This is a genomic window from Solibacillus ferritrahens (assembly GCF_037027585.1).
In the GTDB taxonomy this organism is placed as follows: Bacteria; Bacillota; Bacilli; order Bacillales_A; family Planococcaceae; genus Solibacillus; species Solibacillus ferritrahens.
Genome location: NZ_JAXCLE010000010.1, coordinates 57,672 through 115,342, shown reverse-complemented (window position 1 = coordinate 115,342; position 57,671 = coordinate 57,672). Strand labels below are relative to the sequence as shown.

Below are 57,671 nucleotides of genomic sequence, written 5' to 3'. Positions count from 1 at the left end.
GTTGCTATAGTTTTTAATTATTTATTTAGAACGTTTATCCTGCTCTTCATTGTAATAATCCGTTGTTGTTTGAGCGCCTTCTTCAACCATTTGGTTACCTTCTAAAGTATGATCGGCAACATCTCCGGCTGTCATTGCAACTTCTTCCAACGTTTCTTCCTCATAGTCATCTTTTCCGACAGAGGCAGACTTAGCAATATTCGTATTCAGATCTTTCGTAATTGGAGAATGGGCCGCATCGTTACCGGTTACTTTTTCTTGGGCTTTCTGCATTAAACCTTGCATGCCACCCTTTTCATCTACTTTACCTTTTGCTTTATTTAAATAATCCATTGCTTTATCACGGTTTTCTTTCTTACTTAAGAAAGACGCTGCTCCAGCTATTAAACCCGCCATTACAACACCTTTACCTTTTAATTTAGCCATAATATTACCTCCAATATCATTTGATTTTGTTTTCCATTCATATTACTAATATACCCTGTGAATTTCTTTTAAAACCTTAACTATTTAGGATTAAAAAATCCAAAAAACGGATATTAATAAGTAATAAAGCAAAATAAAGGGGTGTTGACTATGATCCAAAAAAAGGAAATTACATACAAAGGCACTGAAATGCTCACTCTTCTTGGCGTCTCTGGAGTCATTACTTTTATAATTTCACTTTTTGTCGGCTTTTAATCAAAAATTAATTTTATTTAATATGTATAAAGAAAAACACGATTCCCCACCACAGTGGGAATTCGTGTTTTTGCATTTTTTATACTTTTACATCATCATATGCATCACTATTATCAAATGAAGATACGACATATGAGCAAAGGGCTTTCATCTTATAATTATTTTCTCGGGCATAGTTTGCCGCTTCATCCAAAAGTTTTTTAGCTACCCCTTGACCGCGCAACTCATTTGATACATACGTATGATCCATAACCATGACCCCATCGCGTAACACCCAAGTAATCTCCGCTAGACGTTCCCCGTTCACTTCATATTCAAAAGCTCCATTGTTATTTCCGTGGTCTTTGTACGTAAATTCCATCATTTCCCCTCCTTTACTATTCACAATAATATATCATAGTTTGAATTTTCTTGAAAAATAAAAGCACCCAATCATGAGCGCTTTTAAATAGTACTATTCTTTCTTAAACCAAGATGAAATCGTATCGATTAAATTAGTGAAAAAGTTTTTGACACCTTGCCAGAATCCTTCATCTTCTAAAATACCGCCGAAAGTTTCATCAAATTTTGCAGTTAAATCTGAAAGCTGCGAAGATAGTTTACTAAAATCAATATTTAGATTACTGATACGGTCCATTAAATCCACTAATAATTGACGGTCTTTCTCACTTAAATTAATTTGCAGCTTATCCAATTGTTCTTCAACAATTTGTTGAACTTCCTCTTTGGTAGCCGGCTTGTTTTCAGCAATCTCTTTTTTAATTTGTGTTAATAGCTCTGCTACCTGTTCATCTGTAACACCTGCTGACTCGGCAAGTGAAGTGGCAACTGACAATTCATCATTAGCAACATCTGTACGTTCAATATCCAATGTTTCGCCTGTTTTTACTTCATAAGCTTTATAAATTCCCACTAACGCAGAGTGACCTGTTACTGGTTTTGGTGCTGCAATTTCTACAATCGCGTCTTCAATACCTGCAGTTAACATTGCGCTTGCATACATTTCTGATGTTACTTGTGTAATATCATTTGGAGTAACTATGCTAATTGTCAATCCTTTCCCTGCATCTTGACGCGTAATTTTAGCAGATGAGAACATGCGGGAACTAGGGTTGCTGTCTTTTATATATTTAGCTAAATCTTGTCCTGATATGGTAATTTCATCAACTTCTGTTTCTTGAGAGACACGCAAAGCAGTTTTTACAATCTCTTTTTCACTCTCGGATAAATTCGATCCATAAACTACGATTGGCACCCCTAATTTTTCATTGATTGGATTTTTTTGATCAGTTGTTGCTGCAGACGCATTCAATGGTAATACTACCGAGATTAATAGTGCAAACGTCGCAACTAATGCAATCCATTTTTGTTTCATTATTAAATCCCCCTTTTTAAATGTATATTCCCATTTTCACCTAATCTTGTCCTAATTTCATATACATTCTCTATTAATACGAATAAAAAAAGTAAAAGGTTGCAAAATTTATCTCACCTTTTACTTTTCAAAGAACGTATTTAATCTCTGACGATTTCCGTCCAGCCATCTTTTTGTGTAATTTTACGTGCTTTCATTAATGTACCAAGTGCACGTTTAAACGAGCCTTTACTCATTTTGAACATTTCCGTAATTTCTTCCGGTGTTGACTTATCTCCGAACGGCATTTTACCACCGATGCTTTCTAAATAAGCGAAGATTTTTTCTGCATCTTCTCCTAAGCGTTCATGCTTTCGAGGTAAAAATGATCCGTTTAGTGATCCATCTTCCTTCACATCAATAATTCGTACCTGTACATCTTGTCCTAAGCGAGGTTCAGCTTTCATTTCTGACTCATGTACGAATATACGATAAGGTTTTTCAACACCCAGTAAAAATGACCCTACTGGTAATAGACGATATGGGCGAGCTGTAATGTTTTTATTGAACAGCTCTGCTTCAGCACCCTCATACATGTCATTTACCTTTTCTTCTGTAACTAAACGACCAAACAAATCACCGTTGCGATCTGTACGCAATGTCATGTACAAATGGTCGCCTGACTCCGGCCATACTTCGGAAATAGCTGGTAAATCTTCTGCACGGACTAAAACTTCACGAGATGTGCCAATATCGCAAAATGCACCTTCTTTTGTAACTTTTAAAACGCGTGCCCAACCATAATCTGCTTCTGTAATATGGGGAATTGCTGTTGTCGCTTGAAGATCTCCACGTCTGTCCGCATATAAGAAAACCTTTACTATATCCCCAATCGCTACCGTCTCTATTACATCAGAAGCGTTTAATGGGATTTCTAAATCACCGTTAGTTAATACATATCGTGATCCTTGTTCCTCTAATACAGTTAATTCCACTACTTGTCCTGATTTAATTAATTGATTCATGATATTCTCCTTTTTCTCGTCAATCATTACATATTATGATTTGATTTCATTTCTTCTAGCTTCCTTGTCATGTCCGGCTCTTCTTCTAAAAGCTGTACTAAATCGGCAATACGATCAATCGAATTCCAACTTAAATGATGTTCGATACCTTCGACATCTTCATAAATATGTTCTTCATTTACCCCAATTAAACGCAAGAATTGTTCCAGCAAGTCATGTCGTTGAACAAGTCGCTTTCCTAATTTTTGCCCTTTTGGCGTCAATGTTAAGCCTCTATATTTCTCATACAGTAAATATCCATCTTTATCTAATTTCTGCACCATTTTCGTAACGGAGGAAGGTAGAACAGATAAAGCTTCTGCGATATCGGACACACGAGCATACCCTTTATTTTCTATCAATAAATAAATTTGTTCAATGTGGTCCTCCATGCTAGGTGTTGGCATAACTGTTCCCTCTCTTTCAATTGCTCCTTTAAGTTTACTACAATTTCATACAAAAAGTTAACTGAAAACAGTGAACGTTAAAAAAGGGTTATTCGAATTAGTTTGTCCCTAATTGAATACCCTCTTATTTTAAATCTATGTTAAAGGTTGCCATACAGCTACATAATTTATACATATCATTGATTTTCCCCCAAGGAATTATGGATGACTTGGGTATCGATTGACGAGATGAAGTGCACGGATAATTTGTTTGTTGATTTCTTCAATACTTTCAGGTGTGTTCATTTGGTTGAATGCAGCATCTCTGGATTCTTCTGAAGCGACATATCGAGCAGGTAAAGAATTCAATGCTATGGCAGCTACATCCATTTCACATTGTTTGCAGTGACAAAATGTCTGGTATTCCACGCCATGCAACAAAAAACTTACAATTCCTCTTACAATCTCTTCTGTAACATTTACTAATTTTATATTTGACATTTTGATATTTAGACCTTCCGCCTCTTTTCAGTAATATAACTTTAATAATATAACTTTAATAAAAATAACTCAAGAGCTAGTTCCTTTGACTCTTATCTTTACTCTATATACCTTTTTAGTCTAATTAATTTTCAGTAAGCGTAATGCATTTAAAATAACTAGCAATGTCGCACCCATATCAGCAAAGATTGCAATCCATAAGGTCAACCACCCAGGTATAATAAGTAAAAGCGCAAGAAGTTTCAATCCGAGTGCGAACGTAATATTTTGTTTAATTATTTTCATTGCTTTTTTACTCAACTTCATCGTATACGGTAGTTTTGTAAGGTCATCTGCCATAAAAACAATTTGGGCTGTCTCAAGTGCTGCGTCAGTTCCTGCTCCTCCCATTGCTATCCCGATATTAGCTGATGCTAAGGCAGGCGCGTCATTTACCCCATCTCCAACCATTGCGACGAAATGATATTGTTGTTGCAAGTCCTTCATTGCCTGTAACTTGGACTGCGGCAAAAGGTTTGCTCTTACGTCATCGATCTGAAGTTGCCCTGCAATTTTTTCTGCTGTTAATGATTCATCACCTGTCAGCATTACAGTATGCTGAATATCATTTTCGTGCAGTGCTGCAATGACTTCTTTACTTTCCGGTCTAAGTTGATCGGCAATCGATAAAACACCTAAAATGCGTTTCTCATTTGCAGCTACGATTACCGAATGACCGCTTGATGCATGCTGTTCAACTTTTTGTAATAAGTACTTGGAAATAGGCACAATTGATTGAATCCATTTCACACTTCCTACATAAATTACTTCACCATTTACCGATGCATAGGCACCTTTTCCTGTCACTGACTGAAAATCAACAGCATCGGGAATAAGAATCTTTTTATCAAAAGCTTTCGCTAAAATTGCTCGGGCTAAAGGATGCTGTGATTTTTTTTCGACAGCGGCTACTTTTGCGAGTAATATATCCGTATTTTTATCATCTTCCATTTCAATTGCCATTACCTCTGGTTGACCTTTTGTTAAAGTTCCAGTTTTATCAAAAGCAACTGCTTTAATGCGGGCCAATTCCTCTAAATAAACCTCACCCTTAATTAATACACCGTTGCGAGCGGCATTACCAATTGCAGTGACGATAGCAACAGGTGTTGAAATTACAAGCGCACACGGACACCCTACAACCAAGACTGCCAAACCTTGATAAACCCAATGTAGCCAATCGCCCGTTATGATGCTCGGTACAATCGTTACTAATAATGCAACAACTATAATTGCTGGCGTATAATATTTTGCAAACCGGTCAACAAACTTTTGTGATGGTGCTTTTTCAGCCTGTGCTTCTTCAACTAAATGAATAATCTTAGCAATCGTTGTATCTTCTACCCGTTTGGTCACTTTTACCTCTAAGGCACCTGCTTCATTTATTGTCCCCGCAAATACTGCATCCCCAATCTGTTTGGCAATAGGGATTGGTTCACCTGTAATCGCTGCTTGATTGACGGTGGAAGTACCAGTAACTACGACACCATCCATAGCAATTTTCTGTCCTGGTTTAACAATTAAAATATCCCCAACTTGAATCATATCAGTTGGGACTTCTCTTTCATCAGAGTGCCCATCATGCGCTTGCCTAATAGTCGCTGTATCTGGCGCCAAATCGATTAATTGGGAAATGGATTGGCGGGCTTTATTCATCGAATATGCTTCCAAAGCTTCACTTACCGCAAAGAGAAATACGACAATTGCAGCCTCTTGCCATTCGCCTATAATGGCCGCTCCGATTATCGCAATTGTTATTAATGTCTTCATATCGAATTCCAAATGGAATAAGTTCTTTATCCCCGTTAGGAAAGTAGCATAGCCTCCTACAACGATGGCGACCGCATAAAGACTATTTACGATAATGTGTCCCTCCTGAAATATGTAACTGCAAAGGATTCCAACTAATACAAATAATAATGAAAATGCAGCAAGTTTATTTTCTCGACGCTTATAAAACGGTATCGTTTCTACCATTAATCGCTCATTTGCGCGGACAACTTTAATTCCATCAAAAGCTCCTGCAGCTTCTAGTTGATCAATTGTTACTTCACCTGTTACCGTTAGCTTGGCTGCACCGAAATTCAAAAGTACATCTTCAACCGAATCAATTCCCCTTAAGTTTCGCTCAAATTTTGCAGCACAGTTTGCACAGGACAAATTTTCCAAGCGATACTGTTCTGTTTTTGTCACCATGCGATTCACTCCTTTGAATGTTCATAAGCAATCATGACAATTTGATGCACATGGTCATCTGCTAACGAATAATATACTAATTTCCCTACACGTGTAGACTTTGCCAAACCATGCTCTTTTAAATAACGTAAGTGGTGGGAAGCTGTTGCTGTACTCATACCGATGATTGCTGCTACATCACATACACAAAGTCGCTTTTCTATTGTCAATGCAAATGTAATTTTCAGACGGGTTTCATCTGCAAGTGCCTTTAAAAATTTTGCTAACCTGGAAAGATCGGGCATTTGCTCTTTTACAGCTTCCAATGCTTCCTCATTTACCTTTGTTACATCACAAGTATCCTTCAATTTCCGCACCTCATTCAAATATTGGTTTGAATGTATTATAGCTTATGCACTTTTTACATTCAAATGATTGTTTGAATGTAAAAAAAAACCTCCCTTTAATAAAAGGAAGGTTTTTCACTCTTGTTATTCGGCTTTCAAAATCAACTCGTATCTCGTATTAATAGTGCCATCGATATTAGTTTTGTGATAACGACCATATACCCAATTTGATACTTGATTGTCATACCATTTCGACTTCATATGCCCGCTTTGACCAGGACCAACAATATGATGCGCTGTAGATAAATTATTTAAATCAGCTACAAAGCGCCAAGATGCACCATGCTTCACATTTCCGTTTCCGTCTTCTGAAGCAGCCTGAACTGTTACACTCGAACCGCCTACTGCCAGCCTTTCTGGATTTACGTAATCTGCTAAGAAGTCAGATGCACTTGCTAATGGATGGCTGAAAGTTAATTTATTGTAACTTCCCCATTTCCATTTTGAAACTGCTGTACCAAATTTACCTTCAATTTTCGTTACAGCATCTTCAAATGCAGTATAAACGAATTGATCTAAGCCGCCTTCTTCTGTAATCCATACCCCTGGATTGCCGGCATATGCATCACGAAGCATTTGATCGGTAATCTGAGATTTTCCTGGCATTAATTTGAAGACATCTTCTGGCATCGCATCTTTAAATAAGGCATTTTCCATATTTTCAATTAGGAAGTGATATACGAGCGGTGCACCCTGCTCTTTATCATCATAATACTCCCACTCTTCCAATAGTGTAATAACCTTTTTATATTTGCCCTCTGTATCCTGCGCTTTAATCGTTTCCAGTAGGCTTGGTAAAAACTCTGCGGCATGCAAGTTTTTCTTATCCATTTGCATCCCTTTCATTTCCGCAGCTGTTAGCTTTAATAATTCTCCCGTCTCGTCGTTATAAACAGGTGTTTCAATCATTTCCACAATACGTTCATAACGATATGGCTGTGCCCAAAGGTTGGAAATATGATATGGATATTCTTCGCCTACTATTTGATTGTTTGCTGTCGCAATATAACCTTCTTCTGGATTAATGACAGTCGGTAACTCATCAAATGGAATATAGCTTTCCCAACCGTATTCAGAAGAATTCCCTGGTACCGGTAATGCCCCTGTACCTTGTTTACGAATCGGCACTAAACCATTGGCTTTATAGGCAATCGTACCGTCTGTTGAAGCAAATACAAAGTTTTGTGCGGGTGCTTTGAAGTCTTCTAATGCAACTTCAAACTCCTCCCAATTTGTTGCTTTATTGAAGCCTAATACTGCTTTTAATTCCTGTGTGGATTGAAGCGCTGTCCACTGCATTGAAAACTGCTCTTTAACTTCTGTTTCCTTTAGCATTATGTTTGAAATGATTGGACCATGACGTGTTTCCACTACTTCGAAGTCAATCGTTTTACCGTCTTTTACTTTTATAGGTTCTTCTCGAACAGTTGCATCTTCCCATTTACCATCATATTCAAATTGATATGGATTTTCCGGGTTTGGAGTTTCGATATATAGATCCTGTACATCAGGATTTACATTCGTAACTCCCCATGCAATTTGTTCGTTATGTCCTAAAATAATGCCTGGAATTCCCGCAAAAATAACACCGCTCACATTTTGTTCAGGGGATTTTAAGTGCATTTGATACCAAACAGATGGCGTACCTAAGCCTAGATGTGGGTCATCCGCAAGTAGCGGTTTCCCTGATTTCGTAAACTTCCCGCCAATTACCCAGTTGTTACTTCCGTTAAATTCCTGAGGTAAATAATCTGTTGTAAAGGCAGTCGTAATATCCGTTTCTATATTTAAATTTGCCTCAATAATTGACTTTGCATTTTCCGGGTATTCTACAAATAATTCTTTAGCCTGCTCTTCTGTATAATTTTGTAACGCCCATGAACGGAATGCTTGTTGATTCCAGTTCCCACCAAGGTCGTATGCCATATATTTTCCTATTACCAATGAATCAATTGGTGTCCAGGCTTCTGGTGTATAACCAAGCAGCTTAAATTCATAGGTAAGCTTGCTAGTCCCTTTTACTTCATCAATAAAAGCATTTACACCTTCTGTATACCATTCTAAAATTTGCTTAGATCCCGCATCATAATCTTCCCATGAATTTTCTGCTGCATGACGCAAGCTGAATGTACGGAAAAATTTATCGGTATTAACTGCAGATGCACCAACAACTTCCGCTAAAGTACCGCTTGCCTGACGACGAGCTAAATCCATTTGGAATAAACGATCCTGCGCTTGGACATAGCCCTGAGCGCGATAAAGATCTGCATCTGACTTCGCCTCAATATGAGGAACCCCTACACCATCCCTCGTAACTTCTACATCTTCATCTAAAATCGTAACAATCTTCTCACCTTCAATTAAAGGCTTCGAGTTAGATACGTATAAATGTAACCCAGCAACTGCTGAACCGCCCAGAACAATTAAAATCCCAATTGTCCAAATGACAATGTTAACAATTTTGCGCCCTTTTGCCTTTGTCGCCTGTTGTGCCATTAAATCCACCTCTTTATCTTGTATTTTGCAAAGTGTGATTTCTGCTTTACAAAAAATAGTTTTCTATAATTCTCTTTATCTTACACTGTTTTTAATTTTAATACGATAGGGCAATGATCGCTACCTAAAACTTGAAAATGTATGGACGCTTCTTCAATTTGTTCAACGAGGCGGTTCGAAATAATAAAGTAATCAATTCGCCATCCAATATTTCGCTCACGCACTTTTGCCATATAGCTCCACCACGTATAATGATCCGTTTCATTCGGGTGGAAATGGCGGAATGTATCTGTAAATCCACTGTCAAGTAAGTCGGTCATTTTACCTCGCTCTTCATATGTAAATCCGGAATTGCCAATATTGGATTTGACGTTTTTTATATCAAGCTCGCCGTGTGCAACATTTAAATCCCCACAATAAATGACGGGCTTTTTTGCATCAAGTTCCCTTAAATAATTCGCCATACGGTCTTCCCAAAGGAGACGTTCTATTAAGCGTGTTAAATCACGTTTTGCGTTCGGTGTGTAAGTATTTACTAAATAAAAATTCTCGTATTCTAATGTAATAATACGCCCCTCATCAGGTGCAATTTCATTTTCAATACCATAAAATACCGCCAATGGTTTATGTTTCGTAAATACTGCTGTACCTGCATACCCCTTTTTTACTGCTGAATGCCAATACTGATAATATCCTTTCAATTGAAGGTCAATTTGTCCTTCCTGACATTTAGTTTCTTGAATACAGAAAAAGTCAGCTTGCATTTCATGAAAATAATCTAAAAAGCCTTTATTAACACATGCGCGTATACCATTTACATTCCACGAAATGAATTTCATCTTTTGTGCTCCCCCTATGTTATATGCTGATTTATAATTGATACCATTTCTGCCAATATGATTAGTAAGGAAATGTTTTAGTAAAAACACATCTTATCGCTTTCTTATCCACAAAAAGATAACCCGTGCCGAATTAGCACGAGTTGAAGTCTTTTTATCTACCAAGATTAATCCTCACCGACGATTTTTACTTCCATCTCTAAATCGATATCGAACTTATCCTTCACGACACGCTGTACCATTTGAATTGTTTCAATATAGTCTTTAGCTGTTGCATTGTTTTTATTTACGATAAATCCGGCATGCTTTGTAGAAACCTCTGCTCCGCCAATGCCTTTCCCCTGCAATTCACTATCCTGAATTAATTTACCTGCGAAGTAACCGGGTGGACGTTTAAATACACTGCCTGCTGACGGGTATTCAAGTGGCTGTTTTGATTCACGCTGAAATGTTAGGTCTGCAATTTTATCATCGATTTCTTGTTGATCGCCTTGCGCTAATTCAAATGTAGCAGACAATACATAATAACCTTTTTTAGCAATAATGCTTTTGCGGTAGGAAAGCTCCAGCTGCTCATTGTTCAATACAATCCGCTCACCTTCAGGCGTTAAAATCGTACAGGCTATAACAACGTCTTTAATTTCTCCACCATATGCTCCGGCGTTCATAGCCATTGCACCACCAATTGATCCTGGTATTCCACATGCAAATTCGAAACCTGTTAAGCTTTTCGCTGCTACTTGCTTTGATACTTCCTTAATTAAAGCTCCACTTTGAGCATAGACAATATTGCCCTCAATACGAATTTCATCCAATAAGGCAAAGTGAAGGACGATTCCGCGGACACCGCCATCACGTACAACCATGTTAGAGCCATTCCCCAGCATCAACAGGGGCACATTATTTTCAGATGCATACTTTACAACAGCTGCTGCTTGTTCTTCAGTTTCTGGTAGCACGAGAATATCTGCCTTACCTCCAAGTTTTGTCATCGTATATTTTTTTAACGTTTCATTTGTTTTTATATTATTTGAAGGTATCCACTGTAATAAATCATTTTCCCATTGTTGAATTGTCATAAAAGCCATTTTCCTTTCCTCAAAAGCTGACATACCTTTTTAGTATCTGTTTTTGACGCGCTTTTTACAAGTAAAACAATATGATTTATAACCAACTTTTCGCCCAATTTTCAATTTCTCTAACCGTTTGTTCAAGTGATTGGCCTTTTTTTGTTAAATTATATTCCACACGAATCGGGACTTCGGAAAATACTTTTCGTTCAACAATGCCCTCTTTTTCAAGTTCCTTTAAACGTTCCGACAATAATCTTCCACTTATCGGCAATGCTGATTCAATCGCATTAAAACGTTGCGGACCTTCCAATAGTTGATAAATAATTAAAGCTGTCCACCGTTTTCCTACAAGTTCCATAGCCTTGGACAAACGTGGACATAATGCTGATTCCTTCATTTTTTTCACCTCAAATTTATTGCTTAAAATAAACTTTATTTAACTCCTTAATATTATATTACCACCTTTTATAGATTACGAAAAGTAAGTAGCTTACTTAGAACTTAATTCATGTTGTAAAAAAATATCTTCTATTTTATGATGGAATTAACATATTGTAATAAATTTGAGGTGAAACTATGACGACTTATTCGGTAGATTTTTTTCATTCATCAATTAATTTTTCCATTAAACACATGATGATTACAAATGTACATGGTACATTTGATTCTTTTGCTGCTCATATAGAGGCGAGTAAAATAGAAGAGTTTAATGATTCTTATATACGCTTTGATATAGATGTAGCGAGTATTAATACACGGGACATTTCAAGGGATCAACATTTAATTTCCGCAGATTTCTTTAATGCTGATCGTTATCCTAAGATTACATTTATAAGTAAAGAAGTTATAAGCGACAATAATCAAATTAAACTACATGGAGATTTAACCATTAAAGATGTTACACGGCCAGTTACTTTCGAGGTAATATATAATGGTTGTATCAAAAATCCATGGGATATCGATACATACGGCTATACTTGCCAAACCGAGATCAATAGAAGCGATTTCAATTTAACATACAATGACTCACTTGAATCGGGGGGACTTTTAATCTCTGAGCAAGTAAAAATTTCCGTCGAATTACAATTAAATAAAAACTAAAAAAGGGGCGCTCACCATATGATGAGCCCCCTTTTTCCAATAAAACTATAAAATTATGCTGTTACTTTCGCTAAGTTTTTAGCTGCAGCTTTTACTTTCTCTAAACCATCAGAAATAATTTGTTCTGCACCTGCCGGATTAGAAGCGTGACCTTCAATAATTACTTCATCAATTTTTTCCATACCATATACGCCGCCAATAACTGCGTTAATATAGTTTACTGACATTTCAGATGGAGCTGCTTCAGGCGAAGAGTAAATACCGCCACGTGCATTTAATACGATATATTTTTTGTCCGTCATTAAGCTTACTAATTGACCTTGTTCGTTATATTTGAATGTATATCCAGCACCGTATGTGTAATCAATGAATGATTGTAATGCAGCTGGGATTGTTAAGTTCCATAATGGGAATGCAAATACAACTACATCTGCAGCTGTTAATGCTTCACGTGATTTATTGAAAGCAGCTAAAGAACCTGCCTCAATTGCCGATAATTCTTCACCCACTTGTGCTTTACCGAATGCGTTGAATAATTCCTGACCAAAATACGGCATGTTTTCTTCAAATACATCAAAAGTTGTTACGTTTACACCTTGTACAGTACCTACTTCAGCCATGAAAGTTTCATACATTTTAGTTGATACACCATCTGGGCGGTTATTTGCTTTTACTACTAATACGTTTGTCATTTTTTTATTGCTCCCTACTAAATTAGTTTATTTATTTTTTGAATTTTTATCTTATTTTTAAACATCTCAAATTCGAGGTACTTTAATATAATAAAATAATATTCAAAGAAAATCAACATGAATACCCTCATACTTTTGACTGAATATAAGATGGCACTTTACGTTTGGGAGCGCTATAAAGTGGGGGTAATTAAATATTGCATGAATCATCGGTACAAGCTGCACCTTTATCCCCCTGCATTTTTAAAGGTTTTCGCAAGCCCAGTTCTTGTGCTGCCTTTTCAATTGTTTGTTCGAACACATCTTGTGGCTGCGCTCCTGAAATACCATACTTATTATCGATAACAAAGAATGGTACACCGCGTACACCTAGATTTTGGGCAATTGCGATGTCGTGCTCCACTTCTTTAATATAGTCATCATTTTCAATAACTTGTCTAGCCTTTTCTATCGATAAATTCACTTCACTTACTAATGATAGGAGGACATCGGTTTGACCAATTGCCTTTCCTTCCAAAAAGTACGCCTTCAAAACTCGTTCAGTAAAATCTTTCCCTTTACCTTCTGATTCAGCCCATTTTGCCAAACGGTGGGCTTTTACTGTGTTTGCACTTTTCATTTCATCAAAATTGTAGACTAATCCAACTTCTTTTGCCCGAGCAGTAACATTAGCAGTCATTTTCTTTACTTCATCCAACGACATTTGATATTTACGTTGTAGCTCTTCATAAACCAAGCTATCCGTATCCACTGGTGTAGTAGGATCCAAAAGGTAGCTTTTATACTCAACTTCAATACTCTCCCCATACCCCAATTCTTCCAAGGCGATTTCGAGCTGTTTTTTGCCGATATAGCAAAATGGGCAAACATAATCAGACCAAACTTCTATTTTCATGCTAATCACTCTCCTTGTCTTGTATTGTAACGAGCTGTGTTGCAAAAGTACAACTTTTCAAATCCAATGCATTCGTAATAGAATTTCCGATTTTTACTCTAGTTGAATAAAAAAACAAAAAATATCCTAAGCTAAAAATAAAAAGGTGATATTTTGAAACAATCGCTTTGGCTCCCAACAGATTCAGGTTTTTCCTCTCCATCCATTCAGGAACCCATTCAATGTGACATCTGCATTATTGGGGGTGGGATTAGTGGGGTATATACTGCTTATTCACTTGCTAAGGAAGGATTTAAAGTTGTACTAATTGAAGCACTTCCACAATTTGCACATGGAACAACTGCCTATTCTACAGGAAAATTAACTGTGCAGCATAATCTTATTTATTCGAAATTAACACCGGAAGATGGGAAAATCTATTATGAAGCAAACAAAAATGCAATCGAAAAGGCCATTTCCGAAAATAGCGGCGGATTTACTAGAGCTACTTCCTATTTATACACTTCCACTTCCCAAGGAAAAGAAAAGCTATTAAATGAAGCTGAGCAATATAAAAAAATCGGTATTCCATTTGTAGCAACAAATGAAACTGAGCTTAATCTTCCTGTAAAATTGGCACTCGGCATAAAAAATGAGGGACAGATTAATCCTGTACAATTCACAAATACTTACGTTCATTTAGCAAGAAAATACGGTGCACAGCTCTATTTAAATACTCGCATTACAAGTATCGAACTACGGAATAACCAGGTTCGTACAAGCAATGGCTACACCGTTCAGTATAATAAACTAATTTTATGCACCCATTATCCAATCGAATCTATTCGCCAACTTTATTCGATAAAACTGCAAGTAAGTCGTTCGTATTTAACTGCTACAAAATATTCTCAGCTGTTAGAGGGTCAATATTTAAGTATTGATGATCAAAGTCGTACCATCCGAAGTGCACTTATCGATAATCAGCCTTACTTCATATACGGAGGCCAGTCCCACTTAGCAGGAGCCACAGGCGAGACCAATCGGTTTTACGAAACATTACAGCATGAGTTGACAGCAGATTTTGAACTGCCTCCATTCGAGTATGCATGGAGCGCACAAGATATTATGACTGCCGACCAGGTCCCTTATATCGGTCAGCTTTCTCCAGACGATGAAAGCCTGTATATTGCAACGGGCTTTAATAAGTGGGGGTTATCGACTTCACTTGTTGCAGGTGATCTTCTTACAGACCTTATAAAAAACGTACCAAATAAAGCATCAAACCTATTCTCTCCACATCGATCGAGCTTTGGTAAGACACTCTATTTCATGCTTCAGACAGGTGGGGTTATTGGCAAGGAGTTCATTGAAGGATATATAAAACGCCCTAAAGCTCCGCGCTGTACCCATTTAGGCTGTAAAACAAGATGGAATGAAGCCGATCAAACGTATGACTGCCCATGTCACGGTTCACGCTATAATGCTGAAGGACAAGTAATAGAAGGTCCTGCTGTTTATCCTTTAGATATCAAAAAATCCGGTAACTCCAATTAAATGGAGTACCGGATTTTTTTAGATTATTTTAAGCCTTCAGTCAATACTGGCACTATTTGCTTTTTACGTGATACAACTCCTGGTAAACTAATGCGTCCATTAACGATTGCTGCTCCAAATGCCTTTGCTGCGTTTTCCGCAACTTGTCCAGCAGCCACTGCTGTTGAATCGTTATTTAAAATATCTGTTACGACGAAGAAGAATAAATCTAACCCGTTCTCCGCTATATTTTTGTTTAATAAGTTTTCAAGCTCTTTTTGACGCCCGAGTACATCTTCAATATCTACAGCGTTTACTTGTGCAACAGTTGCTTTATATTCACCGAATTCAAAAGCTTTTGCATCAAGCGACAATAAATCTTCCAATGATTTATCCGAAAGGTCGGCGCCCGCTTTAAGCATAGCTAAACCATATTGTGCCGAATCAACATTCGCAATCGCAGCTAATTCATTACCTGCTTTAACATCCTGCTCTGTGCATGTAGGCGATTTAAATAATAGCGTATCCGAAATAATAGCTGAAAGCATTAAGCCTGCAATATTAGCTGGGATTTCAACATTATTTTCTTTAAATAATTTATTTAAGATTGTTGCCGTACATCCTACAGGTTCAGCACGGAAGTATAGTGGATCCGCTGTTTGGAAATTAGCAATACGGTGGTGGTCTATTACTTCTGAAATTTGTACTTCCTCTATGCCGTCAGCCGATTGTTGAAATTCGTTATGATCGACCAAAATTACTTGGGTTGCTTCGTCTTTAACATTTCCGATGAGGCGAGGTGCTTCAAAGCCGAACTTTTCCAATGCAAATTTTGTTTCGTTATTTAATTCTCCAAGACGTACCGCCTCTGCATCTAATCCTAACTGTTGCTTTAAGTATGCATAAACAATTGCCGAAGTAATTGTATCTGTATCAGGGTTTTTATGTCCAAAAACTAATGTTTTACTCATAATTGAGCCTCCTATATAAAATACTGTTCGCTCTCCATTTTAACATAATGATATGAAAGTGAAAAACAAGATTTATCATTGGTGGAGAACGTACAAAAAACGTAAAGGCCTAATAATAGCCTTTACGTTTTCTCAGCTCATTGCTGTTAAATTAATTTGCTTTTTTTTAGTGTTGCCTTTATCATCATATCCCTTATATTTCTCTGGATTTAGCATTACCATTGTTTCCACTAAAATATGTAATAAAGAAAATATTGCAATTGTGCACGTCGCTCCGCCTTCTTTTGCCGAAGGAACAATGAGTACTGGATTTGCAGGATCCTTTATAGAAGACAGCTCTTTATCTCGAATCGCAACAATTTTTACATTTTTTCTTTTCGCAATCTCTACTGTTGTTGCCAAATCTTCATAATCATCATTCAATGAAATAACAAATAGTAAAGAGTCTTCATCCATAAATGCTAATTGTTGTGCAATTTTGTCCGCTTCATGTGGAATAAAATATACTTGATCGCGCAGCATTTTTAAATTGCTAAACATCCAAAAAGCAGCTGGTTCCGAGTGTCTAAATCCTAAAAAGTGTATTCTTTTTGATTGATGCAACAATTGTACAACTTCTTCAACATCATGCTCTTTTAATGCATTAAAAGTTTTGGAAATCCCGGCAATATCCTGCTTTACAATTTCAACGCCAATTTGCTTTCTAATTTTATTCTTTGCAACTGCCTTTTTTGCTTCAATCGTTCCCCCTTTTTCAATTAAGTAACCTTTCACTTTGTCCTGAAGGTCACTAAAACCTGAAAGGTCCATTGCATAACAAAATCGAATAACCGTTGATTCACTAACATCTGCAAGCCTACCTACTTCAGAAGCAATTTGTGTAGCAACCACATTCGGATTATCTATAACAAACTGTGCTACTTTACGTTGTCCTTTTGACAATCGAATATATCTTTTTTTAATATCATCACATATACTCAAACTCCACATCTCCCTTTCTTAAAATCATCTTAAATACCCACTAATGAGTTAACATGGTTATGATAACTAAAATAGAAAATGATAACTATTATGATGTAAATTCCGTGCAGTAATTTCTAATAATAAAAAATACATTATCATGAATATTAATAGAATACAATGAGTTTTCTGAAAAAACTTCATTATGCTAAAGAACTGGATATTTTATGTATAAAATAGACAATTATTTGAAAATATATTGTATAAAAGTAAAAATATACCCCTAAAACTAACTGTTCAAATTAAATTAGTTGTATATCATAAACTGTATAAATTATGTTTAAAAGGACCTGTGCATGTTTAATCTGCACAGGTCCTTCCTTTTACTTTTATTGTAATTCAGTTTGTTTTGTTTCTTTTCCTAAGAAAATTACAGCTAACACACCTATAACAATAGCACCACAGAAAATGGTAAATATATAGCTAATATCATACCCTTTTGTTAAAAGTGAGCCGACTAATAACGGTCCAAAAATACCACCAACACGCCCTACTGCCGCAGCCATTCCCGCACCTGTACCGCGTACAATCGCTGGATACTGCTCTGGTGTGTAGGCATATAAAGCTCCCCATGCCCCTAAGTTAAAGAATGAAAGCAACATTCCAGAAATCAGTAAAGTTGTGATTGTTTCGGCACCTCCAAAAACAAATGCACTTGCTGCAGTACCTAACAAATATGTAACCAATACAAATTTACGCCCAAATTTCTCGATAAACCAGGCGGCAGTGAAATAACCTGGCAATTGAGCTAATGTCATTATAAGTACATATTTAAAGCTCGATATTAAGTCGAACCCTTTTCCAACCATTACACTTGGCAACCATAAGAACATACCGTAATAGGAAAACACAACTGTAAACCACAGTATCCAGAGCATAACGGTAGAGCGTGCATACTTTTTTGCCCAAACTTCAGCAATGTTCTGAAATACAGATCGCTTTTTAGACTCTTCTTTTACCCTAAACTGCGGTGAATCAGGTAATTTCATTCGTATATAGATAGCATAAAATGCTGGTATTGCAGTAATTAGTAACGCAACGCGCCATCCTTCAATTGGCCAAAAATCTGCAGGAATTACAAAATAAGATATGATTGCTGCCAATAACCATCCCGCTGCCCAAAAGCTCTCTAATAGAACAACGACTCTTCCTCTTTCTTCTGCTTTCACGCTTTCAGATACTAATGTGGAAGCAACCGGCAATTCTCCACCAAGACCCATTCCTACGAAGAAACGTAAAATTAGAAAAAGGGTTAATGTAGTTGTAAATGCAGACAATCCACTTGCTACAGAAAACAAAATAAGTGTCCACATAAAAATTTGCTTACGGCCTACTTTATCTGCTAGTAGCCCAAACACTAATGCACCTACCATCATACCGATGGAGTTTACACTACCTATCCACCCCATTTGGCTACTGTTTAATCCCCAATCCACTGCAAGTGCAGCAATGATAAAGGAGAGAATACCGACATCCATAGCGTCAAACATCCAACCGACACCAGCAATGCCCAATAATTTATTACGTGATAAAGGCTTTTGTTCATTTACTTCCACCGACATTTACTACTCCACCCTCCATGTGTCTTTACACTTGACTTAACAATATTCTTATCATACATTTCTTTCTTAAAAGTGACAACATCTTTTTTACTTAACAAATTGTTCCGACAATTTATCGATTCCTATTGAAATAAGAGGCACATAGGTTTAAAATGTCTTGTATACAAAAACAAATGTTCATCTACCGAGAACAGAAGGAGTTAAATTGTCTATGTGGAAAGGTCTTATTGAAGAATATAAACAGTATTTACCTATTACTGAAAATACACCTGCTCTCTCTTTAAATGAAGGAAATACTCCCTTAATTCCTTTAGTGAATTTATCGAAGGAACTAGGGATTGAATTATATGGAAAAATAGAAGGCGCCAACCCAACCGGCTCTTTTAAAGATCGGGGTATGGTATTTGCCGTTGCGAAAGCTATTGAAGAAGGTTCAAAAGTAGTTATTTGTGCCTCTACAGGTAATACTTCAGCTGCAGCTGCAGCATATGCAGCACGTGCAGGCATTCAATCAATCGTAGTGATTCCAAAAGGTAAAGTAGCACTTGGAAAATTAGCACAAGCTACAATGTATGGCGCTAAAATTATCGAGATTGATGGTAACTTTGATGATGCATTAAATATTGTGCGCAAAATAGGAGAAACTACTCCAATCGCATTAGTTAATTCAGTTAACCCTTACCGTATTGAAGGGCAAAAAACAGCAGCATTTGAAATAGTTGATCAATTAGGCCAAGCACCGGATTACCTATGCATCCCAGTGGGTAATGCTGGTAATATTACAGCATACTGGAAAGGATTTAAAGAATATAATGAAGCAAAACAAAGCGGTCTGCCAAAAATGTATGGCTTTGAAGCAGAAGGTGCAGCTGCCATCGTAAATGGAGCTCCAATTGCAAATCCAGAAACAGTTGCGACAGCAATTCGCATTGGGAATCCTGCGAGCTGGAAATATGCAGAAGCAGCACGTGATGAATCAGGTGGTTTAATCGAGGCCGTTACAGATGAGGAAATTTTGGAAGCCTATAAGTTAATTGCCCAAAAAGAAGGAATTTTCATTGAACCAGGCTCTGCTGCATCATTAGCAGGTGTCATCAAATCCGTTAAAGCTGGTAAGATTATTCCGGGCAGCAAAGTAGTATCAGTATTTACAGGCAATGGTTTAAAAGATCCTGATACAGCAATGAATGTTTCAACTGTTGACTTAGTTGCACTTAAAAATGATGAACAGGAAATTCGCAGCTATATCGAGAGCGTATTCAGTTTATGAGCAACAGTTGGCAAATCAAAGTCCCAGGCAGTACAGCAAATTTAGGACCTGGATTTGACTCGATTGGTCTTGGACTATCACTTTATTTAACTTTGGAAGTAACTTTACAAAATGAGTGGGAATTTGTTCATATTGGAGACAATGTACCTTCAGATACAACAGTTGAAAAACATTTAATTTATAAAATTGCCCAACAAGTGGGCAAACAGTACAATGCTTCATTACGACCATGCAAAGTTGAAATGAAGAGCGAGCTTCCTCTAGCAAGAGGACTCGGCAGTAGTGCAGCAGCTATAGTTGCGGCCATCGAGTTAGCGAATATTTTAGGAGAGTTAAACTTATCGACACAGGACAAGTTGAATATTTCCTCTCAAATTGAAGGACATCCTGATAATGCTACTGCCTCTGTATTAGGGGGGCTAACTATTTCTTCTATGGATGAACAAGGAAATGTCGATACTCTTCATATTCAGGAAATGGATGCAGCATTTGTAGTGTTTATTCCAAATGTTGAGTTAAAAACATCTGATTCACGTGGTGTTTTACCAAGCCAATTAGAGCGGGGCTATGCTGTCCGAGCAAGTGCAAATGCAAATATGCTGGCGGCTTCTCTAATTGCCAAAGATTATGTACGTATCGGGCGTTATATGGAGGCGGATTTATTCCATGAGCCGTTCCGTGCAGAGCTTATACCAAACTACAACGAAATTCATGAAGCAGCAAAATTGGCCGGAGCCTACGGGACTGCATTAAGTGGTGCGGGGCCAACATTAATTTCCATCATTCCACTATCGATACAAGGACAATTTATTGAAGCTATGAAAAAGCAATTTCCTACACATCAAATTGTTTTAACGACAGGAGCTTCTGCAGGAATACAAGTCACTACTTATTCAAATAGTAATTAAAATACACCAGGGTCGCAAAATTTAGTTATTAAATTTGCGACCCTTTTTTAGTTAGATGAAGCCCACTAACTTTGCCCTCTACAAACAATGTTCACTTATCTTTCATCCCAAAATATGCATAATTCCTTTCAATATTGGGTATATTAATAAATCTACTGTTAGAAAGGGGTAATGTTTATGAAAATTGCAGTTATTGGTGCTGCTGGTAAAGCAGGGACTCATATTTTACGTGAGGCTTTAATGAGAAATTACGATGTAACAGCTATTGTAAAAAATAAGGCAACATTACAGGAAGATAATATAGCAATTATAGAAAGCGACTTGTTTAATTTGACGAAAGAGCAAATTGAACCTTTTGATATTTTAATTAATGCCTTTGCCCCACTACCGGGGGAAGAACATTTGCATGTAACGGCGGGAGAATTCTTAATTTCCTTATTAGAAGGAACGAATAAAAAGCTATTTGTTGTAGGTAGCTCAGGCTGTCTATTTGTGAACCGCGAAAAGACCGTTCGCCTTATGGACCTGGAAGATTATCCAGAAGACCTTGTTGACACAGCAAGGGCACAATTACAAAATTTACAGGATTTAGAAAGTTCCTCAATCCAATGGTCCTTTGCGATTCCTTCAGCTATGTTCGATTCTGACGGACCGCGTACAGGTCATTATATTAAAGGGGCCGAGAAAATTTTAGTAAACTCACAATTTAACAGTTATATTAGTTATGCAGACTTTGCCGTAGCATTGCTCGATGAAATAGAAAAAAATGAATACCCGAATACAACTTTTACTGTTGCATCTGAAAATGTAACAGCTGCTTCCTAGAAACAAACACACTTAAGCCAGCATCCGGTTGATGATGCTGGCTTTTACACTGTCCTGATTAAGTTAACATTACTAGGCTTATTGCCATAACGGCCATACCTGCCACTAAACCATAAATAGACGAATGGGCTTCATCGTATTTTTTGGCAGCCGGGAGTAATTCATCAATAGAAATGAAGACCATAATACCAGCAACACCGGCAAAAATAATACCAAACATTGTATCAGTCATAAACTGCATAAGTAAAAAATAAGCGATTAATGCACCTAAAGGCTCTGATAAACCCGAAGCAAACGACCATTTAAACGCCTTCATCCGCTTCCCTGTTGCATAAAAAATAGGAATGGCTACAGCTATACCTTCTGGGATATTATGAATAGCTACAGCAATGGCAATGGCAATTCCTACATTGGGATCTTGTAAAACCGCCATAAAAGTAGCAATACCTTCTGGGAAGTTATGAATGGCAATCGCCATTGCTGTGAAGAGCCCCATCTTCATTAGACGGTCAGCTTCTACTTCTTCATTACCAATTAATTGTGCTTTTTGAACATCTTCTACAGATTTTACTTCATGGGGATTGTTGCCCTTTGGAATAAAGCGATCAATTAATGCAATTAAAAGCATCCCCCCGAAGAATCCAAACAAAGTATACCAATATCCAGTCGTTTCCCCATGAACGTTCACTAATGAATCTTTTGCTTTCACAAAAATTTCAATAAGCGATACATATATCATGACCCCAGCTGAAAATCCTAAGGCAATTGATAAAAACTTTTTATTCGTACGCGTTGTAAAAAAGGCTATTAAGCTACCGATTCCTGTAGCAAGCCCTGCAAACAACGTTAACCCTAAAGCTAATAATACGTTATCATCCATACAATTCTCCTTTGTAATTTATTCATTTCTAAAATTATATGCCAGATGTTTCCTTAATGCAACTTTTTTTATCCAGGTAACATCTTATGTAACAAACCAACTTTCAGTTTAAAAAAAGAATCCCTACTATTTAGGAATTCCCTTGTTTAAGACGATGTTTACTAGACTCATACCATAATACGCAAATAATAAACCAACTATAACCTATACTCCATCCAGCTAAGACGTCTGTTGGATAGTGTCGACCTTCAGCAATACGTGCTAAACCAATAAAGAAAGCTAATACAATCGCTATACTCCATATAGTCATTGCCTTTAAATTACTATTAGTCATATTAGAAAATAAGTATGCTATGGTGAACAAATACAGCACACTCATTTGAGAATGCCCAGATGGAAAGCTATATGTACTAAGCTGATCTAAAATCTCCGGTCGAGGTCTTTCAAAAAAATGCTTTAAAAGTTGATTAATACTGTTCCCCACTCCGATTGTTAACAAAGTAAATAACATACCACGGTAATTTCTTTTGCAAATTCCTAGAAAGAGTAAAAGGAGGACAGTAATCATTATAATAAATTCCGTTTCACCTAAATAGTGGAATAGAATAATACTCTCATTACCACGTAGTATAGATTGAATTTTTGCATCCATTGTTTCAAAGTTTGCTGTTCTATAATTCAAAGAAATTATGATAAATACAGCCAGAGTGACTAGTGCGAATAAATAAGCCCCTTTTTTCAATAACATCCACCTCTTTCTATATACATCTATTCTTTTACCCGAAATTATATACACTATATAAAAAAACAAAAAACTACTTTGCCAAAATTTTCAGCAAAGTAGTTTTACAAGTTTAATTATTCTACAACAGTGTAATTTCCGTGCTCCATCGAAATGACGAATTCCGGCTTTGGAGGTTTACCACCATGTTCTTTTATTTTCGCTTTATGGCCAGCGATATGTTCAGGGCTCTTTTCCCAAGCCTTCCATGCTTCTTCGGATTCCCAACGGATGATCATGACCACTTCTTCTTCACCACGGCGAACATTTTTCACCAATAATTCGCGACCAATAAAACCTTCGCGTTGTTCCAATTTCGATGGACCTTGATCCGGCTTTCTACTAAAACGTTCAATAATTTTTTCTGAGTTTCCCTCAGTTACAACCCATTTACGTATTTGTACAAACATAATCTATCGCTCCTTTTCTTTAAAAAAAGCATGCCTCAAAATGAGACATGCCCTATTTATAATATTATTTTAATTCGTTTAAGATTTCATCTAATTTTTCTGCTTCAGTTGTTACACCGTTAGAAGAGAAGTACCAGTTTACACCATCAAGATAAACGATTTTACCTTCTTTGTAAGCACGAGTCTTTTTGATGATATCATTTTCGATGTCAGCTTTAATAGTATCTACATCAGAAGCTGTACGGTCGATGATTAATAATACTTCTGGATCTACAGAAAGGATTGACTCATAAGAGAAGTCTGAACCGTGTGATGATGCTTTAATATCTGTAGTTGAAGGTTTGAAACCAAAGTCATTGTATACATATGCGAAACGAGAATCTTCACCGTTATCGAAACCTGAGATTTTTTTGTCGTTGTACATTGCTACTAATGCATTTTCATAGCCAGCCGCTTTTTCTTTCACTTCATCGACTTTAGTTTGTAAGCTTGCTTTTAACTCTTCAGCTTTTTCTTCTTTACCGAAGATTTTTGCTGCTAAGTCTACAGTTTCAAATACACCGTCAACATAATTTGAGTTATCAGAACCGATGAATACTACGTTTGGAGTGATTTCTTTTAACTCTTCATAGAATGGAGCCTGACGACCAGAAATGAAAATTGCATCTGGGTTAGCAGCTGCTACTTTCTCAAAGTCGATTTGCTTTAAAGTACCAACGTCTGCTACTGAATCTGTTACGTATTTCTCTTTAAGATGCGCCGGGATATTCCCTTTACCACCGTTTGCAGCAATACCAACAATTCCTTCAACGCCTAATGCATCAAGTGTATCTAAGAAACCGTAGTCAAGTACTACGATGTTTTTTGGCATTTCTTCAAATGTTACATCTTCAAAGGAAACTGATTTTCCATCCTCTGTTTCACTGCCTGCTGATAATGGAGAAACTGACATTGGGAATGCTGCTGTTTCTGTTGATGCAGATGTTTCACTGTTTTCAGTTGCAGTTGGTTCATTTGTTTCAGTCGCCTTTTCTTCATCTGAACCACACGCTGCTAGCATTAAAGTTAATGCTGCTGCCGTTAAAAATTTCCACTTTTTCATGTTAAAATTTCCTCCTACTTTTCTCTCAATCGAGAGTGATAATCGTTTTCAATTAACTAACGTAAGTCTAAATCAACTGTTTAATGTTGTCAATTGTTTTTATGAAATTAATATTCATTCTCATTTAATGTCAGAAAATAAATGCATAAGCGAGAATAACCTATACATTTACTTGTTTTTAGCTATGAGAATTAAAGTATACACAAATTCTACAGCCATCTTGTTCTTGAACCGGAATATGCATATCATACACTTCCCGCAGTGCTTCTGAATTAATAATGTCATTAGTTGGACCATCTTTTACAAGACGTCCATCTTTTAAAGCGACAATACGATCCGAATACACAGAAGCAAAGTTAATGTCATGCAATACAATCACAACAGTTTTCCCTAATTCATCTACAAGCTTGCGTAAAATCTTCATAATTTGAACGGAGTGCTTCATATCCAGATTGTTTAATGGCTCATCCAACAAAATATACTCAGTATCTTGTGCAATTACCATCGAGATAAAAGCACGTTGCTTTTGACCACCAGATAATTCATCTAAAAATTTATGTTCCATATCGCCCAATGTCATATATTCAATTGCACGATCAATATGTTCTTCGTCCTCTGGTGTTAAACGCCCTTTTGAATAAGGATAACGGCCAAATGCCACGAGCTCACGTACAGTTAATCGTACATTTAAATGATTTGACTGACGTAAAATAGCCACACGTTTAGCAAAATCATTAGATTTCATTTTTTTCACATCACTTTGATCCAAAAATACCTCTCCTGTATCTGAATCAAGCAATCGGCTTACCATGGATAATAATGTTGACTTACCGGCACCGTTTGGTCCAATAAATGAAGTGATTGCTTTTGGCTGGATAGTTAATGATACGTTTTCAACAACTGGTTTCTTTCCAAAGCTTTTAGAAAGCCCTTTAATTTCAATCATCCTGCTTTCCTACTTTCCTTCAGTATTAGATAAATAAAGTACAATCCACCGATAAAGTTTATAATTACGCTTATCGTTGTACTTAATTGGAACACATGCAGTACTAAAAACTGCCCACCGACAAGTGCAATAATACTAATGAGACTTGCACCCACAATTAAAACGGAATGCTTGTACGTAGCAAAAAATTGATACGCTAAGTTTGAAACGATTAATCCTAAAAACGTAATTGGACCGACAAGCGCAGTAGATGTTGCAATTAGCACAGAAGATAAAATTAGCACTTTCAATACAATTTTATCGTAATTTACACCTAAGTTTATTGCATTTTCACGTCCTAATGACATTACATCTAAATCCCTTAATAAACGATAACCGTATATAAACGAAGCCACTAATATAACGATAGCAATAAGTAAAAGCTCAGTTTTCACATTCATAAAGCTCGCAAATAAACGAGATTGTAAGCTTTCATATTCTACCGGGTCAATAATTACTTGTAAAAATGTTACTAAGCTACCGAGCAGTGTCCCTATGATCATCCCTGCTAGCAGCAGTAGGAAGATTGGATGCTTATCTGCCCTGAATAGAAATCTGTATAAAATAAGTGCGAATAAAACCATCGCAGCAATTGATAATCCAAAATTTAAATAACGACTTACTACAAATATAGAAGCAGACCCTGCAAAGAAGAATATGACTGTCTGTACGACTTCATACATCGAGTCAACACCCATCATTGAAGGTGTTAATAACCGATTATGCGTAACCGTCTGGAATGTTACTGTTGCATACGCAATGGCAGTACCGGTAATAATCATTGCCAATACGCGTTCTACACGTTTTGGAAAGGCGTAACTAAATCCACCTTGAATATTATATAGACAAAATAACAGTATACTAATAATCGCGATTATAGCTAAAACAATAAGCTTCGTCCTATTTTTTCGCATATGCTTTCCCCCTAAACAACATTACTAAGAAGATTGCACTGCCGATTACCGCAACCGTTGTGTTTACAGGAATCTCAAACGGATACACAATAAGACGACTCAAGATATCACACATCAATAGGAATGCTGCCCCTAAGAAAATTGTATGTGGAATCGTTTTACGTAAATTGTCTCCCATATATAATGAAACTATGTTTGGCACAATTAACCCTAAGAAAGGAATAATCCCCACTGTTAATACTACAGTTGTTGAAATAATCGCGACAAGCACTAAACCGAGATTTAACACAGTACGGTAGCTCAACCCTAGATTTTTCGCAAAATCTTCTCCCATTCCTGCCACTGTAAACTTATTTGCATATAAGTAAGCAAGAATAATCGCCGGGACAGCTACATAAAGCAACTCATAACGTCCTGAAACAACAAGTGTAAAACTCCCTAAAAAGAATGTATCTACACTTTGTAAAACATCTGCTTCATAAGCAATAAATGTGGATATCGCACCAATAATATTCCCATACATAATCCCGATTAGAGGCACAAAAATTACATCTTTAAATTTAATGCTTTCCAGAAGGCGCATGAAAATCATCATACCAATAAGCGCGAATGTAAAACTAAAGAGAATTTTCTCCATATAACCTACACTTGTGAAAAATACCATCGATACTACAATACCTAGTTTAGCCGCATCCAGTGTACCGGATGTTGTCGGTGATACGAATTTATTACGGCTTAAACTTTGCATAATTAAGCCTGAAATACCCATCCCTGCCCCAGCAAGTATGATCGCCATTAATCGCGGCACTCGACTCATCAGGAAAATTTGTGTCTTATCTGAATCCCAATCCAATAAATCAGATGGTTTTATGTCGATTGCCCCAATAAATAATGATATAAAGGACAGAACGATGGTTGCTGCAACGAGCATCCAAAGTCTCATTTCATTTTCCCACTATTCTTTATATATTTTTATTTTTATTTTAATTCAACTAGACAAACGCTGCTGAATTTTGAGTGAACTAATAAATCTGATTGCCATACGCCAAGATATATTCACTGATTCTCAATGAAAATGAGAATCATTTCTTTCCCTACATCATTATATAATTGCTAATAATGAAAATCAAACGCACGATTTAAAAATAAGGCACTTTTGAATAACCAATATAATGAAAATTGTATTTTAAGAGCAATTAGTCGCTTTATTTACAAGTTACAGTATATATAGGAAATTAGATGAAACAAGAAAAAACCACAAATTTTAATTCGTGGTTTGCATCTATATCCGATATGTCGTTTTATTGACACTATACTTTTCCAATAATGCACGATTTACTTCATAGCCGATTCCATGTTTTTTGGGAACTTTAATATAGCCATTTTCTACTGTTACTTCTGGGCTAATAATATCTTCGTACCAATAACGACTTGAGGCAGCAGTATCCCCTGGCATTATAAAATTAGCTAGACTAGTAATGGCAACATTATGCGCTCGGCCTATTCCTGCTTCAAGCATCCCCCCACACCATACGGGAATATGGTGCTCCATGCAATAATCATGAATGCGCTTCGCTTCACTGATACCGCCTACTCGTGCAATTTTAATGTTTATTACACCACAGCTCCCCAGCTGAATAGCCTTACGTGTATCCTCTAGAGAAGTAATGCTTTCATCCAAACAAATCGGTGTCTTGATTTGCTTTTGTAATAATGCATGGTCGACTAAATCATCATGGGCAAGTGGCTGTTCGATCATCATTAAATTAAATTCATCCAGCTTTTTTAAACTTTCCATATCATCTAATGTATACGCTGAGTTTGCATCCGCCATTAAAGGAATGGTAGGAAATGCTTGGCGAATTGTATGTAAAAGTTCAATATCTTTTCCAGGTTTGATTTTTACTTTTATTCGTTTATAGCCTTCATCCAAATAATGCTGAATCGTTTGGATAAGCTGTTCATCTGTAGGCTGTAAACCAATACTAATTCCCACTTCGATTTTTTCCTGGGACCCACCAATGACATGCGCTAATGGTTGGTTCATTAATTGGGCATAAATATCCCATACTGCGCCTTCAATTGCTGCTTTTGCCATATTATTGCGACGAATGGATCGAAACATGTCAAACACTTCATCTGGATGCTTCAATTCAGCTCCCAATAACGCCGGAATTAAAAAATCTTCCAGCATATGGCGGGAAGTTTTAAAAGTTTCTTCTGTGTAGGATGGTTCTTCAAAAGCAACGCCCTCTCCCCAACCGACAAAACCACTTTCATCCTTCGCCTCCAATACTAAAAATCGCTTATCTTGCATTGACCCTAAGCTCGTTGTAAAAGGCGTTTTCATTCGCATTATAAGTTCATGCATCGTGACTTCCACTAATTTCATGTTCATTGCTCCTACTGATTCATTACTTTAAAAGTTTTTCAGCGGGCGGTAAACACCCGCTGAAAAAGGAATTAAAGGGCAAATAAAGAACGCTTTACAAGTAGGTAATGGCTTATTTGCTCATCTTTTTTCATTAAGTAAATAATTTTGTAATTTTGGTCAAACATTGCTTGTAATATATTTCTCGTTTTATATCGCCAGTCTTCTGCTAAAGCGACACTCTCAACTTTGATTTTTTGGAAGTTTGTTGGAATAGGTAATGTATATGCATCATGGATAAGCGTTTCCTCTTTACGAAACTTCTGTTCCTTATCCAATGTAGGCAACCCTACAATATTTGCTTCCCAATCTACGATAGGTTTTGCTTCATCAAGTAATTCTTCTACTTTTGCATCCCAACGTAAATAATCATTATCAACAAGCTGCCACTCTACACAAAGGCGGTCTGTAGGCAATAATTTATTAAATGGATCCTCCATCTCACCATAGCAATTCTCTATATAAGTATCACTATAACTACGTAACTTTGAAAAGTTTAAATGACCACTACGCGCTTCAAGTGGATCAAACGTCCAACGGCAAGTTCTATAACCGCGTTCGATAGCGATATCTTTTAAATAGTTTTTTAGTAATTCTCCTACACCTTGTTCACGGTAGTTACGTTTAATACCGATCATATGGGAATATAAATACACTTGCTCATCCATATATCCAGGACAACTATAGTTAAAGCCAATAATTTCGTCATTTAAATAAGCTCCAAGAACAATTCCACCATTACGTATTGTTGCAATGGTTTGATGAACAGGGATGCTACCGACTGCCCAAATCTCATGCTCTAATTCACGTGCCTCTTCAATTTGTTCAATAGTCGTCAATTCCTTAATCGTTACTGATTCTAACATAAATTTTGCCTCCCCTATAGTTACTTTTTCATCGTGCCACTAAAAATGTTAAAACAATAATTTGCATCTCATAGCTATCGATTACATTGCTTAATGAGATCCTTGTAACCATCGGGAATATTCTGTATATCAAGTGCTGTATTTATAACTTCCCAACTAAAATCTTTATGGAGACATTTTAGTAAGGCTTCTCCCAATTCCATTATATACCACAAGCTACCTTTTTAAGTAGTTAACTTTTATTATTCCTTTTTTTCCAAAAGAAAAAACCTTAATTCGTAAAAAATTCTACAAATTAAGGTTAAAAAATTATTTTACACCGCGCATAGCTTTCGTAATGATTGGTGAGATGATTAAAATAACTATACCTAGTACAATAGATAAAATACCTAAAACACCGAAGTATGTTGTTTCTGAGACCTGCTCGTATACACGAACTAACTGTGCATTAATTGCCTGAGCTGCTGCTGCTGCCAAGAACCATAAAGCCATTGTTTGTCCAGCAAATGCTGCTGGTGCTAGCTTAGTTGTTGCAGATAAACCAACTGGTGAAAGCAATAATTCACCTAATACAACTAGGAAAATCGAGAATACAACCCATAATGGATTAACTAATGTATCTGCAGGCGTTAAAACGATTGCAGCGATCATTATTAGGAATGAAGTACCTGAGAAGAATAGCGAAAGCGCAAACTTCTTCGGTGTTGAAGGACCACGATCACCTAACTTTGTCCAAAGAACCGCAAATAATGGTGCGATTAGAATAATGAATAATGGGTTAAACGATTGGAACCATGCAGCTGGTATTTCAAATCCTAAAAACGTTAGATTTGTCCGTGTATCAATAAATGTTGCAAGAATTGTAGAAGACTGTTCTGCAATTGCCCAGAACATTACCGCACATAGGAACAATGGAATATATGCCAACAAACGTGATTTTTCATCTGCATTTGTTTTTGGACTACGATACATATAGGTAATAAATAAAGTTGGGATGATAATACCTAATGCTGTAATTAATAATGAGAAGTTTTCGATATTTGCATTACCTGTTTGGTATGCAATGAAACCTAAAATTACAATGACTAAACCACCAATTGTAAAGTTGCGAGCTGATTTTTTCTTCTCTACATTAGTAAGAGGGTTTGGTGCAAATGAACCTGCTAAACCAAGACTCTTCTGAGACATTAAATATACAACTAATCCGATGAACATACCTACTGCAGCTACTGCAAATCCAGCATGGAAGCCCCAGTTCTTTTGGAATAGTCCAACTAATAATGGTGCTAAGAAACCACCCATGTTAATACCCATATAGAAAATTGAGAATCCAGAATCACGACGAGCATCAGTCGGCGCATATAAGTCACCTACAACTGATGATACGTTCGGTTTAAGTAACCCTGTACCAATTATAATAAAGAACATTGATGAATACAGAGCGTTTACGCCCAGCGGTAATGCCAATAAAATATGACCGACCATAATTAATATACCGCCATAGAATACGGCTTTACGCGTGCCTGTTATACGGTCAGCAATCCATCCGCCAATAATACCTGACATGTAGATTAATGAACCATATATCGACATGATAATGTTAGCTTGCGTACGGTCTAGTCCTAATCCACCATCTTTAACAGCATAGTACATGTAGAAAAGTAGAATGGCACGCATTCCATAATATGAAAATCGTTCCCAAAACTCTGTAAAGAATAATGTAAATAAACCTTTAGGTTGACCAACAAATCCTGTTTGAGGAACAGATTTCACTATTTCTTCTTTTGAATACATTTGAAATCCTCCGATTAATAAATATTCTGACAATAAAGTCTGTTGTCTGACATTTGAAATAATATACTTCAACACTTTAGCGTAACAGTTGATCAAAATCAACAAATAATCAAAATGTTATAATTATGTTATTTTTCTATATTTTCAAATAATTAAGACGTATCATTACAATTTAGACTTCTGAATTATAAATTAATTAATTATATAAAGGAAATATTTTGACTCTTCCTCTTGTTGGATAAAAAGCCATAAAAAAATCTAAGGTACAATGCCATATTGCACTGTACCTTAGATTGAATGATTAATACTTTATTTCACGACATAGTTGTCGTATCTCTGATAGTCAGCTTCTTTAAGCTCTAGCGTTAGTAACGTACCATTCTCTTCATAGGCCGTTTCAAAAATTGTGGCCTGTTCATTTAAATAAGAAACCACGGCTCCTTGATTGTAAGGAATCAGCATTTGACAGGTGATATAGTTGGCGAAAACTTGTTTGCGAATAAGCTGTAACAATTCATCCAATCCGATATTTTGCTTTGCAGAAAGCCAAATATTATCGCCACTTACTAGCGGGTATTCTAAGCTTGCCAAATCGGATTTATTGTACACATAAAGGGTAGGAATATTCTCAACATCGATAGCCTTTAATGTTTCATTTGTCACATCCATCATGAAGCGGTATTCTTCATTGGATACATCGACTACATGCAATAGTAAATCCGCTTCACGCGCTTCTTCCAATGTGGAACGGAAAGCCTTTACTAAGTGGTGAGGTAATTTACTAACAAAACCTACTGTATCCGTAAGTAAAAATGATTTATTGTCTTCGAGTTCAATATTACGGACAGAAGTTTCCAGTGTTGCGAATAGCATATCTTTTTCAAAAACTTGCTTTGTAACATCTTGTCCCGCTTTTGCAAGAAGCTGATTCATAATCGTGGATTTCCCTGCGTTTGTATATCCTACAATAGAAACGACCGGTACAGCATTTTTACGTCGTTGCTTACGTTGTGTTTCGCGCTGTTCTTTAACAACTTCCAATTCTTTTTTGATTTTCGAAATTTGATCTTCAATCTTTCGACGGTCCAACTCAAGCTTCGTTTCTCCGGCACCACGGTTTTTAAAGCCACCACCTGTGCCACCGCCTTGACGTGATAACGATGCATGAAGCCCAACTAAGCGTGGAAGCATATATTGTAATTGAGCAAGCTCCACTTGCAATTGCGCTTCACGTGTTTTTGCACGTCGACTAAAAATATCCAAAATGAGCATTGTACGGTCAATTACTTTACATTCTAAATCCCGCTCTAAATTTCGAATTTGCGAAGGGGACAGTTCATCATTAAAAATAACAATGTTTGCATTCGTTTCTTCAAAAAACGCTTTAATTTCTTCAATCTTTCCAGTGCCTACATAATGTGACGGTGTTACACGCTCTAAATTTTGCGTTACCATACCGAGAACTTCCACATTCAAAGCTTCCGCTAGATTTGCCAATTCTTCCATTGAATAATCAAAATGCTCATTCTTTTGTAAATTGACTCCAACCAATACACCGCGTTCAATTAATACCTCAACATCTTTCAAACTATTGCCTCCTTGCTTACATTAAAACTTTTTCCCATCGTATCATACAATTCAAAAGCCTGTACAATAAGACGACAAAGGCGCATTATTATACTAAAGGAACAAGATTATTTCGGAAAAAGAAAAGGCGGTTTTTATGGAATTTGAACAAATGAAAGTGCAACTGCTCGCACTTATTTCTAATAAAACATTACTCCAAGCAACAATTAGCCAACCACGTCAAAAATCAAATGACTTAAAGCGCGTAAAGCTAAAGCCAGTAGAAATACGCGAGGAATATATGATTCAGCTTGAATATCAATATGAACGAATTTTAAAGCATGAAAATGTGGCAATACAGGATTTGGCTGCTAAGCTCGACATGCTTTTCGAACAATTCAGGCAAGTACATGCCGAGTTTCAGGAGCAAACGATACAGGTACAGCTTTCTAAAAAGAACAAAGTACTCTGGAAATCGAGTCAAAATGCGACGGCAAAACAAGTTGATTTATCCCATAACCGTAAAAAACGGTATTTATTAGATGACTCAAGAGTGCACCCATTTTTAGTTCGTTTAGGGGTGCAGGCAGAGGACGGCAAAATCAAAAAACAAAAATATGATAAGTTTAAACAAATTAATCGATTTGTTGAATTCATCGACGATTCTTTAGCGCATTTACCAAGAGACAAAACAATTCGCATTTTAGATTTTGGTTCTGGTAAATCCTATTTAACATTTGCGCTTTATTATTATTTAAAGGTTGAAAAAGAACTCGATATTCAAGTCACAGGTCTAGACTTAAAAAAAGAAGTAATCGATGAATGTAATCGCATTGCACAAGATTTGCAGTATGAAAATCTGCAATTTCTAGTAGGTGATATTAATGACTTTAATGAAGAAACTCAAGTCGATATGGTTGTAACTCTCCATGCTTGCGATGTCGCGACAGATATGGCATTAGCTCGTGCAGTGAAATGGGGAGCAAAAGTAATTTTAAGTGTCCCTTGCTGTCAACATGAACTTAATCGTCAGCTTCAAGCACCAACTTTATCAGTTATGACACAACACGGGCTAGTGAAGGAGCGCTTTGCTGCATTAGCGACAGATTCCATTCGAGCTGAACTATTATCACTTGTTGGCTATGACACACAGCTATTAGAGTTTATCGATATGGAAAATACACCAAAGAATATTCTAATCCGTGCATATTTCACCGGGAAAAAGCCAACAAATGAACAACGAGTAAAATATGACGAGTTTGTCCGCTTTTTAAATGCAAAGCCCTTTTTGGAAAATGAACTGCAATTTTTATTGAAATAACATAAGTATATTCTCTTATCATCAAAAATTATCTCTACAGTGACTAAATATAAGTAAATATTCATCTTTTCCTTATGTTACAGAATTGTAAAGTTTATCACTATCAACGTAAATTTTGTATAGATTTTTTTAAGTTTTTGTTATGATAATTGAGGTTAATTTTTAAAATAATTTTTCTATTATATAAATTCAGGAGGCAATTCCATGTTTAGTTCAAAGAAGCAAGACCCGTTTTTCTCGGCATTATTGAAAATTGCTGAAAATATGCGTGAAGGCATTCACTATGCAAATGATTTCCGTATCGAGACGGTTGCAGATTTAAAAGAAATTAGTATTCGAATGAAACAATATGAAACAGCGGGCGATAAATTAATACATGAATTGATCGTTATGCTTAACAAGTCATTTATGACGCCTATCGAGCGTGAAGATATTTTGTCATTAGCTATCCGTATGGATGATGTTTTAGATGGAACAGAAGGCACAATCGGACATTTTGAAATGTTCTCTTTAACAGAAATCGATGACTCGATGCGTAATTTCCTAGCCTATATTGCCAAATCAACTGATGAAATTGTAAAAGCAATGGAGCTATTAAACAAAAAGGATCTTGTTGGTATGCGCCAGCATGCAATTTTAATTAAAGATTATGAGCGCGAATGCGATGAAGTATTACGTTCTTCTATAAAAAAATTATTTTTAAATGAAAAAGATCCAATTCGTTTAATTAAGTTTAAAGACATCTATGAGCAGTTAGAAGAAATTGCTGACTACTGTCAAACAGTGGCAAACACAATTGAAACAATCATTATGCGTAACGCGTAAAATATAGGGAGTCCTTTTATGAACACACTACTTATCATTACCGTCTTAGTAGTCTTTTTTGCACTTGCATTTGACTTCATTAATGGTTTTCATGATACTGCAAATGCGATTGCAACATCTGTTTCTACACGTGCCCTACCACCTCGAGTAGCGGTAATCATGGCAGCAATCATGAACTTTTTAGGTGCCATTACATTCGTAGGCGTAGCAAAAGCGATTGCATCAGATATTGTTGATCCATTTGCATTATCAACCCCTGATGCACCATTAATCGGTTCTGTTGTTATACTAGCAGCATTATTATCTGCGATTACTTGGAACTTAGTCACTTGGTATTTTGGGATTCCATCAAGTTCTTCACATACATTGATTGGTTCAATTGCCGGTGCAGCCATTGCAGCATCTGGAATTGGTGTTTTAAATTATAGTGGCTTTTCTAAAATTCTTATCGCTTTATTAGCTTCACCAATCATCGCTATTACTGTCGGATATATTATGATGACACTTATGAAATTCCTTTTTAAAGATATGAATCTTTATAAAACAAATAAGGGCTTCCGTATTATGCAAATTTTTACAGCTGCGATCCAGTCATTTACGCACGGTACAAACGATGCGCAAAAAGCAATGGGTATTATTACAATGGCACTTATTGCAGCCAATTGGCAAACGACTGATGATGTGCAAAGCTGGGTACGTTTCGCCTGTGCTTTAGCAATGGGTCTAGGTACATCAATTGGTGGTTATAAAATTATTAAAACAGTCGGCGGGAAAATCATGAAAATCCGCCCTGTAAATGGTGCAGCAGCCGATATTTCTTCTGCATCGATTATTTTTGGGGCAACACTAATCCATTTACCGGTATCTACAACACATGTTATTTCATCTGCGATTATGGGTGTTGGTGCGGCTCAAAATGTTAAAGGCGTAAACTGGGGAATGGCTCGTAAAATAGTCACTACTTGGATTATTACAATGCCTATCTCTGCTGTCATGGCAGCAGTTATTTACACAATATTAAACATATTCTTTTAGTTGGAGGGTAGGTATGTTCCGAAATTTCTTTCGGGCAAACCTCCCTCTTTTCTTTTTTTCCAGGAATCTATTACACTGTAATTACTGAGAAAGAAAGGCGGTATTAGATGAAACAGTTCGCAGCATTTGTCACAAAGTTCGCAAAGCCCATAGTTATTATATGGTGTACGCTTTTAGTCATTCTTGCCTATTTGGCACTACAACTTCCCGCTAAACTACAAGGGGATGGATTTTTTTATGATGGGGATCATTCTTATGTAACAGATGAACTTTCCGAAACTTTCAATCTTCCTGCAAAAACGATTTTCGTATTGTTTGAAGATAAAACCGAAGAAGAAATCAATTCGGCACTTGAAAGTTTAGAAACGATCGAGGAAATACAAACTATTACCTCCCCAATAGGTGTGGAAGAATTAAATAACAATGATTTTGCTTACGGTCTTTTAGAATTTGATAATACAGTCGTCGATTATTTCCCTATTATTGACGAACTGAGGGAAAAGCTTGGAGAAAATAATGGCATTTCCATTACGGGCGAACCTGTTATTTCAAAAGATATTAATCTAGCTAGCCAAAATGATTTAATTAAAGCAGAGACAATTGGTTTACCTATTGCATTGATTGTCTTACTACTTGCATTCGGTACTATTGTTGCTTCATTACTGCCAATTTTTGTTGGTGGTGCAACTGTTGTAATGACACTCGGTATTTTGACACTTTTAGGGGATTCAGTTAACCTATCCATTTTCGTATTAAATATTGTACCAATGCTCGGTTTGGCGTTAAGCATCGATTTTGCTTTATTATTAATAAATCGTTATCGTGAAGAGCGCAATACACAGTCAATTGAACAATCTGTACAAATCGCCATCCAAACAGCAGGGCGCTCGATTATATTCTCCGCGCTTTGTGTCATGATCGGACTCGGTGCTATGGTTGTCATCGATGTTGAGATTTTCATGAATATTGCATTGGGTGGAACAATTGTTGTGCTATTGGCGGTATTAACAGGGCTAACTCTTTTACCTGCAACTCTTATTCTGCTCGGTGATCGTTTAAATAAAGGACGTATTCTCCGTATCAAGCCGACTGCCTCTCGTTGGCAAAAATTTGCCGCTTTCGTTATGAAGCGTCCCATCACTATTATTTTCGTTGCCGTTATCCTTCTAATCATTGCAATGGTACCGATTAAAGATATTGAGTTAACGATTCCTTCAACGGAGTCATTACCGACTTCTTATGAATCTCGCCAAACTTTTGATAAACTGGATGAAGAATTTGGCATAGCTGAAAATACACCTGTCTTCTTGCTTGCTGAAAACTATGATGACTGGGATACGAAAGAAGGACGCGAAAAAATATTCGATATTCAACAGCAGCTATTAGATGATCCAATGGTAGACCGGGTAACTTCTATGTTTACGGTGGCAAATATTGAATCTGCTGAAATGTGGGAAATGGCAAATAGTAACCCACAAGCGCCGGGAGTACTCGATGAAGTTGCTGATAACTTTATTAAAGAAGATAAAATGTATATGGTGGCCTATTTAAATACAACTGGTGCAACTTCAGAAGCACAGGATTTTGTACGCGACTGGATGGATAAAGATTTAGGCGTTGATTTCGCATTGTCTGGTCAAGCTAAGTTCAACCAGGAAATATTTGATGAAATAGCAAGTAAGGTACTTATTGCAATTGCGATTATCATCGTTTCAACTTTCTTTATTTTAATGGTGGCATTCCGATCGATTTTAATTCCATTAAAGGCGATTATCATGAACATTTTAGGGCTTGGTGCAACGTTTGGGATTCTCGTCTACATATTCCAATATGGGCATTTCGGTTTGGAAGCAACAACACTTGTGTTGATTGTTCCTGTTCTTATATTCTGTTTAGTATTCGGATTAAGTATGGACTACGAGGTATTTTTAATTTCCCGTATTCAAGAGGAATATTTAAAAGGGGCGACAAATACAAAGGCAACAATAGATGGACTTGTCTCAACAAGTAAAATCATTACTTCAGCGGCACTCATTATGATTGTCATTACTGGCGCATTTGCATTTACTGATGTAATGCCTGTTAAACAAATTGGTGTCGGTATTGCAATAGCTATTGCCATTGATGCAACAATTATCCGACTCATGCTTGTCCCTAGTTTCATGAAGCTGTTCGGCGATTGGAACTGGTGGCTGCCGTTTAGAAAAGACACGAGACCGAAATAGGACGAAAGTAAAATAGTCATCCATCCTCATAATCGGGATGGATGGCTTTTTTATGCAGAATCTCTTTTGGTCTTACGTTGGAGGCGGATGATTTTATTTGAACAAACTATACGGATATTAGAACAACTGGAGATGATTTTAGAAAACCTACAGCCTATATTAGAACATCTCTAACACTTATTAGCACACCGCGCTTGGATATTAGAAAGCCGCACTTATATTAGATATTTTGAAAATATTTTAGAAACGTCAGTCTACTTATTAGAAAACCGCAGACTACTATTAAAAGTCCCTCTCGTCGTATAAACAACAAGAGGGATTAGCTCACTATATTAACCTAAATAAAGTAGCTCTTCATAAAAATTTTGTGCCGATTTCGAATAGCTTGGCTGCTTAGTTTCGTTTTGTTGTTCAATTTGCTTTGGCTCTTTAGGCTCCCACAGCATGTAGAATGCTTGAATCGCAACAACGATAATGATGGAAGCAATTAAAATTATACCGATGATAATTTTCACCATTTTATTCCCTGACATCTCTTTTGATTGTTGCTCTTGCCCCATCCTTCATAACCCCCACTTATCTATTTTGAAAGTCGGAAACCATCTTCACGTAAATAAGCGACAGCGTCTTCACGCGTACCGAATGTTTCCTCTAAATTTCCCTGGTGATAAATATTCCAAGAACGATCATTAAATTCGAGATTCAGCTTCGTACCTTCACGAGATACCCATGTCTCGATAATAGGCAAGTCCTCTACTTCTTCTTCAGATAAATAGTCGATGGCATCACGTACAATTTCACGTAGCGCTTCTTCATCATAATCACGAATGTTCACAAGTCCATTGTCGCTCGCTTCTTTTTCATATTTTAATAAGTCTCCCACGAAAACAAAGCCATTGCCGTTAGGATGAAGCTTTTCTACAACAATTGTTTTTTCATAAAGACTTTCTTCAAAGTGATAATTCACACGCTTTAACGAAATTTCCTTTTTTGTCAGCTGTGGGAATGATTCAATAATTTCTTGTTTTTGTTCAAATGTTAGCATTGTATGCTCCTTTTAAATGTCTTTTCAATTATTAAGTATACCGCGTCCAGCGAAAATTAAAAAGCGAAGCATATGTTTGTCACATATACCCCGCAATTTAGCAATATAAAATAAACTATACTGTCTTATTGGCTGTCTCTTTAATTTGTTTACGTTCTTCATAAATATTCTGAACGATTACTTTAATGACACAGTACGTAGGAATGGCGATTAAAATTCCGATAAATCCAGCGATATTTCCTGCTGCCAATACGATTGAAATTACTGTCAACGGGTGAATATCCAAAGAGCGTCCCATAACATTTGGTGTAATTAAGTTACTTTCTACTTGCTGGGCCACAAGTGTTATAACAGCAACCCAAATAACGTCAAACGGATCATAAATCAATGCTACAATCACTGCCGGTACAAGGGAAATCCACGGACCGATAAATGGAATCATATTCATGAAAAATGCAAATAAAGCAAGTAATAATGAATACTCCAAACCAATGATTAAATAACCAATGTACATCATGATCGCGAGTAAAAAGCTGACCAATACTTGCCCTTGTACATAGCTTCTTAATACGTTATCAATATCTTCTAATGTTTTCTTCACCCACGTGCGGCGTTCCCCGGAAAATATACCATAAATTTGAGGAGCAAACTTTTCATGGTCTTTCAACATAAAAATATAGAAGAACGGCGCTAATACTAATGTTAATGTTACCGTAACCGCTCCACTTAAGAAGGACATAAGATATTTACTACTTGCGACAGCAATGTCTTGAATGGAATTGGTTACCGACCCGATAAACTCTTCTACCTGCGGAGGTAACATCGGAATATTTTCCTTATTGTCTAAAATAAAATCAGCTGTTTTTTCAATATCCTTAGCAATTGTTGGTGCATTTTCTACAAGTCTGTTTACTTGGGTTGCAATTGGAGAACCAACTAAAATCAAAAAACTTGCGAATAAACCGGCAATTATAAGAACAATTGTTATTAAACTTCCCCATCTCGGCATTCCCCGTTTTTCCAATATACGCTGTAACGGCTCTGAAATATAATAGAGCACCCCACCCAGTAATAACGGTACAAGAATTGTCGTAAAAATGATGATAATCGGATTAAAAATCGTATGAATTTCAATGAAATATTTGATAATTAATAAAGTAATTAAAATTCCTACCCCAACTTGAAACCACAGCTTCCTTGTCATCGGCTCACTCTCTTTCTCAACTCTCTTTTTCTTTTCTTAATCACTATAGATTATGTACGTTTTAGCATGCCATAAAGCTTCATAAAATACAAAATAAAAAGGAATTGTTTTGCAACTGAATTTTTGCAAAACAATCCTTTTTATTTACTATAGCTTTTTATCATCTATTGAATTTAAATAATCTTCAATCGTGCCAATAACTGATTCTACACAACCATCCTCAAATGGAGAGATTAAACCCGCTTCTTCAACAAGTTTTGTGAAAGCAAACGAACCACCTAGACCACATAGGTGAAGATAGTCCTTCCACGCTCCTTCAAAATCCTCGCGCGAACGTTTCCAAAATTGGAATGCACAAATTTGCGCTAACGTATAATCGATATAATAGAATGGACTTGAATATATATGTCCTTGTCGTTGCCAAAAAGCACCTGACTCTAAATAATCATGACCATCATAATTACGATGCGGTAAATATTTCGCTTCGATTTCCTTCCATGCACCATTACGCTCAGCTGGTGTCATTTCTGGATTTTCATACACAATATGCTGGAACTCATCTACTGCTACACCATACGGTAAGAATAGTAATCCGCTGCTTAAATGTGAGAACTTATACTTATCTGTTTGATGCTCGAAAAATAGCTCCATCCATGGCCATGTGAAGAACTCCATACTCATTGAATGAATTTCTGCTGACTCATATGTCGGCCATAAGTATTCTGGAATGCCAATGTTTCGGCTTGAATATACTTGGAATGCATGCCCTGCCTCATGTGTCAGTACATCGATATCTCCTGATGTGCCATTAAAGTTCGAGAAGATGTACGGAGATTCATAGTCTTCAATAAACGTGCAGTATCCACCGCTCTCCTTACCTTTTTTCGCAACTAAATCCATCAGGTCATGCTCGATCATATAGTTGAAGAACTCGCCTGTTTCTTTAGATAGTTCTTCGTACATTTTTTTACCATTATCAATAATCCATTGCGGATCACCTTGTGGTACAGCATTTCCTGTTAAGAAAGTTAAGCCCTCATCATAGAATTTAAAGTCTTCCACACCGATGCGTTCAGCTTGGCGCTCGTATAGTTTTGTTGCAAGCGGCACGATATTTTCGCGCACTTGCTCGCGGAATTTTGCGACCATCTCCGCATTGTAGTCAATACGGTTCATATTGACATAGCCAAGTTCCACATAGTTTTTGAAGCCTAATTTTGTCGCGATTTTATGGCGCAGCTTTACTAAATCATCATAAATTTGATCAAATTTTTCCTTATTGGAAGCATAAAAGTCTGCAGTCGCTTTACGGGCTGCTTTACGTACTTCGCGCTCGGTAGATTCTGCATATGGTCCCAGTTGTGCCAATGTCAACGTTTTGCCGTCAAATTCAATCTGAGCTGAAGCAACTAGCTTACTGTATTCAGATGTTAATCTATTTTCCTTTTGCATAAGCTCTATAACTTTAGGCGAGAAACCTTTTAATAAGTTTTCTGCTAAAGCAAATAGCTGTGTACCCCATTTTTCTTCCAACTGATCACGAAATGGCGATTTTACAAGCTCTGTATAGTAATTAAAAACAAGCTCATCTACCATTGGACTTACTTCATCAATAAAGTCCCGCTCTTTTTGATAATAGTCATCATTCGTATCAATTGAAGCGCGTACATATACGATATTAGCCATTGTTGAAAATGTATTGCGGAATGCATTTAATTTTTCTATAACTTCGCTTTGTTCATCTACTGTAGTTGCAGCTTTAAACTCTTCTAATAGTGCCTCGTTTTGTTCTTTCATTTGTTCAAAATCTGGACGTATATATTCAAAATCTTTAAATGTTACCAAACTCATTCACCCCATCTAATAATTCGAAATTCACTCTTTTATTATTTATTATATTGCCAGGAATTGCAATTAATTTCAGAATATTTAACCATTTCTAGTGAAATGAAAAAATAAACAGTGGAGAATTGTCGCCACTGTTTATCATTTATGAAACAATCAATATCTTTATATTTTAAACTTATTCATTTCTAACACAACTTGTTGAGAATGCTCGTCTAATTGAGTAACGGCTTTTGTTAAATCATCTACTACTTGTGTTTGTTCATCTGAAACATAAGCTAAATTTTTTGCATTGTCTGAAGTATTATTCACTAAGCCGCTCATTTCTTCAGTAGAAGCTAAAATTTGTTCTGCACCTGCAGACATTTGCTCTACAACGGCTGAGTCATCCTGAATCCGGTTATTTACTTCTAAAACTGAATCTAAAATTTGATGTAATTGTTGACCAATTTCTCCTACCGCAATTGTCCCTTCTTTTACATCTGATGTTGTCATATCCATCTCAACTAAAACTTTATTTGTAATCGTCGAGAATTTTTGAAGATGTCCTGAAATTTCTTCTGCAGAATGACGAGACATTTCAGCCAGTTTTTTCACTTCATCAGCAACAACAGCAAATCCTTTCCCTGCTTCTCCAGCTCTAGCAGCTTCTATTGCTGCATTAAGCGCTAATAAGTTTGTCTGATCTGCAATACTCGTAATAACGTTGACCATCTCTTTAATGGATTGGAAGCTTTCACCCATATCTTTCACGAGGCTTGAAGTATTTTCTACCGAGTTTTCTACCCCTTGAATTTGAGCTATAACCTTTTCTGCGTTCTGTGCACCAATTTCCACGGTACTTGTCATATCTGTTGATATTTCTGCTATTTCACTAATTGTGTCGGCAAGCTTTTGAATACCAATCGCCATTTCGCTCATCGCTGCATTTACTTCTGTATTACTTACTTTTTGCATTGCTCCACTTTGAGAAATCGTTGCAATATTTTCTACCATTTTTTCATTGGAGGTATTAACACTCGCAGTCGATGCTTCAATCATATCAACTACTTCTGTTAAACCATTTGTTCGGTCCTTGAGAATCTGGAAAGTTGTCGATAAATCACCTAATGAGTTTTGGAAATTTGTGGCGAATGCCATAATCTCATTATTCGTTTTAAATTTCATACCTTCAATAACTGCTTTTGATTGAGCAATATCCCCTGAAGCTAAATGCTCAGCAGCTACATTTAAAGTAACTAAAGGTAATAACGCACGACGTATATAGGCATAAATACCAATTAAGGCTCCACTAATAATTACGATAAATATAATTGCCATCAATGGAACTACTTGCTTTGCAACATTACCTGTTAAGGATGCAATATATGAAGCATCGATATCGACACCTAAGTAAGCAATTGTTTCTCCTGAAGCGTTTTTCACAGGGACAATACCTGTGATATATTCACCGAAATTGTTACTTAAAATATCCGTAGCATAGCGCCCTTCTCTTATTACAGATTCGATATGCTCATATTTTGTCGCAGAAGAAGGATCACCTATTTTTCCAGCCCCCTCTATATCATCTGCTGGCATACCATCTACTAAAAATATGACATCCCCATCTTTTTCTGGAACAAAATACGTGTACGCATATAACACACCGTTATATTCACGTAGGGCATTAAGCTCTTCACGCAATTCCCAATAAACTTCATTTTCGCCTGGATTATTAATTAACTGCTCATACTTTTCTATATCAATGAAATTTACAATATTACTCGCTACTTCAACCGTACGTTCTTTAACAGCTGACTCTACGGATTGTGAGGAGTTGTAGTTCATTAAAGCTATATTTAGTAATAGAATCACTGCAAAAATAATACCAATTATCGCTATGATTCTAGTACCAAGTTTATCCCTTTTTTTCATATGCTTCGTCTCCTAGTTTATTCATAATATATGTATTTTGAATTATTCGAATGTTAAATACAACCAATTCTGCTTAATCCAACATATTCATTAACATTTAGTATAAATATTGTACAAATTTACCTATATAAGCATTAAAAAAAGCCCAAAATTTTATATTTTGGGCTAGAATAATTATTCTCCTAAATCAGCGTTATGGTACACACGCTGTACGTCTTCTAAATCTTCCAGTGCATCGATCATCTTTTCAAATTTCACTAGATCATCGCCTGCTAATGCTACTTCTGTCATTGGTAGCATCGTTAACTCTGCAACGGTAAATTCTTCTATACCCGCTGCCTTAAATGCTTCCTGTGTTGCATGGAATTGCTCCGGCTCAACGTATACGATAATAGTTCCTTCTTCTTCCATAATATCGCGCATATCCAAGTCAGCTTCCATTAAGATTTCAAGAATTTCATCTTCTGTTTTGCCTTCAATACCGAATACAGCAGTATTTTGGAACATATGTGCCGCAGAGCCTGATACACCCATATTTCCGCCGTTTTTACCGAATGCAGCACGTACTTCTGAAGCTGTACGATTTACATTGTTTGTTAGTGCATCAACGATAACCATTGTACCCGCTACACCAAAACCTTCATAGCGTAACTCATCGAATTGCTCATCGCCGCCACCTTTTGCTTTATCGATTGCTTTTTCAATAATATGCTTTGGCACTGAATATGTTTTCGCACGTTCTAAAACTGTTTTTAACGCTCGGTTTGATTCTGGATTTGGTTCACCTGATTTAGCTGCTACATAAATTTCACGGCCAAATTTCGCATAAATACGACTGTTAGCTGCATCTTTCCCAGCTTTTTTATCTTTAATGTTATTCCATTTACGACCCATTATATCCACTCTCTTTCGATTATCTATTCATCACATTATTTAAAAACGAAAAAATATTATTTAACTTACTCATTATACATAAAGTCTAAAAAAAATTAAATTGCCTTCTCAAAAAAATGTAAAACCTGTAGCATTTTTTCTTAATACATTTTAAAATTTATTGTTTACTAAAACGAATGCTACATCTGATTCGTCTAATGAATAAATCAATAGAAAGGAGTGCTTATTGTATGATGCTTTCCGATGAGCAAGCATTTCAACAAGTAATGGAAACGTATAGCGATTATTTGCTCCGCATTGCCTTTTTATATGTGAAGGATTGGCAAGTGGCAGAGGATATTGTGCAGGACTCCTTTTTATCGTATTACGTTAAGTTCGAACAGTTTGAAGAACGCGCTTCGTTAAAAACTTACCTTGTACGCATTGTTATAAATAAGAGCAAAGACTATTTAAAAAGCTGGACATACCGAAAGCAACAATTAACAAACCATTTTTTTCAAACAAAAATAGATCCACAAAAAATGCTTCAACAAGCAGAACGGCTCGATATTGCAGAAGCAATTTTACAATTGCCTATACCTTTAAGGGAAGTCATTGTTCACTACTATTATGAGGAGCTTTCCGTCCTGGAAGTTGCAAGTTTATTAAGGATATCCGATAACACTGTAAAAACGAGGATGCGGAGAGCAAGACAATTATTAAAGGAAAAACTATCTTCAGAGGAATGGGAGGTGCTTGCCAATGAATGAAATAAAACGTCAGCTCAATAAAAAAATGGGCTCCACATCTAAAAGATCGGAACAAGTAATGGCAAAAGTAAACGTTCGAAAACGGCAAAAGCAGCCATTCAAAAAATCCAACCGTTTATACTATGCAACATTTGTAATCTTTTTAGCGATGATTACCCTTACAATTCTTGTGATGAATCCATGGTCCCTAAATGACTTCAGCCAAACGACCCCAACCGTACCTGTAGATGAAGAAATCAAAGAAACGATAGAAGAATTACCATTACAAAAATATTTTAAAGAGGACGGCGATGTTGCTTACTTCTTAGGAATGGGAAATGAATATGCAGGGTTTACAGAAACAACGACCTGGCTGTCCGATGAATATGTTGAAATATTGGAAGATAATACTGGAGCAGTAATGCAAAAAGTTTATCGTATAAAAACTGATGCGATAGAACTTGTGTATGAGGAAATTATGGAATTTGAAAAAAAGTCTTTTACCTTAACACAGTTAAACCAGCTAGACCCTATACAAACTATTATAAAATTGCCTGTAAAGGATGGTTTCACATTTGAAGGGCAGGCGATGTCGTATCCAGTAAAACTTATAACACCATACAAGGAGTACGATAACTTAGTACAAATTACCAAGGAGATTGAGGGAGGGAAAAACTTCTTTTATTACGATAATGGCGACGGACTTGTTGCCAAGCAGTTTATTACGAATGATGGCCATGAAATATTATCATTATTAGGATCAATCAATGAACTACCAACAATAAATAAAGAGAAAGTCATTTCGTTTAAAAACACTTTGAATAATACAGTAGAAGAGATCCCGTTTTATCAGTTGACATTTTTAAACCAACTTTTACTATACAAATATGAGGCAGATAACTTTGAATTGACGTATGAACCTCTATTTACAGATAAAGATACAGAAATTGGCGTTTTCAAATATAATTGTCTAGAACAATATTGTGAAAATGCATTCGTTAAAAGGCTTGGTGAGGATATTACATTCGGCAGTTTAGTTTGGGGTAAATTACAGAGCTTCAAGCTGTCACCAAATTATGAAAACATCTTAATGTCCATTACCCTTGATGAATATTATGAAGACACTTTACTTCCTCGAGCAATGCTTCACGTGCTCAATATCGATAAGATGGAAGTCAATCTGCCAAGCTCTAAGCAAGATTATTTTACTCATCCATGGTACCCAATTTTTCATTATGAATGGATAGATGACAAGACAATCCAAGCGGAAGTGCCTGATATTGAAAACTATGAATCGCCAACAATCTATAAATGGCGACAGACAAAACAGCAAAAAACCAAAATTATCGAAGTTTCATTACCATACTAAAATAAATAGCGGGACTGATGTCTTCATCAGCCCCGCTATTTTATTTTTTAAAGTCGTCCAAAATTCGGTTCAGTAGTGCCTCGCACCCTTCCAAACAAAGTTCATAAGTTTCCTGGAAGTCGCCTGTATACCATGGGTCAGGAACATCCTTCTTATGAGTAGTTAAATCAAGGAAGCGAAATATTTTTACATCCCCTTCTGCACGTAGCATTTCAATTGTATTAGCTACATTACTTTCATCCATACACACAATATAATCAAAGTTATGCAAATCGGAGCTTCGTAACTGGCGAGCTTGCATCCCACTTGTAGTAATGCCGAATTCCTGTAGTTTTGCCTTTGTCCCTTTGTGTGGCGGTTCGCCGATATGGTAGTTGCTCGTTCCTGCTGAATCGACTTTAATCTGATCGGACAAACCGCGCTTTTCTATTAAATCACGCATAACCGCCTCTGCCATTGGAGAACGGCAAATATTTCCTAAGCATACGAATAACACTTGTTTCATATTGACTCCTCCTCATAAAGAAGCCGCCAAAAAAATTTTGGCAGCTTCTATTATTTTACCTCTGGATGCAATTCTTTAAGGTGGGCAGTCAGTCGGTTGAGCTCTTGTTCCAAAAACTGTACCGATTGTTCACGACCTTCTTTTCCCGATTCCACTGTAAATGGCTTGCCGTAAATCAAATAGCCTTTTTGACGTTTGAATACACCCTTTGCATTTTTCGGACCGATATAGGCAGCCGGCACAATTTCTGCCTTAGCCAGCTGGGCGATTGTCACGGCACCGGCTTTTAATTCTGAGTTTTCAGAGCTTCTTGTACCACTTGGGAATATCCCTACAACCTTTCCCTCTTTAATAAGTTGTCGAGGGATTTTAATTACACTAGGCCCTGGATTATCACGATCGACCGGAAATGCGTTCAGCCTTTTAATAAGCCAACCTATGCCTTTAACATCGAACAATTGCTTTTTAGCCATAAAATGTACTTCTCGTGGCAACATCGATATTCCCAAATTTAAAATGTCGATATAGCCATTATGTGTACAAGCAATGACAAAGCCTCCTTCTTTCGGTATATTTTCTTTCCCATATACCTTTGCCTTTGACCCGTTAACCCCTAAAATACCATATACAATATTTGCAATAAATTTATACACTTTTCATTCCTACCTTATGTTTGATTCTCAATCTATTGTAATCTATAGTCGTATTGCTATACAATCATTACTGTTTTGGTGTAGATTTTGCAATTTCTTCGACTAACTGAGGCAACCAATCATCAATATGACTAAATTTAAATCCTAGTTGCTGTGATTTATCATTTTTCATATACCATGAAGCAGGGATTGCATATGGTGAACGGATTTCTTCAGTACCGAGCAGTGCTATTTTTGCACGTTCACCCGTTTTTTCTTCTATAAGTGAAATCAAATCTTTTAATGCTATAACACCATTCGCCGTAGCATTAATCGGTCCTTCAACATTTCCCATTCCTGCCCACATTAAAAATCTTGCTGCTTCTGTTGCTTGAATGAACGACATTTCAGCATCCATATTACTAAATCCAATCGGCTCATTATTTACGATGCGCTCAATATGGAAATGCAAGCGGCGCGTATAATCATCCTCACCCATCACAATCGGGAAGCGAACAGCCACGACAGGGAAATCGGCAAATCTATAAAAGACCGCTTCCGCTAAACGCTTTCCTTCACCGTAAGTAAATTCATGCGTATCACCCATTACGATTTCATATGAAGTTGGGTCAAAATCCCCCTCTGCATGGGGCATACCATCTGCCTCATATGTAGCTAATGTAGAGGTGAAAACAAGTTTACCGATTTTTCCTTTAAACATGTCACATAGTTGCTTCGCTTCATTCGGTGAATAGCAAATATTATCGTAAACAATATCAAAAGTGCGATTTTCCAAAGCTTTCTCAAACGCAGCCTTTTCTTTGCGGTCGACTTTAATATGTTCCACCGCTTCACCAAACGGATTTTCAGAAACCCCTCGCGTTACAATCGTTACTTCATGCTTTTGCTCCAGTAATAAATCTACTAATTTCCTTCCAAAAAAACGTGTTCCACCTAATACTAAAATTTTCTTCATCCATCATCACTCCATTCCAATTAATAAATCTAAATCAATTGTAATTTCCCGTAATTGAATATTCTCTTTTTCTTCAATGTGCCAACCCATTGGTGTCATTTCGAGTAAGTTTTGTACTAGATGCGCTTCAAGTGGGACGGTATACGTAATACGCTTCACTTCAACATGTCCAAAGGCTGTCTTAAAACGTTCCACAGTTTGAGCATTTGTATAGCTTTCCTTTTCAGAATCTGCAAAGGCTTGCTTGCGTAGCTCCATTAAATAATTTTCCTGGGGAACAACTTTAATAACTTTTCCTCCTGGCTTAAGCAATCGTTTAAATTCTTCATAGTTGGCAGGTGATAAAATATTGAGTATGGCATCAAAGGATTGCTCATTATATGGACTATTTGCCAAATCACCCACGCACCAAAGCTGTTCGTTATAAAACTTGGCAGCGGCCATGATTCCTTCTTTTGAAATATCGATTCCGATACCAACAGCACCGTCCAATTGCTCACAGATGCGGTGTAAATGGGAACCTTCTCCACACCCTGTATCTAAAATGACCGGGTTTTGCTGTTTGATTTCACTGGCAATCGCTTTTTGCACTTTGTCATATATCCCCGCATTAATAATCGTATGCCGTGATACGAATAGCTCTTTACCATACATCGACTGTACTGGTCGATTTAACATATATAAATAACCTTGCTTTGCTACATCAAATGTATGATTCAAGGCACAGCTCATTTTCCCTTCATCACTCATATTCATTTGCTGTTTACAAAAAGGACAAGCAAAAATTTTACTGTTTAATTGAAATTGTTGAATACTTAACGCTCGTTTTGATAATAGACCCACGACGGATCCTCCTTCGTATGTGTTCGCTTGTATCGTACCATAAACTGATAAAAATAAAAAAAGGAAATAGCCCTCACTACTTCCTTTAGAAACTCTCACACTATAATAATTGGCTTGTTGTCACAAATTCATAGCCTTCCTCTTTTAAATATAGAATAACATCTTCCAAAGCTTCTGCCGATTGTTGATGAATATCATGCATTAAAATAATACCATCATTCTTTGCCTGGGCCTTCAAGTTCGCCAACGTTTTTGCCGGCGTTTTATGATGCCAATCGAGCGTATCAATATTCCATAAAACCGGGGTTAACTCAATTACTTCTCGTACCGTCTCGTTAATCGCTCCAAATGGTGGTCTATACATTGTGGGATATTTCCCGATTGCATCACAGATTGCCTCGTTTGCCCGATTGATTTCCTCTTGCATTTGGCTTACGTTTAGCTTGGTTAAATTTTTATGCCCCCATGAATGGTTGGCGATTTCATGCCCAGATGCATCTGCCTTTTTTACGATTTCAGGATGCTTCACAACATTTTGCCCAAGCACAAAAAATGTCGCCTTCACTTCATGTTTTTGAAGCGTTAATAAAATTTGATTGGTCACCGATTGATGTGGACCATCATCAAATGTGAGCGCAATTCTTTTTCCCTTATTATCTCCACTAATCGGTTGGCTCTGTTCATTCCCTTGCTTATTGGTAGGCCACTTCTTGTCTTCTAGTATTTTTTCAACCTCTATGTATTCATCACAGTTTTGAATGCTCCGCGTTAGCCCTCCATTAAATAAATAAAAGGGTTTCACTAATTCACTTGTACTTGATGCTTTATTAATAAAACGGTCGAAAGCCACCTGTTCAGAGTAAGTTATGCTTATCGTAACCATCCCGCTCTCTGCAAATGTGGATGGTACGTCTGTCCAAAACCGGTAACCTTGAACAACTAACAAGAAACTAAACAAAATACCAAGTAGGCCAATTTTTTTCCCCATCTTATTGCCCTCCAATCTTTACTTTATATATTAGACGTATAAATATAGCAAAAAGTTAATAAAATTCAAGAAAAAACATATTTTTCTTAAATTAGTATTAGATTGATAGATTTTTTTCCATAAAAAAAAAGTTCGGTATGTTTACCGAACCTTGAAAATAGAAAATATTAATACGCTGTCCATCCTGCATCTGCAGTAATGACGACCCCATTTACAAAATCAGAGTCCTCTGATGCTAAAAACAGTGCAACCCGCGCAATATCTTCCGGTTCACCACTCCGTGGGTTAAAACTTGCTCCTGCCATTGCACGAGTCATACCTTCTTGATTTGCACTGCTGAAACTTGCACCGATATTTGTATTGACCCCGCCTGGAGCAATAGCATTACATTTAATACCTTTTTCCGCATATTGGAATGCTGTATTTTTCGTTAATCCTATAACAGCATGTTTAGATGCTGTATACGCAGCCCCCGCCCTAGAGCCGTATAAACCACCTATTGAGGCAATATTTATAATCGTTCCTGCACCCTTTTCCAGAAAAATAGGCATCGCTTGACGGCTTGCACGCATAACACCTTTTACATTTACTTCAAATACGCGATCCCATAAGTCATCTTTCACATCGCCTACTGGAGAGAAGTCGTCCATAATACCAGCATTGTTTACTAAAATATCAAGTGTACCATAACTATTTAAAGCGGCTTTTATTAATTTATGAATATCTGCTTCCGTCGCAACATTAGCTACTACAGCAGTTGCCGTTCCGCCCAGTGCTGTAATTTCTGCTACTGTTGCCCCCGCACCTTCAAGAGTTAGGTCCGATACAACAACCTTTGCACCTTCTCGGGCAAATAAAATGGCCGTCGCCTTCCCCATTCCTGATGCAGCACCTGTTATTACTGCGACTTTATCCTTCAATCTCATACATAAAACCTCCTAAATAGGATTTCGTTACTTAAATAATTTCGACGGTAACGACCAGTTTACCTTTAAAAAATACATAAAAAGGAAGTAGAACTCCGAAAAGTTCCGCTTCCTTTTACTATACTTACTTTACAAATTTCACTTCCTGAAGCTTATGATGTCCTGAATCATTAATCCAGTGTCCTTCAATTTTTTCACTTAATCCTGAAATATAGGCTTGGTGGTGTACGTAAATCATTGGTGCTTCTTCTATTAAGATTTCTTGAGCCTGTTTATATAAGGCCAAACGTTTCGTTGTATCAATTTCTTCACGTGCTTCATCTAGTATTGCATCTAACTCTTTATTACTATAAAAAGTAGTATTACCAGATCCTCCGTGGTTTTTAGAATGGTATAGTTGTGTCAAGAAGTAATCTGCATCACCTACTGGATTAGATAAACCTAAAATATACATTTCATGCTCACCTGCATCCGTTTTATCAAGGTATGCACCCCACTCTAAAACTTCGATATTAGCTGTAATATTTAATTGCTTTAATTCTTCTTGAAGCATAATTGCAATATTTTGTCGTTGTGGATTATCATTTGTCCAAATCGAAGTCTCAAAGCCCTCTGCGTACCCAGCTTCCGCTAAAAGTGCTTTTGCCTTTTCGATATCTTTTGAAATTGGTGTTAGTGTTCCATCATAGCCAAACACAGTTGGAGCTAGTGGACCACGTGCCGGTTCACCAATTCCCTCATAAATACCATCAATGATTAACTGTTGATCTACAATCATTGAGATTGCCTGACGTACACGTACATCATCAAACGGCTTCTTGTTAATATTAAATCCAATGTAAGATAGTGAAGAACCTGGAGTAATACTAACTGAACTAGATGTTGCATCAATCATTTCAACTTCATTAGGTTGAACTGGCTCAATAATATGTGCATACCCGGTCTCAAGTTCAGCTGCACGCGTTGCACTTTCAGGAATTACTTTAAAAGTTACTGAATCTATATAAGCCTTTTGATTCCAGTAATCCTGATTATTCACTAATTTAATTTCCGTTCCTGGTGTCCATGAATCAAACTTCATAAAGCCAGTACCAACTGGACCATTTGCATTCATAATTGCTCCGGCTATATTGCCCGTTTTCATATTTTCATAATCGGCATCAATTTGAGCTGGTGAAAGAATAACGCCTACTGGGTGGTTTAAATGGTTTAACAGTGGTGCGAATGGATAATGTGTATGAATACGTACAGTGTAATCACTCACAACTTCCACTTCTTTAATGGCTTCAAACAAAAATGCGCGTGGCGCTGCAACTTCGGGATCCAAAATTCTTTCAAAGTTCTTTTTCACTGCTGTAGCATTGAATTCTTCTCCATCATGGAATTTTACCCCTTCTTCAAGTTCAAACTCCCATGTTAAATCATCAATGGATGTCCAACTTTTTGCCAAGCTCGGAACAATTTCTCCGTCTTTATCCTTTTTTACTAATCCCTCTGTAATATTTGATAATACCGAAGCTGATGGAACGTCCGTTGACATATGTGGATCTAGATTTGCGGCATCGGATAAGGTTGCTAATACTAAATCACCGCCTGCTGCATGCGTATCATTCGACGAATCTGCCGAAGAATCGTTATTACTAGAAGAATCTTCCGTTGAATCATCCCCTCCGCTACATGCAACAAGTAATAAGGCAAATGCCATTACTATAAATAGCAGAAAGCTATTTTTAAAATTATTCTTCATTTGTTGTGCCCCCTTTGTTTTTTGCTTTATACATCTTACATCCTAAATTTTACAGATTATTTTTCATAAAACAAACAATATTTCAAATTTTTATACATTTCAGACAAATAATTCGTTCATATTATTTTCGCAATAAATTACTTAAATGAGCAAATAAAATGTGCTATATAGCAAAACTCATCATTTTTCAATAGTACATTATGCATTTTTTATACATTTCATTTTTAAATAAAAAAAGAGCTAAGCAGTAGACAATCTGCTTAGCTCATAATTTCAATTCACCGATACTGTTGGTTTCGACTTTAATGCACTGTTTTTTCCAGTCATAAAGCCCTCTAATGTTGAGAATAATGTTTCAATATCCGCTTCTGTTAAACGTTTTCGATCAAGAGTTTTTGTCAGATTATTTAACCCGGACATTTTTAACACTTCAACATTTTCCGAATGTATTTCAATTTGTTGAAATGAACAATCGTTTGTAAAAACAACAACCGTCTCGAATAGTGTTGCATCAACTTCTGGAAGTTGGTCCTGCAAGGCATTTATCAGACGCTTAGTTTCGTGTATTGGGTTGTTGAATGTACGTATTTTATTCTTATGTAATAGCTCTTTCCATTCAATATTTTGCTCTCGTCCATTAATCCAACCTGATTTGTCTTTTATGTTCACTACATAAATACCTGATTCATGCAGGAGTAAAGCATCAATTGAATGAATTTCCTCGTAAACAGGAATTTGTAAATTTATCATTACTTTTCGAGCGCCTTTAGCCTGCTCTAAGTCATGCATAATTTTATTTAATATGCGAACCTTTTTTTTCATTAATACATCAAAATAAGAATAACCTGTCATTTTGTAGAAAATTGTATTGTCATGAATGTAAATTTTGTATGCGAGATAGCCTACAATTACCATTACGACTATTATAAATAAGGTCATTACGCTCACTCCTTGCGTACATTTTATACTACATTTTAACAAAAAAATTCACCATTTACTATGCACCTATAGACTACTCTCCCCCCTACTTTGGACCTTTCTAATAGTAAAGACCCTTAAAAAAAGCAATATTATACAGTGCTTTTTAAATGCTTTTCATTCTTTAAAATCGAAAGTAGTTGATTTAGCCTACTAATTTCATATGTTGGAACAACGGATTGCGGCGGTGTAATATACACTGGGTTTAACCAACACGTATCAATGCCTGCACGATCCCCACCAATAATATCTGCACTATAGGAATCACCTATTATCAATGCCTTATTTAAATCGAAATTCGGAATATGGTCAAACACATAGTCAAAAAATTGTTTCATCGGTTTTTGATAGCCTGTATTTTCCGAGACGAAGATTCCTTTAAAATATGGAGCCAGTCCCGTAACTTGGAGCCGCTTCATTTGTGTATCAGCCAAACCGTTTGATGTAATATATAGGTCATATTGAGGCGCCAATGTTTGAATTAATTGCAACGCACCGTCTACGAACACTTTACTTTCTGTTAAATATCCGCGATATTCAGCATCCAATGCCCTACCGTCTACTTCATAGCCAAAGTATTCAAATGTTTTTCCAAAACGCGTTTGCATTAACTCTTCTCTAGTAACTAATCCTTCTTCAAGTAAGCGCCATAAATTAGAGTTAATCTCCTGATAGACACTTTTAATTTGTGGAGTTAATGGCAACTGATGCGCTTCAAATAACTTCGGTAAAGCTAATTTCTCTGCTGCTTTAAAATCCAGCAGTGTATCATCTAAATCAAACAGTAAAAATTGGTAGTCTTTCATTTATATACTCCGTTCTATAAAGCTAATTTACTAACAATATCATAGTTATTGCAAAATTTTAAGTATTTACACGAAACCTGTTTTTCGTTAGCATGACTATATTGGTTTATATTAAGAAAGAAGGTTTTCCTTTATGGGATTTGAGTTAGACCCACAACTCATTATTATCTTACTTTGCTTTGGTTTTTTAGCTGCCTTTATCGATTCTGTTGTGGGAGGCGGTGGTCTAATTTCCTTACCTGCACTGATGTTCGCTGGGCTTAGTCCATCTGCAGCAGTTGCAACAAATAAGCTTGCCGGGACAATGGGATCACTAACAAGCACCATTACATTTTACCGTTCTGGAAAATTGGATATTAAATCGGTAATGAAATACTTTCCTTATGTTTTTATTAGTTCTATGATTGGGGCATGGATTGTTCATTTACTCGATCCGAATCTATTAAAACCACTAATGCTAATTATGTTAGCTGCTGTAGCAATCTATACCATTTTCAAAAAGGATTGGGGTAGTATTTCTGCAGTTAAATCCCTATCGAAGACTAAATATATTTTATTCTTCCTAGTCATTTCACTTATCGGCTTTTATGATGGCTTTTTGGGACCAGGTACAGGTTCATTTTTAATTTTTGCATTTTTAATGGTTGGGTATGATTTTTTAAAGGCTGCGGGCAATGCAAAGTTATTAAACTTTGGAAGTAATATTGGGGCACTTTTGATGTTCGTCTATTTAGGCCAAATCAATTATACATACGGGCTTATAATGGGGGCTTCACAAATTTTCGGTGCGATTGTTGGTTCACGATTTGCCATTAAGCGTGGTAGTGGCTATGTTCGCGTCCTATTCATTATCGTCACAGTTACTTTACTTGCAAAAAATGCATATGATTATTTTTCCAATTAATTTCAAAAAAGAAAGTGCCTTAAAGTTGGGGCACTTTCTTTTTTTCATTTACCGAAAGGCGAAGGTCACTATATTACTGCATTTCTTTTGTTGGTCCCATTACTGGTGGAACGCTTAAGCCTGCTTGGCGAAGTAATACAGTCATTTGACCAACATGATGTGTTTGATGTGCAATGACTTTACTCAATAAATCACCGCGCTGCATCATTCCTCCAAATGCAGGCACTTCTTCTAATAATTGCTCTTCCGTCAATGTGGCTGCTTCTTTTTTATATGCTTCACGTACTAGCTCATATTTCTCAATGATTTCTTCCATTGTTTCAGGCTGTGGCATATCTGGTCCCGGAGCAGGAATTTGTAACCCTGCAAATTGACCAAATGCTCCTGCTACACTTACTAAATGCCACGATAACCACCCTAGTGAATTATGGTCATCGACAATCGCAATATGCATTTTATCA

Annotated in this window: 56 protein-coding genes (1 of these 56 only partly in view); 12 read left to right on the top strand and 44 right to left on the bottom strand. The window is 36.6% G+C overall.

What is annotated here, in order from left to right; translation table 11 throughout:
• Window positions 1–21: 21 nt before the first annotated feature.
• The 12 genes from SNE38_RS11580 to SNE38_RS11525 all read right to left on the bottom strand — a co-directional run bounded on the left by SNE38_RS11580 (window position 22) and on the right by SNE38_RS11525 (window position 11,412).
• On the bottom strand, window positions 22–426 hold the full coding sequence (locus SNE38_RS11580) for a 3-oxoacyl-ACP reductase (RefSeq protein ID WP_191704299.1): 405 nt from the start codon (window positions 424–426) through the stop codon (window positions 22–24).
• Between the two features lie 334 nt (window positions 427–760).
• Window positions 761–1,042 (bottom strand): GNAT family N-acetyltransferase, encoded by a 282-nt coding sequence (locus SNE38_RS11575; protein WP_191704298.1) that lies wholly within the window; start codon window positions 1,040–1,042, stop codon window positions 761–763.
• A gap of 93 nt (window positions 1,043–1,135) precedes the next feature.
• Window positions 1,136–2,056 (bottom strand): DUF1002 domain-containing protein, encoded by a 921-nt coding sequence (locus SNE38_RS11570; protein WP_191704297.1) that lies wholly within the window; start codon window positions 2,054–2,056, stop codon window positions 1,136–1,138.
• 140 nt (window positions 2,057–2,196) lie between these two features.
• The gene (locus SNE38_RS11565) at window positions 2,197–3,060 is read right to left on the bottom strand and encodes a CvfB family protein (protein ID WP_191704296.1); all 864 of its coding nucleotides are present in this window, start codon (window positions 3,058–3,060) and stop codon (window positions 2,197–2,199) included.
• Window positions 3,061–3,086: 26 nt separating this feature from the next.
• Complete coding sequence (gene mntR, locus SNE38_RS11560; RefSeq protein WP_191704295.1) at window positions 3,087–3,506, bottom strand: transcriptional regulator MntR; 420 nt, start codon at window positions 3,504–3,506, stop codon at window positions 3,087–3,089.
• 198 nt (window positions 3,507–3,704) lie between these two features.
• On the bottom strand, window positions 3,705–3,986 hold the full coding sequence (locus SNE38_RS11555) for a late competence development ComFB family protein (RefSeq protein WP_191704294.1): 282 nt from the start codon (window positions 3,984–3,986) through the stop codon (window positions 3,705–3,707).
• 120 nt (window positions 3,987–4,106) lie between these two features.
• Window positions 4,107–6,221, bottom strand: a complete 2,115-nt coding sequence (locus tag SNE38_RS11550; protein ID WP_336046534.1) for a heavy metal translocating P-type ATPase — start codon at window positions 6,219–6,221, stop codon at window positions 4,107–4,109.
• Between the two features lie 5 nt (window positions 6,222–6,226).
• On the bottom strand, window positions 6,227–6,568 hold the full coding sequence (locus SNE38_RS11545; protein WP_225223815.1) for an ArsR/SmtB family transcription factor: 342 nt from the start codon (window positions 6,566–6,568) through the stop codon (window positions 6,227–6,229).
• A 123-nt stretch (window positions 6,569–6,691) separates the two neighbouring features.
• Complete coding sequence (locus SNE38_RS11540) at window positions 6,692–9,103, bottom strand: penicillin acylase family protein (RefSeq protein WP_191704292.1); 2,412 nt, start codon at window positions 9,101–9,103, stop codon at window positions 6,692–6,694.
• 80 nt (window positions 9,104–9,183) lie between these two features.
• The gene (locus SNE38_RS11535; RefSeq protein WP_336046533.1) at window positions 9,184–9,942 is read right to left on the bottom strand and encodes an exodeoxyribonuclease III; all 759 of its coding nucleotides are present in this window, start codon (window positions 9,940–9,942) and stop codon (window positions 9,184–9,186) included.
• A gap of 167 nt (window positions 9,943–10,109) precedes the next feature.
• On the bottom strand, window positions 10,110–11,021 hold the full coding sequence (gene murB / locus SNE38_RS11530; protein ID WP_191704328.1) for a UDP-N-acetylmuramate dehydrogenase: 912 nt from the start codon (window positions 11,019–11,021) through the stop codon (window positions 10,110–10,112).
• Between the two features lie 85 nt (window positions 11,022–11,106).
• Window positions 11,107–11,412: a winged helix-turn-helix transcriptional regulator gene (locus tag SNE38_RS11525; RefSeq protein ID WP_191704290.1), complete on the bottom strand. Its 306-nt coding sequence runs from the start codon at window positions 11,410–11,412 to the stop codon at window positions 11,107–11,109.
• A gap of 179 nt (window positions 11,413–11,591) precedes the next feature.
• Between SNE38_RS11525 and SNE38_RS11520 the strand changes: the two genes are divergently transcribed.
• Complete coding sequence (locus SNE38_RS11520) at window positions 11,592–12,116, top strand: YceI family protein (protein WP_191704289.1); 525 nt, start codon at window positions 11,592–11,594, stop codon at window positions 12,114–12,116.
• Window positions 12,117–12,169: 53 nt separating this feature from the next.
• On the opposite strand, the gene SNE38_RS11515 is transcribed toward SNE38_RS11520, so the two are convergent.
• Window positions 12,170–12,808 carry an FMN-dependent NADH-azoreductase gene (locus tag SNE38_RS11515; protein ID WP_336046532.1) on the bottom strand — a complete coding sequence of 213 codons (639 nt, stop codon included), beginning with the start codon at window positions 12,806–12,808 and terminating at the stop codon, window positions 12,170–12,172.
• A gap of 190 nt (window positions 12,809–12,998) precedes the next feature.
• The gene (locus SNE38_RS11510; RefSeq protein ID WP_191704287.1) at window positions 12,999–13,703 is read right to left on the bottom strand and encodes a DsbA family oxidoreductase; all 705 of its coding nucleotides are present in this window, start codon (window positions 13,701–13,703) and stop codon (window positions 12,999–13,001) included.
• A gap of 153 nt (window positions 13,704–13,856) precedes the next feature.
• Between SNE38_RS11510 and SNE38_RS11505 the strand changes: the two genes are divergently transcribed.
• Window positions 13,857–15,236 (top strand): FAD-dependent oxidoreductase, encoded by a 1,380-nt coding sequence (locus tag SNE38_RS11505; RefSeq protein ID WP_191704286.1) that lies wholly within the window; start codon window positions 13,857–13,859, stop codon window positions 15,234–15,236.
• A gap of 23 nt (window positions 15,237–15,259) precedes the next feature.
• Here the strand turns inward: SNE38_RS11505 and SNE38_RS11500 are convergent, their stop codons facing one another.
• The 3 genes from SNE38_RS11500 to SNE38_RS11490 form a co-directional block, all read right to left on the bottom strand.
• Window positions 15,260–16,186, bottom strand: coding sequence for a manganese-dependent inorganic pyrophosphatase (locus tag SNE38_RS11500; RefSeq protein ID WP_191704285.1), 927 nt, complete (start codon window positions 16,184–16,186; stop codon window positions 15,260–15,262).
• A 132-nt stretch (window positions 16,187–16,318) separates the two neighbouring features.
• Window positions 16,319–17,176: a MurR/RpiR family transcriptional regulator gene (locus SNE38_RS11495; RefSeq protein WP_404829024.1), complete on the bottom strand. Its 858-nt coding sequence runs from the start codon at window positions 17,174–17,176 to the stop codon at window positions 16,319–16,321.
• Window positions 17,177–17,535: 359 nt separating this feature from the next.
• Window positions 17,536–18,768: an MFS transporter gene (locus tag SNE38_RS11490; RefSeq protein ID WP_191704283.1), complete on the bottom strand. Its 1,233-nt coding sequence runs from the start codon at window positions 18,766–18,768 to the stop codon at window positions 17,536–17,538.
• Between the two features lie 211 nt (window positions 18,769–18,979).
• On the opposite strand from SNE38_RS11490, the gene thrC reads away from it, so the two are divergent.
• From thrC to SNE38_RS11475, 3 genes are all read left to right on the top strand, one after another.
• A complete protein-coding gene (gene thrC / locus SNE38_RS11485; protein WP_336046531.1) occupies window positions 18,980–20,038 on the top strand; it encodes a threonine synthase in 1,059 nt (352 codons plus the stop codon).
• The gene (gene thrB, locus SNE38_RS11480) at window positions 20,035–20,946 is read left to right on the top strand and encodes a homoserine kinase (RefSeq protein ID WP_191704281.1); all 912 of its coding nucleotides are present in this window, start codon (window positions 20,035–20,037) and stop codon (window positions 20,944–20,946) included. The genes thrC and thrB overlap by 4 nt, the downstream gene beginning before the upstream one ends.
• 177 nt (window positions 20,947–21,123) lie before the next feature.
• Complete coding sequence (locus SNE38_RS11475) at window positions 21,124–21,771, top strand: NAD(P)-dependent oxidoreductase (protein ID WP_191704280.1); 648 nt, start codon at window positions 21,124–21,126, stop codon at window positions 21,769–21,771.
• 58 nt (window positions 21,772–21,829) lie between these two features.
• On the opposite strand, the gene zupT is transcribed toward SNE38_RS11475, so the two are convergent.
• From zupT to hflX, 11 genes are all read right to left on the bottom strand, one after another.
• Entirely contained in the window at window positions 21,830–22,651 is an 822-nt protein-coding gene (gene zupT / locus SNE38_RS11470) for a zinc transporter ZupT (protein WP_336046529.1), read from the bottom strand.
• Window positions 22,652–22,781: 130 nt separating this feature from the next.
• A complete protein-coding gene (locus tag SNE38_RS11465; protein WP_336046528.1) occupies window positions 22,782–23,393 on the bottom strand; it encodes a phosphatase PAP2 family protein in 612 nt (203 codons plus the stop codon).
• A 116-nt stretch (window positions 23,394–23,509) separates the two neighbouring features.
• Window positions 23,510–23,842, bottom strand: coding sequence for an antibiotic biosynthesis monooxygenase family protein (locus tag SNE38_RS11460; protein ID WP_191701387.1), 333 nt, complete (start codon window positions 23,840–23,842; stop codon window positions 23,510–23,512).
• A 64-nt stretch (window positions 23,843–23,906) separates the two neighbouring features.
• Entirely contained in the window at window positions 23,907–24,944 is a 1,038-nt protein-coding gene (locus SNE38_RS11455; RefSeq protein ID WP_336046527.1) for a siderophore ABC transporter substrate-binding protein, read from the bottom strand.
• Window positions 24,945–25,122: 178 nt separating this feature from the next.
• On the bottom strand, window positions 25,123–25,890 hold the full coding sequence (locus SNE38_RS11450; protein WP_336046526.1) for an iron ABC transporter ATP-binding protein: 768 nt from the start codon (window positions 25,888–25,890) through the stop codon (window positions 25,123–25,125).
• Window positions 25,887–26,843: an iron chelate uptake ABC transporter family permease subunit gene (locus SNE38_RS11445; RefSeq protein WP_191704275.1), complete on the bottom strand. Its 957-nt coding sequence runs from the start codon at window positions 26,841–26,843 to the stop codon at window positions 25,887–25,889. Before SNE38_RS11445 ends, SNE38_RS11450 begins: the two co-directional genes overlap by 4 nt.
• Window positions 26,830–27,786 carry an ABC transporter permease gene (locus SNE38_RS11440; RefSeq protein ID WP_191704274.1) on the bottom strand — a complete coding sequence of 319 codons (957 nt, stop codon included), beginning with the start codon at window positions 27,784–27,786 and terminating at the stop codon, window positions 26,830–26,832. The genes SNE38_RS11445 and SNE38_RS11440 overlap by 14 nt, the downstream gene beginning before the upstream one ends.
• 339 nt (window positions 27,787–28,125) lie before the next feature.
• A complete protein-coding gene (menC, locus tag SNE38_RS11435; RefSeq protein ID WP_191704273.1) occupies window positions 28,126–29,235 on the bottom strand; it encodes an o-succinylbenzoate synthase in 1,110 nt (369 codons plus the stop codon).
• Between the two features lie 71 nt (window positions 29,236–29,306).
• Window positions 29,307–30,140: a GNAT family N-acetyltransferase gene (locus SNE38_RS11430; RefSeq protein WP_191704272.1), complete on the bottom strand. Its 834-nt coding sequence runs from the start codon at window positions 30,138–30,140 to the stop codon at window positions 29,307–29,309.
• Between the two features lie 309 nt (window positions 30,141–30,449).
• Window positions 30,450–31,934 (bottom strand): peptide MFS transporter, encoded by a 1,485-nt coding sequence (locus SNE38_RS11425; RefSeq protein ID WP_191704271.1) that lies wholly within the window; start codon window positions 31,932–31,934, stop codon window positions 30,450–30,452.
• Between the two features lie 309 nt (window positions 31,935–32,243).
• Window positions 32,244–33,521, bottom strand: coding sequence for a GTPase HflX (gene hflX, locus SNE38_RS11420; protein WP_191704270.1), 1,278 nt, complete (start codon window positions 33,519–33,521; stop codon window positions 32,244–32,246).
• A gap of 136 nt (window positions 33,522–33,657) precedes the next feature.
• Here hflX and SNE38_RS11415 point away from each other — a divergent pair, with 136 nt between their 5' ends.
• From SNE38_RS11415 to SNE38_RS11400, 4 genes are all read left to right on the top strand, one after another.
• Complete coding sequence (locus SNE38_RS11415; protein WP_191704269.1) at window positions 33,658–34,821, top strand: methyltransferase; 1,164 nt, start codon at window positions 33,658–33,660, stop codon at window positions 34,819–34,821.
• 204 nt (window positions 34,822–35,025) lie between these two features.
• Window positions 35,026–35,646 (top strand): DUF47 domain-containing protein, encoded by a 621-nt coding sequence (locus SNE38_RS11410; RefSeq protein ID WP_191704268.1) that lies wholly within the window; start codon window positions 35,026–35,028, stop codon window positions 35,644–35,646.
• Window positions 35,647–35,664: 18 nt separating this feature from the next.
• The gene (locus tag SNE38_RS11405; protein WP_191704267.1) at window positions 35,665–36,681 is read left to right on the top strand and encodes an inorganic phosphate transporter; all 1,017 of its coding nucleotides are present in this window, start codon (window positions 35,665–35,667) and stop codon (window positions 36,679–36,681) included.
• A gap of 107 nt (window positions 36,682–36,788) precedes the next feature.
• On the top strand, window positions 36,789–38,906 hold the full coding sequence (locus tag SNE38_RS11400; protein WP_336046525.1) for an MMPL family transporter: 2,118 nt from the start codon (window positions 36,789–36,791) through the stop codon (window positions 38,904–38,906).
• Between the two features lie 332 nt (window positions 38,907–39,238).
• Here SNE38_RS11400 and SNE38_RS11395 read toward each other — a convergent pair whose 3' ends face one another.
• The 6 genes from SNE38_RS11395 to SNE38_RS11370 all read right to left on the bottom strand — a co-directional run bounded on the left by SNE38_RS11395 (window position 39,239) and on the right by SNE38_RS11370 (window position 45,808).
• On the bottom strand, window positions 39,239–39,466 hold the full coding sequence (locus SNE38_RS11395; protein WP_336046524.1) for a hypothetical protein: 228 nt from the start codon (window positions 39,464–39,466) through the stop codon (window positions 39,239–39,241).
• 20 nt (window positions 39,467–39,486) lie between these two features.
• Entirely contained in the window at window positions 39,487–39,951 is a 465-nt protein-coding gene (locus tag SNE38_RS11390) for a hypothetical protein (protein WP_191704264.1), read from the bottom strand.
• A gap of 115 nt (window positions 39,952–40,066) precedes the next feature.
• Window positions 40,067–41,155: an AI-2E family transporter gene (locus tag SNE38_RS11385; RefSeq protein ID WP_336046523.1), complete on the bottom strand. Its 1,089-nt coding sequence runs from the start codon at window positions 41,153–41,155 to the stop codon at window positions 40,067–40,069.
• Between the two features lie 147 nt (window positions 41,156–41,302).
• A complete protein-coding gene (locus tag SNE38_RS11380; RefSeq protein WP_336046522.1) occupies window positions 41,303–43,000 on the bottom strand; it encodes a M3 family oligoendopeptidase in 1,698 nt (565 codons plus the stop codon).
• Between the two features lie 165 nt (window positions 43,001–43,165).
• On the bottom strand, window positions 43,166–44,914 hold the full coding sequence (locus tag SNE38_RS11375; RefSeq protein WP_336046521.1) for a methyl-accepting chemotaxis protein: 1,749 nt from the start codon (window positions 44,912–44,914) through the stop codon (window positions 43,166–43,168).
• Between the two features lie 174 nt (window positions 44,915–45,088).
• A complete protein-coding gene (locus SNE38_RS11370; protein ID WP_191704260.1) occupies window positions 45,089–45,808 on the bottom strand; it encodes a YebC/PmpR family DNA-binding transcriptional regulator in 720 nt (239 codons plus the stop codon).
• 230 nt (window positions 45,809–46,038) lie between these two features.
• On the opposite strand from SNE38_RS11370, the gene SNE38_RS11365 reads away from it, so the two are divergent.
• Both SNE38_RS11365 and SNE38_RS11360 read left to right on the top strand, forming a co-directional pair.
• The gene (locus SNE38_RS11365; protein WP_225223814.1) at window positions 46,039–46,557 is read left to right on the top strand and encodes a sigma-70 family RNA polymerase sigma factor; all 519 of its coding nucleotides are present in this window, start codon (window positions 46,039–46,041) and stop codon (window positions 46,555–46,557) included.
• Window positions 46,550–47,905, top strand: a complete 1,356-nt coding sequence (locus SNE38_RS11360; RefSeq protein ID WP_336046520.1) for a hypothetical protein — start codon at window positions 46,550–46,552, stop codon at window positions 47,903–47,905. Before SNE38_RS11365 ends, SNE38_RS11360 begins: the two co-directional genes overlap by 8 nt.
• 40 nt (window positions 47,906–47,945) lie before the next feature.
• Here the strand turns inward: SNE38_RS11360 and SNE38_RS11355 are convergent, their stop codons facing one another.
• The 9 genes from SNE38_RS11355 to SNE38_RS11315 form a co-directional block, all read right to left on the bottom strand.
• Entirely contained in the window at window positions 47,946–48,410 is a 465-nt protein-coding gene (locus tag SNE38_RS11355; RefSeq protein WP_191704258.1) for a low molecular weight protein-tyrosine-phosphatase, read from the bottom strand.
• Between the two features lie 50 nt (window positions 48,411–48,460).
• Window positions 48,461–49,063: a lysophospholipid acyltransferase family protein gene (locus tag SNE38_RS11350; RefSeq protein WP_191704257.1), complete on the bottom strand. Its 603-nt coding sequence runs from the start codon at window positions 49,061–49,063 to the stop codon at window positions 48,461–48,463.
• 67 nt (window positions 49,064–49,130) lie between these two features.
• Entirely contained in the window at window positions 49,131–50,018 is an 888-nt protein-coding gene (locus SNE38_RS11345; protein ID WP_191704256.1) for an NAD-dependent epimerase/dehydratase family protein, read from the bottom strand.
• Window positions 50,019–50,024: 6 nt separating this feature from the next.
• Window positions 50,025–50,861, bottom strand: a complete 837-nt coding sequence (locus SNE38_RS11340) for a methyltransferase domain-containing protein (protein ID WP_191704255.1) — start codon at window positions 50,859–50,861, stop codon at window positions 50,025–50,027.
• A 100-nt stretch (window positions 50,862–50,961) separates the two neighbouring features.
• On the bottom strand, window positions 50,962–51,849 hold the full coding sequence (locus tag SNE38_RS11335) for a polysaccharide deacetylase family protein (RefSeq protein WP_336046519.1): 888 nt from the start codon (window positions 51,847–51,849) through the stop codon (window positions 50,962–50,964).
• A 167-nt stretch (window positions 51,850–52,016) separates the two neighbouring features.
• Entirely contained in the window at window positions 52,017–52,775 is a 759-nt protein-coding gene (locus SNE38_RS11330; protein ID WP_191704253.1) for an SDR family oxidoreductase, read from the bottom strand.
• A gap of 124 nt (window positions 52,776–52,899) precedes the next feature.
• Entirely contained in the window at window positions 52,900–54,522 is a 1,623-nt protein-coding gene (locus SNE38_RS11325) for a glutathione ABC transporter substrate-binding protein (RefSeq protein ID WP_336046518.1), read from the bottom strand.
• Between the two features lie 273 nt (window positions 54,523–54,795).
• Window positions 54,796–55,461 carry a nuclease-related domain-containing protein gene (locus SNE38_RS11320; RefSeq protein ID WP_336046517.1) on the bottom strand — a complete coding sequence of 222 codons (666 nt, stop codon included), beginning with the start codon at window positions 55,459–55,461 and terminating at the stop codon, window positions 54,796–54,798.
• Window positions 55,462–55,592: 131 nt separating this feature from the next.
• Complete coding sequence (locus SNE38_RS11315; protein WP_336046516.1) at window positions 55,593–56,306, bottom strand: YjjG family noncanonical pyrimidine nucleotidase; 714 nt, start codon at window positions 56,304–56,306, stop codon at window positions 55,593–55,595.
• A 133-nt stretch (window positions 56,307–56,439) separates the two neighbouring features.
• Here SNE38_RS11315 and SNE38_RS11310 point away from each other — a divergent pair, with 133 nt between their 5' ends.
• Entirely contained in the window at window positions 56,440–57,210 is a 771-nt protein-coding gene (locus tag SNE38_RS11310; protein ID WP_191704249.1) for a TSUP family transporter, read from the top strand.
• A gap of 73 nt (window positions 57,211–57,283) precedes the next feature.
• Here the strand turns inward: SNE38_RS11310 and SNE38_RS11305 are convergent, their stop codons facing one another.
• On the bottom strand, window positions 57,284–57,671 hold the 3' portion of the coding sequence (locus tag SNE38_RS11305; RefSeq protein WP_191704248.1) for a DinB family protein. 83 nt of this gene lie beyond the right edge of the window; 388 of the gene's 471 nt are visible here — the last part of the coding sequence; its start codon lies beyond the right edge, outside the window; it ends in the stop codon at window positions 57,284–57,286.

What these genes read in the sequence shown, in the direction of transcription:
- SNE38_RS11555 (WP_191704294.1), bottom strand. Translation starts at nt 3,986, where the DNA reads ATGTCAAATATAAAATTAGTAAATGTTACAGAAGAGATTGTAAGAGGA.
- SNE38_RS11395 (WP_336046524.1), bottom strand. Translation starts at nt 39,466, where the DNA reads ATGGGGCAAGAGCAACAATCAAAAGAGATGTCAGGGAATAAAATGGTG.
- SNE38_RS11460 (WP_191701387.1), bottom strand. Translation starts at nt 23,842, where the DNA reads ATGTTTGTACAAATACGTAAATGGGTTGTAACTGAGGGAAACTCAGAA.
- SNE38_RS11520 (WP_191704289.1), top strand. Translation starts at nt 11,592, where the DNA reads ATGACGACTTATTCGGTAGATTTTTTTCATTCATCAATTAATTTTTCC.
- SNE38_RS11540 (WP_191704292.1), bottom strand. Translation starts at nt 9,103, where the DNA reads ATGGCACAACAGGCGACAAAGGCAAAAGGGCGCAAAATTGTTAACATT.
- thrC (WP_336046531.1), top strand. Translation starts at nt 18,980, where the DNA reads ATGTGGAAAGGTCTTATTGAAGAATATAAACAGTATTTACCTATTACT.
- SNE38_RS11390 (WP_191704264.1), bottom strand. Translation starts at nt 39,951, where the DNA reads ATGCTAACATTTGAACAAAAACAAGAAATTATTGAATCATTCCCACAG.
- SNE38_RS11500 (WP_191704285.1), bottom strand. Translation starts at nt 16,186, where the DNA reads ATGAGTAAAACATTAGTTTTTGGACATAAAAACCCTGATACAGATACA.
- SNE38_RS11570 (WP_191704297.1), bottom strand. Translation starts at nt 2,056, where the DNA reads ATGAAACAAAAATGGATTGCATTAGTTGCGACGTTTGCACTATTAATC.
- murB (WP_191704328.1), bottom strand. Translation starts at nt 11,021, where the DNA reads ATGACAATTCAACAATGGGAAAATGATTTATTACAGTGGATACCTTCA.
- SNE38_RS11370 (WP_191704260.1), bottom strand. Translation starts at nt 45,808, where the DNA reads ATGGGTCGTAAATGGAATAACATTAAAGATAAAAAAGCTGGGAAAGAT.
- SNE38_RS11410 (WP_191704268.1), top strand. Translation starts at nt 35,026, where the DNA reads ATGTTTAGTTCAAAGAAGCAAGACCCGTTTTTCTCGGCATTATTGAAA.
- SNE38_RS11515 (WP_336046532.1), bottom strand. Translation starts at nt 12,808, where the DNA reads ATGACAAACGTATTAGTAGTAAAAGCAAATAACCGCCCAGATGGTGTA.
- SNE38_RS11475 (WP_191704280.1), top strand. Translation starts at nt 21,124, where the DNA reads ATGAAAATTGCAGTTATTGGTGCTGCTGGTAAAGCAGGGACTCATATT.
- SNE38_RS11450 (WP_336046526.1), bottom strand. Translation starts at nt 25,890, where the DNA reads ATGATTGAAATTAAAGGGCTTTCTAAAAGCTTTGGAAAGAAACCAGTT.
- SNE38_RS11535 (WP_336046533.1), bottom strand. Translation starts at nt 9,942, where the DNA reads ATGAAATTCATTTCGTGGAATGTAAATGGTATACGCGCATGTGTTAAT.
- SNE38_RS11525 (WP_191704290.1), bottom strand. Translation starts at nt 11,412, where the DNA reads ATGAAGGAATCAGCATTATGTCCACGTTTGTCCAAGGCTATGGAACTT.
- SNE38_RS11490 (WP_191704283.1), bottom strand. Translation starts at nt 18,768, where the DNA reads ATGTCGGTGGAAGTAAATGAACAAAAGCCTTTATCACGTAATAAATTA.
- SNE38_RS11415 (WP_191704269.1), top strand. Translation starts at nt 33,658, where the DNA reads ATGGAATTTGAACAAATGAAAGTGCAACTGCTCGCACTTATTTCTAAT.
- menC (WP_191704273.1), bottom strand. Translation starts at nt 29,235, where the DNA reads ATGAAATTAGTGGAAGTCACGATGCATGAACTTATAATGCGAATGAAA.
- SNE38_RS11365 (WP_225223814.1), top strand. Translation starts at nt 46,039, where the DNA reads ATGATGCTTTCCGATGAGCAAGCATTTCAACAAGTAATGGAAACGTAT.
- SNE38_RS11510 (WP_191704287.1), bottom strand. Translation starts at nt 13,703, where the DNA reads ATGAAAATAGAAGTTTGGTCTGATTATGTTTGCCCATTTTGCTATATC.
- mntR (WP_191704295.1), bottom strand. Translation starts at nt 3,506, where the DNA reads ATGCCAACACCTAGCATGGAGGACCACATTGAACAAATTTATTTATTG.
- SNE38_RS11345 (WP_191704256.1), bottom strand. Translation starts at nt 50,018, where the DNA reads ATGAAGAAAATTTTAGTATTAGGTGGAACACGTTTTTTTGGAAGGAAA.
- SNE38_RS11455 (WP_336046527.1), bottom strand. Translation starts at nt 24,944, where the DNA reads ATGAAAAAGTGGAAATTTTTAACGGCAGCAGCATTAACTTTAATGCTA.
- SNE38_RS11325 (WP_336046518.1), bottom strand. Translation starts at nt 54,522, where the DNA reads ATGAAGAATAATTTTAAAAATAGCTTTCTGCTATTTATAGTAATGGCA.
- SNE38_RS11330 (WP_191704253.1), bottom strand. Translation starts at nt 52,775, where the DNA reads ATGAGATTGAAGGATAAAGTCGCAGTAATAACAGGTGCTGCATCAGGA.
- SNE38_RS11385 (WP_336046523.1), bottom strand. Translation starts at nt 41,155, where the DNA reads ATGACAAGGAAGCTGTGGTTTCAAGTTGGGGTAGGAATTTTAATTACT.
- SNE38_RS11320 (WP_336046517.1), bottom strand. Translation starts at nt 55,461, where the DNA reads ATGACCTTATTTATAATAGTCGTAATGGTAATTGTAGGCTATCTCGCA.
- SNE38_RS11335 (WP_336046519.1), bottom strand. Translation starts at nt 51,849, where the DNA reads ATGGGGAAAAAAATTGGCCTACTTGGTATTTTGTTTAGTTTCTTGTTA.
- SNE38_RS11495 (WP_404829024.1), bottom strand. Translation starts at nt 17,176, where the DNA reads ATGTGGAGTTTGAGTATATGTGATGATATTAAAAAAAGATATATTCGA.
- SNE38_RS11400 (WP_336046525.1), top strand. Translation starts at nt 36,789, where the DNA reads ATGAAACAGTTCGCAGCATTTGTCACAAAGTTCGCAAAGCCCATAGTT.
- SNE38_RS11430 (WP_191704272.1), bottom strand. Translation starts at nt 30,140, where the DNA reads ATGTTAGAATCAGTAACGATTAAGGAATTGACGACTATTGAACAAATT.
- SNE38_RS11425 (WP_191704271.1), bottom strand. Translation starts at nt 31,934, where the DNA reads ATGTATTCAAAAGAAGAAATAGTGAAATCTGTTCCTCAAACAGGATTT.
- SNE38_RS11375 (WP_336046521.1), bottom strand. Translation starts at nt 44,914, where the DNA reads ATGAAAAAAAGGGATAAACTTGGTACTAGAATCATAGCGATAATTGGT.
- SNE38_RS11575 (WP_191704298.1), bottom strand. Translation starts at nt 1,042, where the DNA reads ATGGAATTTACGTACAAAGACCACGGAAATAACAATGGAGCTTTTGAA.
- SNE38_RS11550 (WP_336046534.1), bottom strand. Translation starts at nt 6,221, where the DNA reads ATGGTGACAAAAACAGAACAGTATCGCTTGGAAAATTTGTCCTGTGCA.
- zupT (WP_336046529.1), bottom strand. Translation starts at nt 22,651, where the DNA reads ATGGATGATAACGTATTATTAGCTTTAGGGTTAACGTTGTTTGCAGGG.
- SNE38_RS11310 (WP_191704249.1), top strand. Translation starts at nt 56,440, where the DNA reads ATGGGATTTGAGTTAGACCCACAACTCATTATTATCTTACTTTGCTTT.
- SNE38_RS11445 (WP_191704275.1), bottom strand. Translation starts at nt 26,843, where the DNA reads ATGCGAAAAAATAGGACGAAGCTTATTGTTTTAGCTATAATCGCGATT.
- thrB (WP_191704281.1), top strand. Translation starts at nt 20,035, where the DNA reads ATGAGCAACAGTTGGCAAATCAAAGTCCCAGGCAGTACAGCAAATTTA.
- SNE38_RS11580 (WP_191704299.1), bottom strand. Translation starts at nt 426, where the DNA reads ATGGCTAAATTAAAAGGTAAAGGTGTTGTAATGGCGGGTTTAATAGCT.
- SNE38_RS11565 (WP_191704296.1), bottom strand. Translation starts at nt 3,060, where the DNA reads ATGAATCAATTAATTAAATCAGGACAAGTAGTGGAATTAACTGTATTA.
- SNE38_RS11355 (WP_191704258.1), bottom strand. Translation starts at nt 48,410, where the DNA reads ATGAAACAAGTGTTATTCGTATGCTTAGGAAATATTTGCCGTTCTCCA.
- SNE38_RS11440 (WP_191704274.1), bottom strand. Translation starts at nt 27,786, where the DNA reads ATGAGACTTTGGATGCTCGTTGCAGCAACCATCGTTCTGTCCTTTATA.
- SNE38_RS11315 (WP_336046516.1), bottom strand. Translation starts at nt 56,306, where the DNA reads ATGAAAGACTACCAATTTTTACTGTTTGATTTAGATGATACACTGCTG.
- SNE38_RS11405 (WP_191704267.1), top strand. Translation starts at nt 35,665, where the DNA reads ATGAACACACTACTTATCATTACCGTCTTAGTAGTCTTTTTTGCACTT.
- SNE38_RS11360 (WP_336046520.1), top strand. Translation starts at nt 46,550, where the DNA reads ATGAATGAAATAAAACGTCAGCTCAATAAAAAAATGGGCTCCACATCT.